The organism is Streptomyces sp. NPDC040589 (genome assembly GCF_055594445.1).
Genome location: NZ_JBVIWP010000005.1, coordinates 279,377 through 335,167 on the forward strand (window position 1 = coordinate 279,377; position 55,791 = coordinate 335,167).

53 protein-coding genes, 1 tRNA gene and 3 pseudogenes (1 of these 57 running past the window's edge) are annotated in these 55,791 nt (G+C 71.0%); 35 read left to right on the forward strand and 22 right to left on the reverse strand.

From position 1 onward, the window contains the following. Positions 1-152 precede the first annotated feature (152 nt). From ACZ58V_RS24005 to ACZ58V_RS24015, 3 genes are all read left to right on the forward strand, one after another. Complete coding sequence (locus tag ACZ58V_RS24005; protein ID WP_468198558.1) at positions 153-1,157, forward strand: HesA/MoeB/ThiF family protein; 1,005 nt, start codon at positions 153-155, stop codon at positions 1,155-1,157. A gap of 106 nt (positions 1,158-1,263) precedes the next feature. Further along, positions 1,264-2,589 carry an ABC transporter substrate-binding protein gene (locus tag ACZ58V_RS24010; protein WP_471292111.1) on the forward strand — a complete coding sequence of 442 codons (1,326 nt, stop codon included), beginning with the start codon at positions 1,264-1,266 and terminating at the stop codon, positions 2,587-2,589. Between the two features lie 9 nt (positions 2,590-2,598). Further along, positions 2,599-3,345 (forward strand): class I SAM-dependent methyltransferase, encoded by a 747-nt coding sequence (locus ACZ58V_RS24015; RefSeq protein WP_471292113.1) that lies wholly within the window; start codon positions 2,599-2,601, stop codon positions 3,343-3,345. 111 nt (positions 3,346-3,456) lie between these two features. Here ACZ58V_RS24015 and ACZ58V_RS24020 read toward each other — a convergent pair whose 3' ends face one another. Beyond that, positions 3,457-4,158, reverse strand: coding sequence for a DUF5324 family protein (locus ACZ58V_RS24020; RefSeq protein WP_359891225.1), 702 nt, complete (start codon positions 4,156-4,158; stop codon positions 3,457-3,459). A gap of 352 nt (positions 4,159-4,510) precedes the next feature. Between ACZ58V_RS24020 and ACZ58V_RS24025 the strand changes: the two genes are divergently transcribed. Both ACZ58V_RS24025 and ACZ58V_RS24030 read left to right on the forward strand, forming a co-directional pair. Continuing rightward, complete coding sequence (locus ACZ58V_RS24025; protein ID WP_382839091.1) at positions 4,511-5,038, forward strand: peptidylprolyl isomerase; 528 nt, start codon at positions 4,511-4,513, stop codon at positions 5,036-5,038. Positions 5,039-5,174: 136 nt separating this feature from the next. Next, positions 5,175-6,065, forward strand: coding sequence for a rhomboid family intramembrane serine protease (locus ACZ58V_RS24030; RefSeq protein ID WP_468198565.1), 891 nt, complete (start codon positions 5,175-5,177; stop codon positions 6,063-6,065). 255 nt (positions 6,066-6,320) lie between these two features. On the opposite strand, the gene crgA is transcribed toward ACZ58V_RS24030, so the two are convergent. Next, positions 6,321-6,575, reverse strand: coding sequence for a cell division protein CrgA (crgA, locus tag ACZ58V_RS24035; RefSeq protein WP_189727162.1), 255 nt, complete (start codon positions 6,573-6,575; stop codon positions 6,321-6,323). 139 nt (positions 6,576-6,714) lie between these two features. Here crgA and ACZ58V_RS24040 point away from each other — a divergent pair, with 139 nt between their 5' ends. Genes ACZ58V_RS24040 through ACZ58V_RS24065 form a run of 6 tightly spaced genes read left to right on the forward strand, consistent with a single transcriptional unit; the run spans position 6,715 to position 11,007 of the window. Beyond that, positions 6,715-7,494, forward strand: a complete 780-nt coding sequence (locus tag ACZ58V_RS24040) for a DUF881 domain-containing protein (protein WP_471292116.1) — start codon at positions 6,715-6,717, stop codon at positions 7,492-7,494. A 23-nt stretch (positions 7,495-7,517) separates the two neighbouring features. Beyond that, the gene (locus tag ACZ58V_RS24045; protein WP_468198568.1) at positions 7,518-8,195 is read left to right on the forward strand and encodes a class E sortase; all 678 of its coding nucleotides are present in this window, start codon (positions 7,518-7,520) and stop codon (positions 8,193-8,195) included. A 17-nt stretch (positions 8,196-8,212) separates the two neighbouring features. Beyond that, positions 8,213-8,410, forward strand: coding sequence for a hypothetical protein (locus ACZ58V_RS24050; protein WP_189727378.1), 198 nt, complete (start codon positions 8,213-8,215; stop codon positions 8,408-8,410). Next, complete coding sequence (locus ACZ58V_RS24055) at positions 8,407-9,045, forward strand: aminodeoxychorismate/anthranilate synthase component II (RefSeq protein WP_468198570.1); 639 nt, start codon at positions 8,407-8,409, stop codon at positions 9,043-9,045. Before ACZ58V_RS24050 ends, ACZ58V_RS24055 begins: the two co-directional genes overlap by 4 nt. Continuing rightward, positions 9,042-10,241, forward strand: a complete 1,200-nt coding sequence (locus tag ACZ58V_RS24060) for a class E sortase (RefSeq protein WP_471292118.1) — start codon at positions 9,042-9,044, stop codon at positions 10,239-10,241. Before ACZ58V_RS24055 ends, ACZ58V_RS24060 begins: the two co-directional genes overlap by 4 nt. A gap of 13 nt (positions 10,242-10,254) precedes the next feature. Beyond that, positions 10,255-11,007, forward strand: a complete 753-nt coding sequence (locus tag ACZ58V_RS24065; protein WP_471292120.1) for a class E sortase — start codon at positions 10,255-10,257, stop codon at positions 11,005-11,007. A 94-nt stretch (positions 11,008-11,101) separates the two neighbouring features. On the opposite strand, the gene ACZ58V_RS24070 is transcribed toward ACZ58V_RS24065, so the two are convergent. The 9 genes and pseudogenes from ACZ58V_RS24070 to ACZ58V_RS24110 all read right to left on the reverse strand — a co-directional run bounded on the left by ACZ58V_RS24070 (position 11,102) and on the right by ACZ58V_RS24110 (position 21,350). Then, complete coding sequence (locus ACZ58V_RS24070; protein WP_471292122.1) at positions 11,102-12,133, reverse strand: restriction endonuclease; 1,032 nt, start codon at positions 12,131-12,133, stop codon at positions 11,102-11,104. Positions 12,134-12,296: 163 nt separating this feature from the next. Beyond that, a pseudogene (locus ACZ58V_RS24075) lies at positions 12,297-12,464 on the reverse strand (TetR/AcrR family transcriptional regulator); the annotation flags it as partial. Positions 12,465-12,612: 148 nt separating this feature from the next. Next, on the reverse strand, positions 12,613-12,978 hold the full coding sequence (locus tag ACZ58V_RS24080; protein ID WP_468198578.1) for a hypothetical protein: 366 nt from the start codon (positions 12,976-12,978) through the stop codon (positions 12,613-12,615). Between the two features lie 133 nt (positions 12,979-13,111). Beyond that, the gene (pknB, locus tag ACZ58V_RS24085) at positions 13,112-15,133 is read right to left on the reverse strand and encodes a Stk1 family PASTA domain-containing Ser/Thr kinase (protein WP_471292125.1); all 2,022 of its coding nucleotides are present in this window, start codon (positions 15,131-15,133) and stop codon (positions 13,112-13,114) included. Between the two features lie 169 nt (positions 15,134-15,302). Further along, on the reverse strand, positions 15,303-16,781 hold the full coding sequence (locus ACZ58V_RS24090; protein WP_468198582.1) for a peptidoglycan D,D-transpeptidase FtsI family protein: 1,479 nt from the start codon (positions 16,779-16,781) through the stop codon (positions 15,303-15,305). Then, positions 16,778-18,235: an FtsW/RodA/SpoVE family cell cycle protein gene (locus tag ACZ58V_RS24095; RefSeq protein WP_468198584.1), complete on the reverse strand. Its 1,458-nt coding sequence runs from the start codon at positions 18,233-18,235 to the stop codon at positions 16,778-16,780. The genes ACZ58V_RS24090 and ACZ58V_RS24095 overlap by 4 nt, the downstream gene beginning before the upstream one ends. Before the next feature lie 27 nt (positions 18,236-18,262). Further along, entirely contained in the window at positions 18,263-19,816 is a 1,554-nt protein-coding gene (locus ACZ58V_RS24100) for a Stp1/IreP family PP2C-type Ser/Thr phosphatase (RefSeq protein ID WP_468198586.1), read from the reverse strand. A 138-nt stretch (positions 19,817-19,954) separates the two neighbouring features. Next, a complete protein-coding gene (locus ACZ58V_RS24105; protein WP_468198588.1) occupies positions 19,955-20,464 on the reverse strand; it encodes an FHA domain-containing protein FhaB/FipA in 510 nt (169 codons plus the stop codon). A 10-nt stretch (positions 20,465-20,474) separates the two neighbouring features. Next, the gene (locus ACZ58V_RS24110; protein WP_468198590.1) at positions 20,475-21,350 is read right to left on the reverse strand and encodes an FhaA domain-containing protein; all 876 of its coding nucleotides are present in this window, start codon (positions 21,348-21,350) and stop codon (positions 20,475-20,477) included. Positions 21,351-21,834: 484 nt separating this feature from the next. On the opposite strand from ACZ58V_RS24110, the gene ACZ58V_RS24115 reads away from it, so the two are divergent. From ACZ58V_RS24115 to ACZ58V_RS24135, 5 genes are all read left to right on the forward strand, one after another. Continuing rightward, positions 21,835-21,918, forward strand: a tRNA-Leu gene (locus tag ACZ58V_RS24115). 323 nt (positions 21,919-22,241) lie between these two features. Further along, complete coding sequence (locus ACZ58V_RS24120; RefSeq protein ID WP_468198592.1) at positions 22,242-23,180, forward strand: ABC transporter ATP-binding protein; 939 nt, start codon at positions 22,242-22,244, stop codon at positions 23,178-23,180. Continuing rightward, positions 23,180-24,010 carry an ABC transporter permease gene (locus ACZ58V_RS24125; protein ID WP_471292129.1) on the forward strand — a complete coding sequence of 277 codons (831 nt, stop codon included), beginning with the start codon at positions 23,180-23,182 and terminating at the stop codon, positions 24,008-24,010. Before ACZ58V_RS24120 ends, ACZ58V_RS24125 begins: the two co-directional genes overlap by 1 nt. A 25-nt stretch (positions 24,011-24,035) precedes the next feature. Next, positions 24,036-25,376: a sensor histidine kinase gene (locus tag ACZ58V_RS24130; RefSeq protein ID WP_471292132.1), complete on the forward strand. Its 1,341-nt coding sequence runs from the start codon at positions 24,036-24,038 to the stop codon at positions 25,374-25,376. Then, complete coding sequence (locus ACZ58V_RS24135) at positions 25,373-26,038, forward strand: response regulator (protein WP_471292135.1); 666 nt, start codon at positions 25,373-25,375, stop codon at positions 26,036-26,038. Before ACZ58V_RS24130 ends, ACZ58V_RS24135 begins: the two co-directional genes overlap by 4 nt. On the opposite strand, the gene ACZ58V_RS24140 is transcribed toward ACZ58V_RS24135, so the two are convergent. From ACZ58V_RS24140 to ACZ58V_RS24150, 3 genes and pseudogenes are all read right to left on the reverse strand, one after another. After that, complete coding sequence (locus tag ACZ58V_RS24140; protein ID WP_468198602.1) at positions 26,035-26,562, reverse strand: winged helix-turn-helix transcriptional regulator; 528 nt, start codon at positions 26,560-26,562, stop codon at positions 26,035-26,037. The genes ACZ58V_RS24135 and ACZ58V_RS24140 overlap by 4 nt on opposite strands. Positions 26,563-26,638: 76 nt before the next feature. Beyond that, positions 26,639-27,785, reverse strand: a pseudogene (locus tag ACZ58V_RS24145) (FtsX-like permease family protein); the annotation flags it as partial. A 64-nt stretch (positions 27,786-27,849) separates the two neighbouring features. After that, a pseudogene (locus tag ACZ58V_RS24150) lies at positions 27,850-27,960 on the reverse strand (DNA-binding response regulator); the annotation flags it as partial. Between the two features lie 154 nt (positions 27,961-28,114). On the opposite strand from ACZ58V_RS24150, the gene ACZ58V_RS24155 reads away from it, so the two are divergent. Both ACZ58V_RS24155 and ACZ58V_RS24160 read left to right on the forward strand, forming a co-directional pair. After that, entirely contained in the window at positions 28,115-28,786 is a 672-nt protein-coding gene (locus ACZ58V_RS24155; protein WP_468198603.1) for a ScbR family autoregulator-binding transcription factor, read from the forward strand. Between the two features lie 100 nt (positions 28,787-28,886). After that, the gene (locus ACZ58V_RS24160; RefSeq protein ID WP_471292139.1) at positions 28,887-30,164 is read left to right on the forward strand and encodes a cytochrome P450 family protein; all 1,278 of its coding nucleotides are present in this window, start codon (positions 28,887-28,889) and stop codon (positions 30,162-30,164) included. Here the strand turns inward: ACZ58V_RS24160 and ACZ58V_RS24165 are convergent. Next, on the reverse strand, positions 30,157-31,080 hold the full coding sequence (locus ACZ58V_RS24165) for an NAD-dependent epimerase/dehydratase family protein (RefSeq protein WP_471292141.1): 924 nt from the start codon (positions 31,078-31,080) through the stop codon (positions 30,157-30,159). The two genes, ACZ58V_RS24160 and ACZ58V_RS24165, sit on opposite strands and share 8 nt — an antisense overlap. Next, a complete protein-coding gene (locus ACZ58V_RS24170) occupies positions 31,077-32,099 on the reverse strand; it encodes a ScbA/BarX family gamma-butyrolactone biosynthesis protein (protein WP_471292144.1) in 1,023 nt (340 codons plus the stop codon). Before ACZ58V_RS24170 ends, ACZ58V_RS24165 begins: the two co-directional genes overlap by 4 nt. A 172-nt stretch (positions 32,100-32,271) precedes the next feature. Here ACZ58V_RS24170 and ACZ58V_RS24175 point away from each other — a divergent pair, with 172 nt between their 5' ends. The 4 genes from ACZ58V_RS24175 (at position 32,272) to ACZ58V_RS24190 (ending at position 35,858) form a co-directional block, all read left to right on the forward strand. Then, a complete protein-coding gene (locus ACZ58V_RS24175) occupies positions 32,272-32,937 on the forward strand; it encodes a ScbR family autoregulator-binding transcription factor (protein WP_471292147.1) in 666 nt (221 codons plus the stop codon). A 124-nt stretch (positions 32,938-33,061) separates the two neighbouring features. Beyond that, a complete protein-coding gene (locus ACZ58V_RS24180; RefSeq protein WP_468198613.1) occupies positions 33,062-34,495 on the forward strand; it encodes a DUF2252 domain-containing protein in 1,434 nt (477 codons plus the stop codon). 71 nt (positions 34,496-34,566) lie between these two features. Then, the gene (locus ACZ58V_RS24185) at positions 34,567-35,436 is read left to right on the forward strand and encodes a hypothetical protein (protein ID WP_468198615.1); all 870 of its coding nucleotides are present in this window, start codon (positions 34,567-34,569) and stop codon (positions 35,434-35,436) included. Between the two features lie 92 nt (positions 35,437-35,528). Beyond that, the gene (locus ACZ58V_RS24190; protein WP_189727355.1) at positions 35,529-35,858 is read left to right on the forward strand and encodes a rhodanese-like domain-containing protein; all 330 of its coding nucleotides are present in this window, start codon (positions 35,529-35,531) and stop codon (positions 35,856-35,858) included. A 19-nt stretch (positions 35,859-35,877) separates the two neighbouring features. On the opposite strand, the gene ACZ58V_RS24195 is transcribed toward ACZ58V_RS24190, so the two are convergent. Then, positions 35,878-37,011, reverse strand: coding sequence for an acyl-CoA dehydrogenase family protein (locus tag ACZ58V_RS24195; RefSeq protein ID WP_468198617.1), 1,134 nt, complete (start codon positions 37,009-37,011; stop codon positions 35,878-35,880). 268 nt (positions 37,012-37,279) lie between these two features. On the opposite strand from ACZ58V_RS24195, the gene ACZ58V_RS24200 reads away from it, so the two are divergent. Genes ACZ58V_RS24200 through ACZ58V_RS24210 form a run of 3 tightly spaced genes read left to right on the forward strand, consistent with a single transcriptional unit; the run spans position 37,280 to position 39,986 of the window. Continuing rightward, a complete protein-coding gene (locus ACZ58V_RS24200; protein ID WP_471292151.1) occupies positions 37,280-38,035 on the forward strand; it encodes a DUF5819 family protein in 756 nt (251 codons plus the stop codon). Then, the gene (locus tag ACZ58V_RS24205; RefSeq protein WP_471292153.1) at positions 38,032-39,249 is read left to right on the forward strand and encodes an HTTM domain-containing protein; all 1,218 of its coding nucleotides are present in this window, start codon (positions 38,032-38,034) and stop codon (positions 39,247-39,249) included. The genes ACZ58V_RS24200 and ACZ58V_RS24205 overlap by 4 nt, the downstream gene beginning before the upstream one ends. Continuing rightward, entirely contained in the window at positions 39,246-39,986 is a 741-nt protein-coding gene (locus ACZ58V_RS24210; protein WP_471292156.1) for a TrmH family RNA methyltransferase, read from the forward strand. The genes ACZ58V_RS24205 and ACZ58V_RS24210 overlap by 4 nt, the downstream gene beginning before the upstream one ends. On the opposite strand, the gene paaN is transcribed toward ACZ58V_RS24210, so the two are convergent. Then, positions 39,983-41,674 carry a phenylacetic acid degradation protein PaaN gene (gene paaN / locus ACZ58V_RS24215; protein WP_471292158.1) on the reverse strand — a complete coding sequence of 564 codons (1,692 nt, stop codon included), beginning with the start codon at positions 41,672-41,674 and terminating at the stop codon, positions 39,983-39,985. The genes ACZ58V_RS24210 and paaN overlap by 4 nt on opposite strands. 160 nt (positions 41,675-41,834) lie before the next feature. Between paaN and ACZ58V_RS24220 the strand changes: the two genes are divergently transcribed. Together ACZ58V_RS24220 and ACZ58V_RS24225 are read left to right on the forward strand one after the other, a co-directional pair. Further along, positions 41,835-43,352, forward strand: coding sequence for a 3-hydroxyacyl-CoA dehydrogenase (locus ACZ58V_RS24220; RefSeq protein ID WP_468198630.1), 1,518 nt, complete (start codon positions 41,835-41,837; stop codon positions 43,350-43,352). Continuing rightward, positions 43,349-43,939: a TetR/AcrR family transcriptional regulator gene (locus ACZ58V_RS24225; protein WP_359891161.1), complete on the forward strand. Its 591-nt coding sequence runs from the start codon at positions 43,349-43,351 to the stop codon at positions 43,937-43,939. Before ACZ58V_RS24220 ends, ACZ58V_RS24225 begins: the two co-directional genes overlap by 4 nt. A gap of 8 nt (positions 43,940-43,947) precedes the next feature. Here the strand turns inward: ACZ58V_RS24225 and ACZ58V_RS24230 are convergent, their stop codons facing one another. Next, positions 43,948-44,433, reverse strand: a complete 486-nt coding sequence (locus tag ACZ58V_RS24230; RefSeq protein ID WP_468198818.1) for an Lrp/AsnC family transcriptional regulator — start codon at positions 44,431-44,433, stop codon at positions 43,948-43,950. Positions 44,434-44,623: 190 nt separating this feature from the next. Between ACZ58V_RS24230 and pdhA the strand changes: the two genes are divergently transcribed. From pdhA to ACZ58V_RS24260, 6 genes are all read left to right on the forward strand, one after another. Next, the gene (pdhA, locus tag ACZ58V_RS24235; protein ID WP_468198632.1) at positions 44,624-45,775 is read left to right on the forward strand and encodes a pyruvate dehydrogenase (acetyl-transferring) E1 component subunit alpha; all 1,152 of its coding nucleotides are present in this window, start codon (positions 44,624-44,626) and stop codon (positions 45,773-45,775) included. Then, a complete protein-coding gene (locus tag ACZ58V_RS24240; protein WP_452859295.1) occupies positions 45,772-46,776 on the forward strand; it encodes an alpha-ketoacid dehydrogenase subunit beta in 1,005 nt (334 codons plus the stop codon). Before pdhA ends, ACZ58V_RS24240 begins: the two co-directional genes overlap by 4 nt. Beyond that, positions 46,776-48,083 carry a dihydrolipoamide acetyltransferase family protein gene (locus ACZ58V_RS24245; protein WP_471292162.1) on the forward strand — a complete coding sequence of 436 codons (1,308 nt, stop codon included), beginning with the start codon at positions 46,776-46,778 and terminating at the stop codon, positions 48,081-48,083. Before ACZ58V_RS24240 ends, ACZ58V_RS24245 begins: the two co-directional genes overlap by 1 nt. A gap of 85 nt (positions 48,084-48,168) precedes the next feature. Further along, positions 48,169-49,149: an NTP transferase domain-containing protein gene (locus ACZ58V_RS24250; RefSeq protein WP_471292164.1), complete on the forward strand. Its 981-nt coding sequence runs from the start codon at positions 48,169-48,171 to the stop codon at positions 49,147-49,149. Then, positions 49,146-50,516: a molybdopterin molybdotransferase MoeA gene (locus ACZ58V_RS24255; protein ID WP_471292167.1), complete on the forward strand. Its 1,371-nt coding sequence runs from the start codon at positions 49,146-49,148 to the stop codon at positions 50,514-50,516. Before ACZ58V_RS24250 ends, ACZ58V_RS24255 begins: the two co-directional genes overlap by 4 nt. Further along, the gene (locus ACZ58V_RS24260; protein ID WP_471292169.1) at positions 50,513-51,619 is read left to right on the forward strand and encodes a potassium channel family protein; all 1,107 of its coding nucleotides are present in this window, start codon (positions 50,513-50,515) and stop codon (positions 51,617-51,619) included. Before ACZ58V_RS24255 ends, ACZ58V_RS24260 begins: the two co-directional genes overlap by 4 nt. Before the next feature lie 41 nt (positions 51,620-51,660). On the opposite strand, the gene ACZ58V_RS24265 is transcribed toward ACZ58V_RS24260, so the two are convergent. Together ACZ58V_RS24265 and ACZ58V_RS24270 are read right to left on the reverse strand one after the other, a co-directional pair. Then, positions 51,661-52,509 (reverse strand): ABC transporter permease, encoded by an 849-nt coding sequence (locus tag ACZ58V_RS24265; protein WP_471292172.1) that lies wholly within the window; start codon positions 52,507-52,509, stop codon positions 51,661-51,663. After that, positions 52,506-53,543 carry an ATP-binding cassette domain-containing protein gene (locus ACZ58V_RS24270; protein WP_468198648.1) on the reverse strand — a complete coding sequence of 346 codons (1,038 nt, stop codon included), beginning with the start codon at positions 53,541-53,543 and terminating at the stop codon, positions 52,506-52,508. Before ACZ58V_RS24270 ends, ACZ58V_RS24265 begins: the two co-directional genes overlap by 4 nt. A 170-nt stretch (positions 53,544-53,713) precedes the next feature. Between ACZ58V_RS24270 and ACZ58V_RS24275 the strand changes: the two genes are divergently transcribed. Beyond that, positions 53,714-54,703 (forward strand): NAD(P)H-quinone oxidoreductase, encoded by a 990-nt coding sequence (locus ACZ58V_RS24275; RefSeq protein WP_468198650.1) that lies wholly within the window; start codon positions 53,714-53,716, stop codon positions 54,701-54,703. A gap of 392 nt (positions 54,704-55,095) precedes the next feature. Here the strand turns inward: ACZ58V_RS24275 and ACZ58V_RS24280 are convergent, their stop codons facing one another. Beyond that, positions 55,096-55,446 carry a hypothetical protein gene (locus ACZ58V_RS24280; RefSeq protein WP_471292175.1) on the reverse strand — a complete coding sequence of 117 codons (351 nt, stop codon included), beginning with the start codon at positions 55,444-55,446 and terminating at the stop codon, positions 55,096-55,098. 306 nt (positions 55,447-55,752) lie between these two features. Between ACZ58V_RS24280 and ACZ58V_RS24285 the strand changes: the two genes are divergently transcribed. Continuing rightward, positions 55,753-55,791 carry the 5' portion of a PadR family transcriptional regulator gene (locus tag ACZ58V_RS24285; RefSeq protein WP_468198654.1) on the forward strand. 531 nt of this gene lie beyond the right edge of the window, so 39 of the gene's 570 nt are visible here — the first part of the coding sequence; it begins with the start codon at positions 55,753-55,755; its stop codon lies off the right edge, out of view.

A 55,791-nucleotide genomic window follows, 5' to 3' on the forward strand; every position in this document is an offset into this window, starting at 1 on the left:
CGGTCCCCCCCCCCCTCCCCCCCCACCCCCCCCCCCCCCCCTCCCCCCCCCTCCCCCCCCCCCCCCCCCCCCCCCCCCCCCCCCCCCCCCCCCCCGCTCCGTGCATCCCTGAGTGGTATCCGCTTCCTGCTTCGAGGATGTGTTCGCGCGCTATGCGTGTATGGCTGAACCCGGCCTGGCAACTGGAATCGGCCGACGGCACGGTGACGTTCCAGGGCGAGAAGAAGAAATACGTCCTCGATGACAGCAAAGGAACTGTCAGCCGGCTGCTGGAAGCCCTCGAAGGCGGCTGCGACAACGAAGCCCTCGAAGCGCTGACGCGCCATGACTCCGCATGCGCGGGCCTCGTCGGAGCCTTATGGAAACGCGGCCTTCTCATCGAGTCACCCTCGGGGCCCGCGGGCGACGACAGCGTCCATGCCCGGCAGTGGGGGCATCTGGCCCTGCACTCACACCGCCCTGACGAGGCACAACGCCGCATCTGCGGCGCCAAGGTCATGGTCATGGGCGTCGGCGGCACCGGCAGCGTGATCCTTCAGCACCTCATCGGAGCCGGCGTCAGGCGCTTCGTCCTCGTCGATGCCGACAAGGTCCAGCTGAACAACCTGAACCGCCAGTTCACCTTCCCCGTGGCAGCCGTGGGCGAACCCAAACTGGACGCGGCCCACACCTATATCAGAGACCGTGTGCCGGACGCCGACATCTCTCTCGTCGACCGGTTCGTCCGATCGCCCGCAGAAATCGGCGAAGTCCTGGAAACCCATGCGGACGTCGATGTCATCGCCGTGTGCATCGACCAGCCGATCGGCAGCATCTCCGATGCCGTAGCCGCAACGGCCTGGGGTCGGAATGTGCCGACCATATTCGGCGGTGTGGGCATGCAGCGGGGCTTCTACGGACCGCTCTTCGCCCCGGGGAAATCAACCGTCACCCCCGAGCAGCTCTCCTTTCCCGCGCGCACCGACGCCGCGCCGGAGAATGATGCCGGGAATCTCCGGAGCACGCGCTACTCCTTCGGCCCCAACAACACCATCATCGGTGCCTGGATGGCCGCTGCGATCATTCATCACCTTGCGGGTATCACCGAGCTCGTCGAATACGACGCGCGGAAAATCATTGACTTCGAAACCGGTCATATCATCGCCCAGGCCCAATAAGCGGGCGCTCGGCATGCTGTGGTCAAGGCTTTGAGTGGCTGTACCTCGCCCTAGCGGCACGGTTCGCGCCAAAAACGCAGCAGTATCGCGCCAAAGGGGAAGCGGCATGTCCAAGCCGATCCGAGTGGAAACGGACCTGATTCCGTCGGGCCTCTACGGCGCCGCCGACGACTGGACCGGCCTGACGATCACGCGCCAACTCACCCGCCCGCTCTTCGTGGAAGGCCCCGACCGCACCCTGACGCCAGGCCTGCTGCACCACCCGCTCCGCCTCGACGAGAAACGCTGGGACTTCGCCCTGCGGCCCGGTGCGGGGTGGTCCGACGGCCGGCCGATCCACGCGCGCGACATCGCGCGCCACATCGCCGCAGTCGCCAAGCAGGCCGGCCCCTTCGCCTGGCTCGTGTCGCTCATCGAGCAGATCCAGCCCCTCGACCCCGACCGGCTGCTGCTGACCACCCGCCACCCCGTCGGCAATCTGCCCGCACTCCTCGCCAACCCCGTCTTCGGCCCCCGGCACAGCGACCCGGCCATCACCAGCGGCGCCTACACCCCGGCCGACGGCCCACCCGGCGAAATCCGCCTGCGGGCAACCGGCCCCTGGCCCGATGTCACCTACGTCCTGTCCTCCGGCGCCGAACACGGGCAGCGCCTCTACGACCGAGAAGCCGTCGACATCACCTGCCCGACGACGTTCCCCGTGCCCCGATGGGCCCACCGCGCCGACTACCCGGACCTCCAGATCGACGACCTCGACATCGCCGTCGCCCTCCTCCCGCCGAACAGCATGGCCGCAGAACAGAAGCAGGCCGTCGCGGCCGCCCTCGACCGGCAGGACCTGTCCCGCAGACTGCACGGCGCCCTCAGCCCACTCGACTCCCTCACCGGCCTGTGGGACCCCCACCGCCCCACCACACCCGCCCGCCCGGCACACGAACTGTTCCCGGCACCCGGGCGCACCACCGCCCGCCTGGTCTTCCCGGACTTCTCACCGAACCAGGAGACGGCCCGCATCCTCGCCGACCAGATCGGCCAGAACACCGGACTCACCCTCCGGCCCGAGGCCATCGACTACCGGGCCTATCTCACCGAGCTCCACACCACACACCGCGAAGACTTCCGCCTCGTGCTCATGGCCTCGCCCTGGCCCGACCCGGCTGCCCTCCTGCTCCCCTTCACCCGCCGCCCAGCGGACCGGCTCCCCGGCGGACCCACCTCCGCGTTCAAGGACCTCGTACACCGGGCCCTCGCCGCAGACGACCTCCAGGACCGGCTCGCCCACTGCGCCCAAGCCGAACAACTACTGAACACGACCGGCGAAGTCTGCCTGTTCGGACGGCTCAGGTCGGCCACCCGGCTCCGCGTGAAGAACTACGTCAGCCCGCCGTCCGGCTGGGCCGACCTGTCGGTGTGCGAACCCCCGCCAGACTGAGGACAAGCGATGGCAAAGATCAATTACCTCAAGGTCAACGAGCAGTACTGGGACTCCAACAGCGAGCTCTACCACGATGCCCACCCCGAACACTTCGACGCCGACCGGCACCCCTCCTGGGGCATCTGGCACCTGCCCGAGAGCGACCTCAAGATCTTCACCGACGACCTCCCGGCCGGCTCCCGCATCATCGACCTCGGCTGCGGCATCGGGCACGACACCACCGGCTTCGCCCGCGCCGGATACCAGGCCTACGGAGTCGAACTCTCCGCAGGCCAGCTCTCACGCGCCCTCGGCGAAGGAGCCGCCGGCTTCGTCCAAGCCGCGGCCGAGCGCCTGCCGTTCCGCTCAGGAGTCTTCGACGCGGCCTTCTGCGACCACGGCGCGTTCGACTTCTCCCCACCCAGACGCCTGCTCCAGGAAGCCCACCGCGTGCTCCGCCCCGGCGGCATCCTCGGCCTGTGCACCTACTCCCCGCTCCTGCAGATGTGCTTCGACAACCAGAGCGGCACCGTCGGCGAGCGCCTCGCGAACCCCTACGGCGACGCCCGGATGCAGTACGGCGGCGACGTGGTCGTCTTCCACTCCACCCACGCCCAGTGGATCGACATGTTCCGGGACTGCGGATTCTCCATCGAACGACTGGTGGAACCCATCGCCCCCGCCGGCGGCGCCACCTACTTCAAGGAAGCACTCGACCGTAACTGGGCGGAGAAGTGGCCGGCGGAAGTGGTGTGGAAGGTACGCAAGGTCTGAGCAGAAGCCTGTTTCACGTGAAACAGCACGGCGGGGCGGGAGACCCTCACGGTCGGCTCTCAAAGCCGGACCCGAGTCTCCCGCCCCGCCGTGCAGTCGCCCCGGCGACCGTCAGGAACGGTCGTCGCGCTGAGCGGCCTCTTCCTCGGCCTGCTTGGCCTGGACCTCCGGGTCCAGGACCGACTTGCCGCTGCCGTCCACGGAAGACAGCCGGCCCGACTCGGGAACCTCCGTCGCGGCGGGCGGCTCCACCAGCCAGTCCGGATTCGCCTGCTTGTCCCACCACTTCCAGGCGGCGAAGGCACCACCGGCGAGGGCACCCAGAATCGCCAGCGTCTTCACGGCACGGCCGGCCCTCGCCCGCCGCTCCTGCTTGCGCACCAGCTTCTGGATCTCCTTCGACGAGACCTGACCGCGCAGCGCGGCCATCGCGGCCACACTCCGGGCCGCGGCCTCCGTCGTGACGGGCCCGGCCGCGGCCATCGCCTGCTCAAGCCTCGGCCGGGAGTAGTCCGCCGCCTGCCTTGCGGCCTTGCGCGTGCGGACGGCGGCTTCCTGGGCGGCCTGGTCGACCTTCGGCGGCACATGCGTACGGGCCTGCTCCAGATACGGCTGCACATGGGCGCCGTACTGAACACGTGCCTGTCCGGCGGCCTGGGTCACCTTGGGCGCCAGCCGTACGCGTGCCTCGTGTGCGTAGTGCGTTGCCCTGTCCTTGGCCGTGTCGGCGTAGGGCGCCACCACTTCCGCGGCGTGCAGCACGCTGTCCTTCGCCGAACCGGTCGCGGCGCGCACGCTGTCGATGCGGGTCACGGGTTCCTCCTCCTCGGTGGCGTACGGTATTTCGACTTTCCACCCTTTTACGGATCATGCCTCCGGGTGCGCCGCCAGGCATGCGCGGACGGGCATCCGGGTCACGGGAAACGGCCCAGGGCCATCTCAGGTCGAACGCCGATCACGTGCAATAGCGGATGAATCGGGGGCAACAGGAGCTTGTCGTCGACAATGCCACGGATCGCCGCCGCGCGCCCCCGCCCCGGGACTACTCGACCGGTTTTCCGCAACCGATCGGCCCTGTTTCCCCCGGCGAACGGAGGTCAGGCGACGTGGAGCGCCGTCCATGCGAGGATCAGGGAGTCACGGAAAGACAACGGAAGGCAGGATCGTGGCTGAGCAGCTCTACGCCACCCTGAAGACCAACCACGGCGACATCGAAGTCCGGCTTCTGCCGAACCACGCCCCCAAGACGGTCAAGAACTTCGTCGAGCTCGCCCAGGGTGAGCGGGAGTGGACTCACCCCGAGACCGGGAAGAAGTCCACGGACAGGCTCTACGACGGTACGGTCTTCCACCGGGTGATCAGTGGCTTCATGATCCAGGGCGGTGACCCGCTGGGCAACGGCACCGGCGGTCCCGGCTACCAGTTCGAGGACGAGTTCCACCCGGACCTGCGCTTCGACAAGCCCTACCTGCTGGCGATGGCCAACGCCGGCCCGGGCACCAACGGCTCGCAGTTCTTCGTCACCGTCTCCCCGACGGCGTGGCTGAACCGCAAGCACACCATCTTCGGCGAGGTCACCGACGCGGCGAGCCAGAAGGTCGTGGACACCATCGCCACGATCCAGACGAACCCGCGCACCGACCGCCCGGTCAACGACGTGATCATCGAGTCGGTCGTCATCGAGACCCGCTGAGCACGAAGGCCCCCACAGGGGAACCAATCGCCCCGCTCGTCCGTAAGGATGGGCGGGGCGGGGCTTTTCCCACCACGGCCTTCACGACCCACGGCTTCCACCACAGACCCACGGCTTCCACGACATAGGGGATCTCATGGACGACCAGGCCGCGGGCAGCCCGCAGGACGCCCACAGCGTCCCCATGTGCTACCGCCACCCGGACCGCGAGACCGGCATCCGCTGCACCCGCTGCGAGCGCCCGATCTGCCCCGACTGCATGGTCAACGCCTCCGTCGGATTCCACTGCCCCGAGTGCGTCCGCACCGGCTCCGGCACAGGTCACGCGCCCACCGCCGCCATGCCCCGGACGCTCGCGGGCGGCGCGATCGCCTCCGACCCCCGCCTGCTGACCAAGATCCTCATCGGTATCAACCTGGCGGTGTTCATCGCCGTCCAGGTCCGCGAGTCGATCCTCACCGACATCGTCCTGCTCGGCGCCTGGCCGCCGGCACCCTTCACACCCACCCAGGGCGTGGCGGGAGGCGAGTGGTACCGCATGGTGACCTCGATGTTCACGCACCAGGAGCCCTGGCACATCGCGTTCAACATGCTCAGCCTGTGGTGGCTCGGCGGCCCGCTCGAAGCGGCCCTCGGCCGTCTCCGCTACCTCGCGCTCTACCTCGTCTCGGGCCTCGCGGGCAGTGCCCTGGCCTATCTGCTGGCCTCCCCGAACACGGCCACGCTCGGCGCCTCCGGCGCGATCTTCGGCCTCTTCGGCGCCACGGCCGTGCTGATGCGCCGGCTCAACTACGACATGCGGCCGATCATCGCGCTGCTCGTGATCAACCTGATCTTCACCTTCGCCCCAGGATTCAACATCTCCTGGCAGGCCCACATCGGCGGCCTCGTCGCCGGTGTCGTCGTCGGATACGCCATGGTCCACGCCCCCCGCGCGCGCCGCGCACTGGTCCAGTACGGCACCTGCGCACTGGTCCTCGGCGTGGTCGTCCTGCTGACCCTCCTGAGGACGGCCCAGCTCAGCTGAGCGTGATGTTGTCCACAGCGGGTGGCCAATCTTGTGCACACGGTGCGGGAACACATGTGCCCCCTGTCACCGACCTGCGTTTCCGCAGGTCAGGCAGGGGGCGAACAGGTTTTCGAGCTGCGGTACTTCCGTCGTACCGGCGTCAACACTCAACGAGTTATCCACAGATCGTCTTTCTTTTCCACCTGTGGATAACTGCTGTGGATAACTCAGCGAACAGCCCTGGGCAGAGGTGCGTTCACCGTCCGGTGACCGCTACTTCCACTGGGTGGAGACACCGAATCCGGCGGCGATGAAGCCGAAGCCCACCACGATGTTCCAGTTGCCCAGCGTGTCGATGGGCAGCGAGCCGTCGGTGACGTAGAAGACGACGATCCAGGCCAGACCGATGAGGAACATGGCCAGCATGACGGGCGCGACCCAGGACCGGTTGGTCAGCTTGATGGCGGTCGCCTGCTTCGCCGGCGGCGGCGTGTAGTCGGCCTTCTTGCGGATACGTGACTTCGGCACGAGGGTCTCTCCTGTCGATGCGCTGCGTGGCCGCGCAGGGAACTGGGTCTGGCTCGGGGCAGCGTGAGGGGACTCTGAGTGCTCCCCCGGTCGTCCGTTAGCGTAGTGCTTCCGTGGCGCCGAAGGAGATAAGGGTACGTTGAGCAATTCTGCCGACTCCCCCGGGACGGGATCCACCCCTGAGCGCGCGCGCCGCTTCCGGCCCGTGCGAATCCTCACGGCGGCCGTCTTCGCTCTCGCGGGTCTGATCTTCTTCACCAGCTTCAACACCGCCAAGGGCACCAATATCCGTACGGACAGTTCCCTGCTGAAGCTGTCCGACCTCATCCATGAGCGCAGCCGTGAGAACGGCGAGCTGGACGAGACCAACGGAACCCTGCGCCAGGACATAGAGGCGCTCGCCGAGCGCGACGACGGCAGCACCAAGGCGGAGGACGACAAGCTCGCCGCCCTGGAGGAGCGCGCGGGCACCCAGAAGCTCAAGGGCGATTCGCTGACGGTCACCCTCAATGACGCCCCGCCGGACGCCACCGCCAAGCTGCCCGGCTATCCCGAGCCGCAGCCCGACTTCCTGGTGATCCACCAGCAGGACCTCCAGGCCGTGGTGAACGCGCTGTGGCAGGGCGGGGCCAAGGGCATCAAGGTCATGGACCAGCGGCTGATCTCCACCAGCGCGGTGCGCTGTGTGGGCAACACCCTGATCCTGCAGGGTCGCGTCTACTCGCCGCCGTACAAGATCACGGCGGTGGGTGACCCGGGCAAGCTGCAGAGGTCGCTCGCGGCGGCCCCGGCGATCCAGAACTACATGGTCTACGTCAACGTCTACGGGCTCGGCTGGAAAGTCGAGGAGAACGGGCCGGTGACTCTTCCCGGCTACTCGGGCACAGTGGATCTGCACCACGCGAAGCCCGTGGAATAGGAGCCAGGCCGGGGGAGCTGCCGGTGCGCGTGATCGTCAGGACCGTCAGCGAACTGTGCATCACCGTCGGCAGCGTGATCGTGCTGTTTGTCGTCTATGTGCTGTTCTGGACCGGTGTGAAGGCCGACCATGTCATGGACGACCAGATCGATCTGCTTCAGCGGGAGTGGTCGAAGCCTCGTCCGTCGGCCGAGGGCTCCCCTGCGAGCCCGCCGAGGCCTGCGCCCTACGCCAAGGGCAGGCCCTTCGCGATCATGTACATCCCGCGTCTTGGTTTCACGTGGAACAAGCCGGTGCTCGAGGGCACCGCGACCGGCACTCTGAAGAAGGGCCTCGGGCACTACGCGGACACCGCTCAGCTGGGGCAGAAGGGGAACTTCGCGGTCGCCGGCCATCGCCGCACCTACGGCGACCCCTTCAAGGACTTTCCCAGGCTGCGGCGCGGCGATGCGGTGGTGCTGACCGACGGCACGACATGGTTCACGTATCGGATCGACAAAGGCCCGTACAAAACAGTGCCCTCGGACATCGAGGTGATCGACCCTGTTCCACGTACTTCCGGGTACACGGGTCCGGGCCGTTATCTGACGCTGACCACGTGCGAACCGGAATGGGGTCACAGTCATCGTCTGATCGTCTGGGCGCACCTGGACTCCACCCAGCCTGTGGAGGCCGGGAAACCTGAGGCGTTGCGCCGTTAGTCTGGTGGCTGTACGGCGTGGGTCTGGTGCCGTGGTACGACGGAAGGGACGGCATGTACGGCTGGGTCTGGCGGCATCTGCCGGGGAACACGTGGGTGAAGGCGCTGATCTCACTCGCCCTGGTCGTGGCCGTGGTCTATGTCCTCTTCCAGTTCGTCTTCCCGTGGGCGGAACCGCTTCTGCCCTTCAACGATGTGACGGTGGACAACCAGTGAGCGCGCGCATTCTCGTCGTCGACAACTACGACAGCTTCGTCTTCAACCTGGTCCAGTACCTGTACCAGCTGGGCGCCGAGTGCGAGGTCCTGCGCAACGACGAGGTGTCTACGGCGCATGCCCAGGACGGCTTCGACGGTGTTCTGCTCTCCCCGGGGCCCGGTACTCCGGAGCAGGCGGGCGTCTGTGTGGACATGGTCCGGCACTGCGCCGCCACGGGTGTCCCGGTCTTCGGCGTCTGCCTCGGTATGCAGTCGATGCAGGTGGCGTACGGCGGGGTCGTGGACCGTGCGCCCGAGCTGCTGCACGGTAAGACCTCGCTGGTGGAGCATGCGGGCGGGGGTGTCTTCGCGGGTCTGCCCTCGCCGTTCACGGCGACGCGCTATCACTCGCTGGCCGCCGAGCCGGCCACGGTCCCGGCCGAGCTGGAGGTCACGGCCCGGACGCACGACGGCATAGTGATGGGCCTGAGGCACCGGGAACTGCCGGTCGAGGGTGTGCAGTTCCACCCGGAGTCGGTGCTGACCGAGCACGGGCACCGGATGCTGGCCAACTGGCTGGTGGAGTGCGGCGACCAGGGCGCGGTGGCGAGGTCGGCGGGGCTCGCCCCGGTGGTGGGCAGGGCCTCGGCGTGACGGCGCTGCGCCCCGAGCGCGAGTCCGACACCTCGTACGGGCAGCAGTCGTACGGGGCGCGGGGTGCGTTCGAGGACTGGTCGGGCTCAGGGGCGTACGGCGCTTCCCCGCAGCCGGAACCGCAGCCGGAACCGCAGCCGAATCCGCAGCCGAATCCGCAGCTGAGTCCGCAGCCGCAGCCGTACATGTCAGAGCCGGAGCCGGATCCGTACGCGGCGTCGTACGAGCCGCTCCCGGAGGAGCCGTACCTGCCTCCTGTCGACGAGGAGACGGTGGCGCTGCGGATACCGGATCCGCCGCCCGCGGACGGTGACTCCGTGGCGGGCTCTCCGGGCTCGTCCGCCTCCCGGCAGGCCGGACCGGCCCATGGCGGCCGGGCGGCCCGCAGAAAGGCCGCCAAGCGCCGTCACGGGCGCCATGGCGGTGCTCCGGACGCCCGACCGGCTCAGGAGGAGTCGGCTCAGGAGGGTCGGCGGGCGCCGCTGTCACGGGTGGAGGCGCGGCGGCAGGCGAAGGCGCGCAAGCCGGGCGCGGCGGTCGTCGCCAGCCGGGCGATCGGTGAGGTGTTCATCACGACCGGCGTGCTGATGCTCCTGTTCGTCACCTACCAGCTGTGGTGGACGAACGTCCGGGCGCACGCGCAGGCGGGCAGCGAGGCCAGCAGCCTCCAGGACGACTGGGCGAGCGGCAAGCGCAAGCCGGGGGCCTTCGAGCCGGGGCAGGGCTTCGCCATCCTGCACATCCCGAAGCTGGACGTGGTCGTGCCGATCGCCGAGGGCACGAGCAACAAGGGCGTCCTGGACCGGGGCATGGTCGGGCACTACGCGGACGGTGCGCTGAAGACCGCGATGCCGGGTGACAAGAGCGGAAACTTCGGGCTCGCGGGTCATCGCAACACGCATGGAGAACCGTTCCGGTACATCAACAGGCTCACGCCGGGTGATCCGATCGTGGTGGAGACGCAGGACGAGTACTTCGTCTACAAGATGGCGTCGATCCTGCCGGTGACCCCGCCGAGCAACACGAGCGTCCTGAAGCCCGTCCCCACCGGGTCGGGTTTCACCGGGCCCGGCCGTTACATCACGCTGACCACGTGCACGCCGGAGTTCACCAGCAAGTACCGGATGATCGTCTGGGGCAAGATGGTCGAGGAACGGCCGCGCAGCAAGGGCAAGCCGGATGCGCTCGTCAGTTAAGGGCAGATGACCAGTGGCAGCGACCACCGACACGGATCACGAAGAGCACATCGGCGCGCCCGCGTCCCGGCCGGCGGCGGCACGCCGTCGGCCCGGCCCGATCGCCATAGCGGTCAGTGTCTTCGGGGAACTCCTCATCACCGCGGGCCTGGTCCTCGGGCTGTTCGTCGTCTACTCGCTGTGGTGGACGAACGTCGTCGCCGACCGTGCGGCCGGCAAGCAGGCCGACAAGGTCCGTGACGACTGGGCTCACGGGCGGGGCGGTCCCGGTGTGCTGGACACCAAGAACGGCATCGGCTTCCTGCATGTGCCCGCGATGAAGAACGGCGAGGTCCTGGTCGAGAAGGGCACGTCGAACAAGATCCTCAACGACGGTGTCGCCGGCTACTACACCGACCCGGTCAAGGCGGCCCTGCCGATGTCGGGCAAGAACGGCAACTTCTCCCTCGCGGCCCATCGCGACGGCCACGGCGCCCGGTTCCACAACATCGACAAGATCAAGAAGGGCGACCCGATCGTCTTCGAGACGAAGGACAAGTGGTACGTCTACAAGGTCTACGACATCCTTCCCGAGACCTCGAAGTACAACGTCAAGGTCCTGTCCAAGGTCCCGAAGGAATCGGGGAAGAAGAAGCCGGGCCACTACATCACCCTGACGACCTGCACGCCTGTGTACACGAGCACGTACCGCTACATCGTGTGGGGTGAGCTGGAGCGGGTCGAGAAGGTGGACAGCGAGCGGACTCCGCCGGAGGAACTGCGCTGATCGTCCTCCTTGGGGGAGGCCGGCCGCTAGCATGACGGAGGCCCGAAGCCGCAACCATCTTTTGCGGCTTCGGGCCTTTTGCCGTGGTCCGGTTTCACTCCAGGACGGTCAGTGGCGCCCCGGCGCTCCACTCCTCCAACAGCCCGCGGTGTACGGCGGTGATGCCGCTCTCGGCTGCGATGTTCAGGGCGTCGCGGGTGAAGGGGCAGGTCGCCACGAACAGGGCCACCTCGGATTGGTGCAGGACCTTGGCGGCCCCGACGAACTTCTGGACGTCGGGGCTGGTGATGGAGAGGTGCGGCGCGAATCTCTTGCACTGGACGACGATGCGCCGCCCGTCGGCCGTGAGTGCGGTGATGTCGATGCCTCGGTCCCTTCCGCCGCCTTGAACGACGACGTTGGTGCAGCCGTCGCGGCGCAGCAGCTCGGCGACGCGTTCTTCGAACTCGCGGCCGTTCATGGCGTCCATGGAGGCCATGACTCCGGCGAGGGGACGGCCTTCGCGTGGGCCTTCCAGCCGCTGCAGCCGGGCGTTGTGCTGTCGGAGCCGCTTTTCGATGCGCTGGACGCCTGCCCGTAGGGCGATGAGCTCTCGCTGGTGCTCGCCCGACGTTTCGATCAGGGCGTTGAACATGGGGACGACGGTCTTGCCCAGGATGTGGGTGATGCGCTGGTCGATCCTGTCGTCGAGGGATACGACGTCGGCCGGGACAGGGTTTTCCACAGGCTGTGTGCGTGCCTGGTACTCCATGTCGAGGAGATAGACACGCACGTGACGTGCGACTTCGCTGTCACGGAGCAGCATGGCGACGTTGAGGACGGCGCGTCGGGAGAAGAGGGCGAGGGACCGGGTGCGGGACTGGATTCCACTGAGTTGCTTCAAGTAACTCAGTTCTGTGCCTGTCAGAACTCGGTACCCGCTCGCCTCGAGCTCGGCACGGTGATCGTGCACGAGGGCACGGATGGTCTCGACCGTGACGTTGAAGTACGTCGCCACCATCGCCGTCGTCACATGCATCCCGTCCGGCAGCAGCGTCAGTGTCTTGACTCTGTCGAGTACGTCCGTGCGGTCGAGCACGCTGCAGCGCAGAGTCGGCGATTCCAGCAGCGCGGTTTCGTTGATCACGTCTTGCCCTTCGGCTCGTATGGCCGGGGTGGAGTTCCGATGCCTCACCCCACCCGGTGAACGAGTCATGAAATGTGAAGACACGATCGATGGGCGTACGAGTCTGCGAGGCAGGCCTGAAACGCCCTAACGCTGAAGCGGCGCGCCCAGGGCGGATCCCGGGCTCCGGGTCGAAGTGCTGCTGAGACAGGACTAACTGATGGAACATCATGCCGTCGAGGTCGTCGAACAGGACGCGGCAGTGTTCTCGCGGCTCGGGTGAGCCAAGGGTCGCGAGCCTCTGGGAGACCCAAGCGATCAGGGATTCCTGGGCGCGGTTCAGTGGCTCGCGGACGGTGGCCCGGGCCGAGGGCGTGGCGGGTCAGGTGGGTCAGGGCTTCGACGAAGGCCTTGGGTTCTTCTCAGGACAAAGCCGAAGGGGGCCTGCCCGCATGACCTGCGGGCAAGCCCCCTTCACCTGCTCGTCATTCCACCGTGGCTCAGGTGGTGAGGTTGTACTTGAAGCCGCTGAACTTGTCGCCGCTCTTGATGAGCGAGACGCGCACGCCGACCTTGATGTTCTCGGGCACCTGGCTCCCGAAGCACTGGTACTCGTGCGTCAGGGCGGGCTGCTTCGTCTTCAGCTGGGCGATCGTCTTGTAGTCGCTCATCCTGAAGAGGTGGATCTCGACGGCGTAGCCATCGCTCTGGTCGTCGTAGACGGTCAGGCAGTCCCCGTCATGACCGAAAGCGCCCCTGCCGCCCGGGTCCCAGTCCGTCGTCTCGACGAAGCCGCTGTTGGTCCCGGCGTTCGCCGTCCCCGAGGCGAGGAAGGTCAGGGCGCAGGCAGCCCCCAGGGCTGCCACGATTCGCTTCTTGATGATTACCCCCATGTGGTCATGTCGTGTTCAAGACACGATCATGGCGTGATCATAACCCAGCAGATACGAAGGCGCCCCAGCACCGAGGGTGCTGGGGCGCCTTCCGTACGCGGCGCGGTCAGTCGTCCTCGGTGCGGCCGTCGAGGCCGCCGAAGATGCCGCCGTTGCCGTTGCCGCCGTTGTTGTTGCCGCCTCCGACGCCGACGGTCTGCAGAGTGATCGTCGTGCCCGCGGGGTCGTCGACCTCCTGGTTGCCCTGCGGGTCCTGGCCGGTGACGAGGGCGGTGTCGCTCTGGTCGCTGCCGCCCGCGAACTGGATGTTCGTGAAGCCGGCCGCGGCCAGGGCCTGCTTGGCCTGGCCGACCGTCTGGCCGACGACCTGAGGCACGCGCGCCTTCTGCTTTTCCTTCTTGCCGATCTGGATGTTCACCGACGAGTTCTTGTCGACGGAGGAGCCGGCCTGCGGCGTGGTCTGGATGACCTTGCCGACCTGGTTGTCGTCCTGGGTGTCGACCTCGGTGCAGTTGCCCACCAGGTTGTTGGCGGTCATCTGCGCCTTGGCCTGGTCACAGCTCTGGCCGAGGACGTCCGGGACGGTGGACTTCTCCTCCGCCTTGGCGATGGTGAGGGTGATCTTGGATCCCTTCTCCACCTCCTCGCCCAGGGCCGGGTCCTGCTCGAGGACGGTGCCGGGGTCCTCTGAGGACTCCTTCGGCTTCGTCTCGACCACGAACTTGTACTTGTCGCCCTCCAGCGTCGCCCTGGCGTCGTCGATGATGTCGCCGACGACACTCGGCACGGCCACCTTCGGCGCCCCGGTCGACACGGTCAGGGAGATGGTGTCGTTCTTCTTGACGCTCGTCCCGGCCTGCGGATCCTGGTCGCAGACCTTGCCCTTGCTCTGGCTCTCGCAGGGCTTGTTGGTGGTGGTCAGCTTGAGATCGCTGTTCTTCGCCAGCCGCTTCGCGTCCGGCAGCGTTTCGCCGACGAAGTTCGGAGTGGGAACCGCGTCGTTGCCGACCCCGTTGCCACTGAACGCCCACCGTCCGATCAGGATCGCGCCCACCAGCACCAGGATGCCCGCCGCCACCAGCAGGATCGTGGAGGTGCTGGACTTGCGCTGCTGCCCGCGGCGCCGGTCGGGGCGGTCGTCGTAGCCGTAGCCGCCGTCGTCCGGGCCCACGGGGGGCAGCATGGACGTGGCGCCCGCGCCGGAGTCCGCGCGCAGGGCCGTCGTCGGCTGGTCGTCTGGGTAGCCGCCGTAGCCCACCGAGCCCATCGCGGCCGTGGCGGCGACCGGCTGGCCGTCGAGGCAGGCCTCGATGTCGGCGCGCATCTCGTCGGCCGACTGGTACCGGTAGTCGGGGTCCTTGACGAGGGCCTTCAGCACGATCGCGTCCATCTCGGGCGTGATCTCGGGATCGAAGACCGACGGGGACTGGGGCTCTTCCCGTACGTGCTGGTACGCGACGGCGACCGGGGAGTCGCCCACGAACGGCGGACGGACCGTCAGCAGCTCGTAGAGCAGACAGCCGGTCGAGTAGAGGTCCGACCTCGCGTCGACCTGCTCGCCCTTCGCCTGCTCCGGAGAGAGGTACTGGGCGGTGCCGATGACGGCCGAGGTCTGGGTCATCGTCATGCCGGAGTCGCCCATGGCGCGGGCGATGCCGAAGTCCATGACCTTGACCTGGCCGTTGCGCGTCAGCATGACGTTGGCCGGCTTGATGTCGCGGTGGACGATGCCGGCTCTGTGCGAGTACTCAAGGGCCTGGAGGATGCCGATGGTCATCTCCAGCGTCCGCTCCGGCAGCAGCTTGCGACCGGAGTGCAGAAGCTCACGGAGCGTCGAGCCGTCCACGTACTCCATGACGATGTACGGGATCGACACGTTGTCGATGTAGTCCTCGCCCGTGTCGTAGACCGCGACGATCGCGGGATGGTTGAGCGAGGCGGCCGACTGGGCCTCCCGGCGGAACCGGGCCTGGAAGGAAGGGTCACGCGCGAGATCCGCGCGCAGCGTCTTCACCGCCACGGTGCGGCCGAGGCGGGTGTCATGCGCGAGGTAGACCTCCGCCATGCCACCACGCCCGAGCACCTGGCCCAGTTCGTACCGGCCGCCGAGGCGACGCGGCTCTTCCATAGCTACCTACCAGCCCTCTCCGTCGGTCCCGACCGGCACGCTTGTACGGTCGGAGGCTGCCGTCCGGGCCTACCGTACCCGGCTCGCTTTGTGTGACCTGGCCAAGCCCGTCAGCCGATACAGGACCGGTATCGCAACGTGCACCGATGTGAAACAGACGTGAGCGGGGTCACTTCTTGCTGTTGATGACCGCCTCCATCACGTTCCTCGCGATCGGCGCCGCGAGGCCGCCGCCGGAGATGTCGTCACGGACGGCGTTGTCGTCCTCGATCACGACCGCCACGGCCACCGGTGCGCCGCCGTCGTTGTCCTTGGCGTAGGAGATGAACCACGCGTAGGGGTTCTCGCTGTTGTCGACACCGTGCTGGGCGGTACCGGTCTTGCCGCCCACCTTGACGCCGTCGATCTTGGCGTTGGCGCCGGTGCCCTTGTCGACGACCGTCTCCATCATCGACTGGAGGATCTGGGCGTTCTCCGAGGACATCGGCTGGCTGAGCTCTTCCGGCTCGGTCTTCTCGATGGTGTCGACGCTGCGGGCCTGGAGCTCGTCGACCATGTACGGCTTCATCAGCTTGCCGTCGTTGGCGACGGCCGAGGCGACCATGGCCATCTGCAGCGGGGTCGAGGCGGTGTTGAACTGGCCGATCGACGACAGCGCGGTCTCCGACGGGTTCATGTCGTCGGAGAAGACCGAGGCGTTGGCGCGGACCGGGGTGAACTGCTCCTCGGTGAAGCCGAACTTCTTGGCCATCGCCAGCATCTTCTCGTTGCCGAGGTCGGAGCCGATCTTGCCGAAGACGGTGTTGCAGGAGTACTGGAGCGCCACCCGCAGGGTCGCGTTCTTGCAGGGGATGTTCCCCTCGTTCTTCAGCGGAGTCGTGGTCCCCGGCATGGTCCACGGCAGCGGCGTCTCCGTCTTCTGGTCCGCCTCCGAGTACAGCCCGTCCTCCAGCGCGGCGGCCGCGGTGAGCACCTTGAAGGTGGAACCCGGCGGGTAGGTCTCGCGCAGCGCCCGGTTGAGCGTCGGGTCGTCGGGGTTGTTCTTCTTCTCCAGCTTCTGCCAGGCCTTGGTGTCCGTGGTCGTGGAGTTCCCGGCGAAGGTCGACGGGTCGTACGACGGGTAGGAGGACAGAGCCAGGATCTTGCCGGTGGACGGCTCAAGAGCCACCACCGCTCCCTTGGCGCCCTGCTTCTTCAGACCGTTGTACGCGGCCTTCTGCGCGGCGCCGTTCAGCGTGGTGACGACGTTGCCGCCCTCTTGCTTCTTGCCCGTGAGCATGTCGAGGGTGTTGCGGAAGAACAGCCGGTCGTCGTTGCCGGTGAGGATGCCGTCCTCGAGGTTCTCCAGCTGCGTGGCACCGAAGGCCTGCGAGGCGTAGCCGGTGACCGGCGCCCACATCGCGCCGTCCTTGTAGGTGCGCTTGAACTTGAAGTCGCTGCCCGATGTTTCCTTGGAGCCGGTGATCGGCTTGCCGTCGACGATGATGTCGCCGCGCGGCGAGGCGTAGCGCTCGATGGTGACCCGGCGGTTGTTCTTGTTGGTGCGGAGTTCGTCGGCCTGGACGTACTGGATCCAGTTGTCGCGGATCAGCAGGGCCAGGACGAGGAGACCGCAGAAGATCGCGATCCGGCGCAGGGGCTTGTTCATGACGGGCGGACCACCTGGGTCATCTCGGCGTCGGGGTTGCTTGCCGGGGCGGGGGCCGGGCGGCGTGCGGTGTCGCTGATGCGCAGCAGGATGCCGATCAGGGCCCAGTTGGCGATCACGGAGGATCCGCCGTAGGCGACGAACGGCAGCGTCATACCGGTCAGCGGGATGAGGCCCATCACACCGCCGGCCACGACGAAGACCTGGAGGCCGAAGGCGCCTGACAGGCCGATGGCCAGCAGCTTGCCGAACGGGTCGCGGGCCGCGAGCGAGGTGCGCACGCCCCGCTCGATGATCAGGCCGTAGATCAGCAGGATCGCCATGACGCCCGCAAGACCCAGCTCCTCGCCGAAGGTCGCGAGGATGAAGTCGGAGTTGGCGGCGAAGCCGATGAGGTCGGAGTTGCCCTGCCCGAGTCCGGTGCCGAGGGTGCCGCCCGAGCCGAAGGCCCACAGGGCCTGCATGGCCTGTTCGGAGTGGACGATGCCGTCCTGGACGCCGGCCCGGGAGAGCTCGAACTCGCGCATCGGGTCGAGCCAGGCCTGCACACGGGTCTGGATGTGCGGTTCGAAGCTCGCCACACCGACGGCGCCGACCGCGGACATCAGCAGACCGAAGACGATCCAGCTGGTCCGCTCGGTGGCGACGTACAGCATGATGACGAACATCCCGAAGAACAGCAGGGATGTGCCGAGGTCGGTCTCGAAGACCAGGATGAGGATCGACATCACCCAGACGACCAGGATCGGACCCAGGTCGCGGCCACGCGGCAGGTACAGGCCCATGAAGCGGCGGCTGGCCAGGGCCAGGGCGTCCCGCTTGACCATGAGGTAGCCGGCGAAGAAGACCGCGAGGGCGATCTTCGCGAACTCGCCGGGCTGGAGCGTGCCGAGGCCGGGGATCTTGATCCAGATCTTGGCGCCGTAGACGTCCGCGCCGAGGCCGGGCACGAGGGGCAGGACCAGCAGGAACAGCGCGCCCGCCATGGAGATGTACGTGTAGCGCTGCAGGACGCGGTGGTCCTTGAGGAAGATCAGCACGACCACCAGCAGGGCGACGCCCATCGCGGAGTACAGCAGCTGGCGCGGTGCGGCCTCGACGAAGTTGGGGCTCGCCTGGAGCTTCTTCGACTGGTCCAGGCGCCAGATGGCGACCAGCCCGATGCCGTTCAGCAGCGTGGCCAGCGGCAGCATCAGCGGGTCCGCGTAGGGCGCGAACTTCCGTACGACGAGATGGCCCACGCCGGCCAGCAGGCCGAGGCCCAGGCCGTAGCCCAGCAGGCCGGCGGGCACCTCGTCATTGATGGCCAGCCCGACATTGGCGTAGGCGAAGACCGGGATGACGACGGCGAACACCAGCAGCGCGAGCTCGGTGTTGCGCCGGCTCGGCGCACCGATCGCGCCGATCGTGGACGTGTGGTGCGTCGGCGAGTTCGACGTATTCGTACTGCTCATCGTGTGACAGGGCCTCTCACGGCTTGCCTACTGCTTACCGCACAGCGAGACGACCTTCTGCTCTTCCTCCGAGAGGCTGGGGCCGGGGCTGGGAGTAGGTGCGGTCGTGGACGGGGGCGTGGACTTCTCAGGCGCCGACGGCGAGCCCGACGGGTTCGACGGGTTCGGCGTCGGTGTGGCCTTGGACGTGAAGGAGGCGGGAGTGGTTCCCGTGGTGCCCCCGGCCTCGCCTTCGCCGGTCTTGGAGTTGTTCCGGCTCTCGGCGTCGCGCCGCTGCGCTTCCTTCTTGCACGCGGAGGCCTGCACCGACAGTTCCTGGATCTTCGACTGGGCGTTCTTCAGGCCGCCCTCGGCGATGGTCGCCTTGACCAGCTTCTGCTGGTAGGGCGGCAGGTACTTGAGTTCGATGTCGGGGTGGTCCTTCTCGATCTCCGACAGCGACACCCAGGCCAGATCCTGGCTGATGCCCCGGTACAGCGCGACGTGCTCGTCCTCGGCGCCGACGTAGTACTGCGTCTGCGTCCAGCGCCAGCCGCCGTAGAGTCCGCCGCCGATGACGGCCAGCGCGAGGGCGCCGTAGAAGGATCTCTTCAGCCAGCGGCCCTTGCGGCGTGGCTTGACGAAGTCGTCGTCGCCGTAGTCCAGGCCGGTCGCCGGGATGTAGCCGGTGGTGTCGCCGGAGCCGGGCGGGCCGAACTCGCCTCCGCCGCCGTGCCCGTGCCCCTGGCGGCCGAGGCCGGAGGCGCGGCCGGCGGGGGTCTGCATGATGCCGTTGTCGTGCAGCTGGTGCTGGTTCTCGGCGACGGCGCCGACCACGACCGGGGTGTCGGAGAGCTGCCCCGCGAGGGTGTCGCCGGTGTCCAGGTCGAGGACGTCGGCGACGATCACGGTGATGTTGTCCGGGCCGCCGCCGCGCAGTGCCAGCTCGATCAGGTTCTGGACGGTGTCCTGGGGGCCCTGGTAGCTGGCGAGGGTGTCCTCCAGGGTCTGGTGGGACACCACGCCGGACAGGCCGTCGGAGCAGATCAGGTAGCGGTCGCCGGCGCGGACCTCGCGGATGGACAGGTCCGGCTCGACGTGGTCGCCGGAGCCGAGCGCGCGCATCAGCAGCGACCGCTGCGGGTGGGTCGTGGCCTCTTCCTCGGTGATGCGGCCCTCGTCGACCAGGCGCTGCACCCAGGTGTGGTCCTGTGTGATCTGTGTCAGGACGCCGTCGCGGAGGAGGTAGGCGCGGGAGTCGCCGACGTGTACGAGGCCGAGGCGCTGGCCCGTCCAGAGCAGGGCGGTCAGGGTGGTCCCCATGCCCTCAAGCTGGGGGTCCTCCTCGACCATGGAGCGCAGCTGGTCGTTGGCGCGCTGGACGGCCGTGCCGAGCGAGGTGAGGACGTCGGAGCCGGGGACGTCGTCGTCGAGCGCGACGATGGTGGAGATCGCCTCGGAGGAGGCGACCTCACCGGCCGCGGCGCCGCCCATGCCGTCGGCGATGGCGAGCAGGCGCGGGCCGGCGTAACCGGAGTCCTCGTTGCCCTCCCGGATCATCCCCTTGTGCGATCCGGCGGCGAAGCGCAGTGACAGACTCATGCGCACCTCGCCTGTCGGCTCCGGGTACAGCCGGTCGTGTCGAGCCACACTGCCCACCCTCCGGTCGGGAGCGCGCGGGGGCCCGGGAGGCCCGCCACCGCGTGCTCGCTCCGCTCGCGCTCATTCATTGGTGTAGCACTACTTCCGCAGCTCGATGACGGTCTTGCCGATGCGGATCGGCGCGCCCAGCGCAATCGGTGTGGGAGTCGTCAGCCGGTTCCGGTCCAGGTACGTGCCGTTGGTGGAGCCGAGGTCCTCGACGATCCACTGGCCGTCGCGGTCCGGGTAGATCCTGGCATGACGGCTGGACGCGTAGTCGTCGTCCAGCACGATCGTCGAGTCGTGCGCCCGGCCCAGGGAGATGGTCTGGCCCTGGAGCGCGACCGTCGTGCCGGTGAGGGTGCCCTCGGTCACGACCAGCTTGGTGGGGGCGTTACGGCCGCGTCGGCCGCCGGCGGGCTGCTGGCGCTGCTGCGGTGGCGCCTGGCGGGCGGCCTGCTGCTGCCGGCCGGCCTCGCGGCGCGATCCGCGCTGCGTGACACGCGTCCCGAACAGGTCGCTGCGGATGACCTGCACGGCCACGATCACGAACAGCCACAGTACGGCCAGGAAACCCAGCCGCATGACCGTGAGGGTCAGCTCTGACATTGCCCCCGCTTCACCCTTCGGCTTGCCGGTAAATGATGGTGGTGCTGCCCACGACGATCCGCGAGCCGTCGCGGAGCGTAGCGCGGGTGGTGTGCTGCCCGTCCACCACGATGCCGTTGGTGGATCCGAGATCCTGGATCGTCGAGGGCGTTCCGGTCCGGATCTCGCAGTGCCGGCGGGAGACGCCGGGGTCGTCGATCCGCACGTCGGCGTCGGTGCTGCGGCCCATCACGAGCGTCGCGCGGGAGATCTGATGGCGGGTGCCGTTGATCTCGATCCAGTGGCGGGTACGTCCGCCGGAGGCCGGGGCGGCGGGAGGCCGCTGGCCGCCTGCGGGCTGCGGGTAGCCGTACCCGCCGGGGCGGCCGCCGGGCGGCGGCGCGGACGGCATGGGCGGTGCGCCGGCGGGCGATCCGGCGGCCGGCGGGTAGCCGTAGCCACCGCCGCCGCGTCCGCCCTGCGGGGCGGCGGGCGCGGCGGCGCCGCCTCCCGGGCCGTCCTGCTGGCTGCTGGAGGAGGCGAGCGTACGGCTGCGCACCCGGTACAGGCCGGTGTCGAGGTCGTCCGCCTTCTCCAGGTGGACCTTGATCGGGCCCATGAAGGTGTAGCGCTGCTGCTTGGCGTAGTCGCGCACCATGCCGGCGAGCTCGTCGCCGAGCTGGCCGGAGTAGGGGCTGAGCCGCTCGAAGTCCGGCGTGCTCAGCTCGACGATGAAGTCGTTGGGCACGACCGTCCGGTCGCGGTTCCAGATGGTGGCGTTGTTGTCGCACTCGCGCTGGAGAGCTCCCGCGATCTCCACGGGCTGGACCTCGGACTTGAACACCTTGGCAAAGGTGCCGTTGACCAGACCTTCGAGACGTTGCTCGAACTTCTTCAGGACTCCCATGGGGCACCTCCTCCTTGGCTGCCGTCCTGTGTACTGCCCTGCGGGCCGCTTGCCGGGTACTGCTGGTACTGCTTACTGATCGTATCCACGCGCCGGTCGATCGGCTGGTTCCCCCTGTCAGTGCGGCCGACGGGTGTCGACGCATGACGAAGTTCCCTGTGGAGCTCTTCTTCGAACTCTTCCGGTGGTACCGCTGCGCGTCACCGCCTCGCGTACCCCTGCCAAGGATCGTAGAGGCGGCCGTGGACCAGTGTCCCGCACCGGGCTGTGGACCCGGACCGCCTCCTGGGGAGACAAGGGGTACCGGTACGAGGTTGATACGTGAAGCAGTGCGTGTTGATACGTGGCCAGGACATCGAAGGTTCGGGGGCGGGTCTGCCTGCGGGGACAAGGGATGTGAACCCACCCCTTCCTGCGTGCTAATGTTCTGGGTGTCGGAAGGCGCCGGGCCCGCAAGGGACAGGAGCCCAGGACACACCCAAATGCGCGGGTGGCGGAATAGGCAGACGCGCTGGATTCAGGTTCCAGTGCCCGCAAGGGCGTGGGGGTTCAACTCCCCCCTCGCGCACAGTGAGAACCGATGAAACGGGTCTCTGCCGGTGACGGAAGTCACGGCAGGGGCCCGTTTCTCGTTGCCGTGATCCCTGTGAGGCATCACACAGCCTGGTCAGGCCCCCCGACGGGCCTCGCGCGTGAGCTATATCACGGCGGCCGGGTCCTCGCCGTGAGCCGTCGGGCCCGGTGGGTCGACTGGTACCGCGGTACCACTCGGGCGCCGAAGAGTCGCCTCCGGTCCCAGGGCCGGGGCGGGCCGCGCTCCTAGCTTCGAAGGCAGGCATCGCGGCGCGTCCGCGGGCCGGTCCGAGTACGAGGCGGGAAGGGCCCACTCCCATGATCGAAGCGCGAGAGCTGACGAAGCGCTACGGCGACAAGACGGTCGTCGACAACCTGAGCTTCACCGTGAAGCCCGGTGAGGTGACCGGTTTCCTCGGCCCCAATGGCGCGGGCAAGTCCACGACGATGCGCATGATCGTCGGCCTGGACTCCCCCACCAGGGGCTCGGTCACCGTGGGCGGCGCGGCGTACGCCCGGCATTCCGCGCCCCTGCAGGAGATCGGCACGCTGCTGGAGGCCAAGTCCGTCCACCCCGGGCGCAGTGCGCGCGGCCATCTGATGGCGCTCGCGCACACCCACGGCATTCCGCGCCGCCGGGTGGACGAGGTCATCGAGCTGGCCGGACTGACCAGCGTGGCCGGCAAGCGCGTCGGCGCCTTCTCGCTCGGCATGGGCCAGCGGCTCGGCATCGCCTGCGCCCTGCTGGGCGACCCGGCGATCGTCATGCTCGACGAACCGGTCAACGGCCTGGACCCCGAGGGCGTGCTGTGGGTGCGCAATCTGCTGCGCTCCCTGGCCGACGAGGGCCGGGCCGTGATGCTGTCCTCGCACCTGATGAGCGAGACCGCGCTGATCGCCGACCACCTGGTGATCATCGGACGGGGACGGCTGCTCGCCGACACGACCGTCGACGACTTCACCCGGGAGGCAGGCGGGGGAGGCGTGAAGGTCTGCACCGCCGAGGCCATGCGGCTGCGTTCGCTGCTGGCCGGGCCGGACGTCACGATCAGCTCCTCCTCCGCCGAGGAGCTCATGGTCGCCGGACGGGATGCCCGGGAGATCGGGGCGATCGCCGCGCGGCACGGGGTGACGCTGTACGAACTCACTCCGCGGGCCGTCTCGTTGGAGGCGGCGTTCATGGAACTCACCCGGGATGTCGTCGAGTACCAGAGTGCTCCGGCCGCCACCGCCGGGTCCGATCGAAGGGCCGCCTGATGACTGTCACCTCGCCGGTCCCGGCACATCCGACGAAGTACAAGGTGACCGGCCTGCGGGTGCTGCGCTCGGAGTGGGCCAAGTTCTGGTCGCTGCGCTCCAGTTGGATCACGCTGGGCGTCGCCGTCGTGCTGCTGATCGCGCTCGGCGCGATCGCCTCCGCCACCTACAGCCCCGATGCCGCCGCCGACAGCGGCCCGCCCGGCGGCCCGGGTTCCGGTACCCAGGACGCGGTGAGCCTGGCGCTGCTCGGCGTCACCTTCGCCTCCCTTGCCGTGGGCGTCCTCGGGGTGCTGCTGTCCGCCGGTGAGTACACCACCGGCATGATCCGCTCCACCCTCACCGCCGTGCCGCGCCGGCTGCCGGTCCTGTGGTCCAAGGCAGCCGTGATCGGTCCCATCGCCCTGGTGCTCACCACCATCGGCGCGCTGGCCGCCTTCCAGCTGGGCACCCTCGGTCTCGACGGCGAGAGGATCGCCCTGTCCCTGAGCGACGACGGTGTGCTGCGCGGCCTCGCCGGAGCCGGTCTCTATCTCGGCCTGGTCGCCGTGGCCGGTGTGGCGCTGGGGGTGCTGCTGCGCTCCTCCGCCGGCGCGATCGCGGTCCTGGTCGGCGTCCTGCTCATCCTGCCCGGCCTGGCCTCGCTGCTGCCCGACTCCCTGTACGACACGATCAACCCCTACTTCCCCAGCAACGCGGGGTCGGCCATGTACGCCCTGCACGAGTCCTCGGGCGCCCTCTCGCCGGGGGCCGGGCTCGCGGTCTTCGCCGGCTGGGTGGCGCTCACCCTCGCCGGGGCCGCGTTCCGGCTCCGCGGGACCGACGCCTGACCAGGGCACGAGGACAATGGTGTCCATGAGCGCGGAACGCGCGGCGGCCGCCGCGGACACCGCCCGGGGGGCGGCGCTCCCGCCCTCCGGGTTCGACGCCGACTGGGCCCACCCGGTCCTGGGGCGGATGTGGCGCGGCCGGCAGGACCGGCAGCGGCTGGACCGCCGGCATCCGTGGCTGCTCGACACGGCGGTGGTGCTGTTCGTCGTCCTGATCAGCCTGCCCGACCTGCTCGCCGACCGCGGCCACGGCCCCTTCGGGGAAGCGGTCCACCGAGGTCAGCTGCCGTCGGGGGTCCTGTATCTCTTCGCCGCCGCGCTCATCGTGCCGCTGTGGTGGCGGCGCAGGGCCCCGGCCGTCACCTTCTTCGTGATCGCGTTCGTCTCCCTCGTGCAGTGGTCGTTCGGGGTGTGGCAGCAGGCCGGCGTCAGTACGCTCGTCGCCCTGTACTCGCTGGCTCTGCACGGTTCGTTGCGGGCGCTGGGCTGGGCCGCCGCGGTGACGGTCGCCGAGACGACGGTGGCGGTCTGCGTCCTGGTCGACATCGGGAATCCGCTGCGCGGCCTGTTCTTCCTGCTGGGGACGGCGACGGCGGCCATGGCCGTGGGGCTGACCCTGCGGATCCGCCGGATGTATCTGGCGGCGCTGGAGGACCGGGCCCGGCGCCTGGAGGTCGAGCGCGATCAGCGGGTCCGGCTCACCGCCGCGGCCGAACGCTCCCGGGTCGCCCGGGAGATGCACGACATCGTGGGCCACAATCTCTCGGTCATGGTCAGTGTGGCCGACGGTGCCGCGACCCTCGCCGCCCATCGCGAGGAGCAGTCCGCCGAGGCCCTGCGGATCCTCGGTGACACCGGCCGCCAGGCCATGAGCGAGCTGCGCCGCATGCTGGGTGTCCTGCGCGAGGACCAGGAGGAGGAGCGGCCGCTCGGCCCCCAGCCCGGCATCCGGGATCTCGACGCCCTGCTGGCCCGGGTCCGCGCGGCCGGGGTGCCGGTGACGTACCGGACCGTGGGTGATCTCGACGGGCTGGGCGGCGGAGTGCAGCTCACCGTGTACCGCATCGTCCAGGAATCGCTGACCAACACCCTCAAGCACGCGGGGACCGGCACGTCCGCCGAGGTCACCCTCGCCGTCGAGGCGGGCGAGGTGCGGGTCCGGGTCGCCGACACCGGGGCACCGCCGGGGGCACTCCCGCGGGCGAAGCCGGCGACGAGGGACGACGGCCCCGGCCACGGCCTGGTCGGCGTCCGCCAGCGGGCCGCCATGTACGGCGGGACCGTCATCATCGGACCGCGCGACACCGGCCACGGCTGGCTCGTGGACGTCGTGCTCGACGTACCACCGGGAGAACGACTGCCATGACCACCGTCCTCGTCGCAGACGACCAGCCCCTGCAGCGCATGGGGGTCCGCATGCTCCTGCAGGGCACGCCGGGCCTGGAACCCGTGGGCGAGGCCGAGCACGGCGCCGAGGCCGTGCGCATGGCCGCCGAGCTGCGTCCCGACGTCGTCCTCATGGACGTCCGGATGCCCGGCATGGACGGTATCGAGGCCACCCGCCGGATCGTCGCGTCCGGCGGCCGCACCCGCGTCCTCATCGTGACCACCTTCGACCTGGACGAGTACGCCTACGAGGGCCTGCGGGCCGGTGCCAGCGGCTTCCTGCTCAAGGACGCCCGCCCCGAGGAACTCGTCGCCGGCATCCACGCGGTCGCGACCGGTGACGCCGTCGTGGCTCCCCGCCTCACCCGGCGCCTGCTGGACGCCTACGCCCACCAGGTCCTCGCACCGGCGGACACCCCCGTGCCGGACCCGCGGCTGAGGGCCCTCAGCGACCGCGAACGGGAGGTACTGGTCGCGATCGGGCAGGGCTGGACCAACGCGGAGATCGCCGAACGGCTCGTGCTCAGCGAGTCCACGGTGAAGAAGCACGTCGGACGGGTGCTCGCCAAGATCGGGGCCCGCGACCGGATCCAGGCCGTGATCACCGCCTACGACGCCGGGCTGGTCAGGGCGAAGTCCTAGACCCGGCCGCCGTCCCCCAGCGTCCGTCCGGGGGCGAAACGCTCCTGTACGGCGGGGTCGTCCAGGAGACGGGGCGGGTAGCCGGGGCCGGTGCGGGCGGTCAGGTCCTGGTGGCGCAGGGGCTCGCCGCAGGAGGAGCAGACGACCCGGGCCTCCGTGTCGTGGTCGCAGGACGTGTGGCGCAGGACGACCGGGGCGCCCTCGTCGCCGGCCAGCCAGCGGTCGCCCCAGGCGTTGATCGCGGCGAGGACGCCGAAGAAGTCACGGCCCTTGTCCGTCAGCAGGTACTCGTGGCGCACCGGGTCGGTCTGGTAGGCGCGCCGCCGCAGGAGGCCCTCGGACTCCAGGCGGCGCAGCCGGTCGGTGAGGGTGTTGCGGGCGATGCCGAGCGAGCCGATGAAGCCGTCGAAGCGGGACTCGCCGTAGAAGACCTCGCGCAGCACCAGCAGGGTCCAGGCGTCGCCCAGGATGTCGGCGGTGCGGGCGATCGAGCAGGGCCAGGTGTCGAACGAGGTCCGTCGCATGGTTCCACTTTATTGGCCCATTTACTGGTCTCACGTGTGTTGGTCTCATGATGAGATCCGCCCCGTTCTCGGGACGTCATTCCCGTACGCCCGCCAGTTCCACCGGGCGGCGGCGCAGGGCGATGGCGGCGGGGAGCGTCGCGGTGACGACGGCCAGGAGCGCGCGGGCGGCCGCTGTGGTGCCGAGGGCCTGCCACGGCAGGGTGAGGGCGGGCCGGGCCGGCAGCAGGGCGAGGGCGCTCCACAGGCCGGCCGGGTTGACGACGGCGGCCAGGAGGCCGAGGAGTGTGCCGGCCGCCACGACCGTCAGGGCCTCGGCGCCGGTCAGCCGCAGGACCTGCCGCCGGGTGGTCCGGTCAGCCGCAGCACGGCAAGGTCGCGGATCCGGTCGGAGGTGGCCATGACCGTGGTGTCGGCCACGGAGATGCCCGTGTAGAGGAGGGCGATGCCGAGGACGAGCAGGAGGCCGAGGCGGGTGGTGCGGTGGGTGCCGGGCGCGGTGGCGCTGAGTCATTCCTGCCGGGTGCGGACCTGCCCGTTCCCGGTGGCGACCGCCCGGTGCAAGGCGGTGGCGACCGCGCCCGGGTCCGCGCCGTCGGCCAGGGCCACGTCGACGCGGTCGGCCGTGGCGCCCGGGGCGTTGCGCGGGGTGGCGTAGACGCCGTTGTCGCCGGTGCCGGTGGTCATCACGGCGGCGATCCGCAGGGTGCGCGGTGTGCCGTCGCCGAGCCACACCCGGACCCGCTCGCCGACCCGGTGCCGCTGCCACTCCTCGTTGACGATGATCGTGTCGTCGTCGAGGCCGGTCGTGCTGCCCGCGGTGAGCGGAAGGTGTGCGGTGGCCGCCAGGGGGGGGCGGGGGTCGCGGCGCGGGCCTCGGAGCGGACGAGGGCCACGCCGTCCTCCAGGACGTGGACGGCCGTCGTGGACGTCGGTGACACCTCGGCTCCCGGTACCGCCCGCGGTGCGCGCAGGGTGGCGGCGTCGAAGGCCGTCCCGGCCGCCGGGGTGACGACGAAGGCGGCGGTGGTGCGTTCACTCGCCTCGGTGGCCTTCGCCCCGGCGAGGGTCGCTGTAGCGCCGAGCAGGGAACCCGCGAGGGCGACCGTGACCAGGACGGGGGCCGCGAGCGCGGCGGTACGGCGTACCCCGGCGGCGGTGTTCTCGCGGACCAGCAGACCGCCGGCACCGGGCAGGAGGGCGGGCAGCCAGGTCAGCGGCCGGGACGTACATCAGCCCGCCCGATGCTGCTGATCGCCGCGACCGCCCTGCTGGCCCCGCTCGTCCCAGCACCGCCAGCACCCGGCGGTGGGTCTCGTCCGCCGGGGGCGGGTCGAGCTTCATGAGGATGCCGGAGATGTGCTTGCCCACGGCCGCTTCGGAGACGACCGCGTATCTGCGGGCATAGGGCGGCCTCAGGGGCCGACCCAAGAGTCGACCTCAGGGCGGACCCGATCGTGGCCCCAAGGCCGGTGTGTCGTAGGCGCGTTGTATAAAACCAGCGAGTTGGTTTTCATCGCGCCGCCATCAGAGCCCTCCAGGGGAGCCACCGGTGACCAAACAGGACCGGGCCGTCCGGACCCGTCTCGCGCTGATCCGTTCCGCGGCCGGGCACTTCGAGGCACGGGGATACGTCCAGGCCAACCTGGCGGAGATCAGCGCGGGGGCCGGGGTCAGCTCCGGAGCGCTGCACTTCCACTTCGCGAACAAGGCCGCTGTCGCCGAGGCCGTCGAGCACGCGGCCGCCCGTGCCCTGCGCCGGGCAGCGGCCCGGGTCCGCGAAGGCGACGGATGCGCCCTGCAACGCCTCGTGGACGTCACGCACCAGGTCGCCCGGTTGCTGTGCGCCGACAGCGTGGTGCGGGCGGGGTTACGGCTGAACGCCGAGGCGGCCGCCGGGCGGGAGCGTGATCTGCGCCGGGAGTGGCGGGAGTGCGTGGACGACCTGCTCGCCGAGGCGGAGCGGCAGGGCGAACTCGCCGCCGGTGTGCCGCGGCACCGCACCGGCGCCGTCGTCCTCGCCGCCACCACCGGCATCGAGGTGCTGGCCCGCGAGGACCACGGCCGGCTCGCCCGCCCCTCGCTGACCGACCTGTGGCAGCTGCTCCTGCCGAGCGTGGCCGCGCCGCACCTGGCCGGCGTGCTGGATCCGGCGGGCACCTGCCCGGCCCCTGCGGATGCCGACCACGCGGAGACGTGTCTGCCCCTGGCCAACACTCTGTGAAGCAGTGGCCAAAACGAACCGGATGTCGAGTTTTTCGGCGTTCTTCGGTGTCCGGATCGCACCATGGTTCCCCATCCTCTGGACCAAGGAGCGAAGTGTCATGGCACAGCAGGCCTGCCCCTTCCTGACGATCGACCCGTCAGGCCAGGACCTCTACGGCGAGATATCCCGGATCCGGGCCCAGGGCCCGGCCGTGGAAGTGGAACTCCCCGGCGGCGTACGGGCGTGGTGGATCAACGGCCTGGAGCTGAACAAGCGGCTCCTGGCCGGCCCCGAGACGAGCAAGGACGCCTTCCGGCACTGGCCCGCCTGGATCAACGGGGACATCTCCCGCACCTGGCCGCTCGCGATCTGGGTCTCGGTACGCAACATGGTCACCGCCTATGGCACCGACCACAGCCGGCTGCGCAAGCCGATGGCCGCCGCCTTCACCAAGCGGCGCGTCGAGGCGCTGCTCCCGCGCGTCCAGGAGATCGTCGACCGGGCCCTGGACGACCTGGAGCGGATCCCGCAGGGCGAAGTCGTCGACCTGCGGGCGGCGTTCGCCGCGTCGGTGCCGCACGAGGTGGTGTGCGAACTCTTCGGCGTACCGCCCGGCGAGGACGGTCCGCGCGATGCCCTCTACCGCATCATCAACCGCTTCTTCGACACGGCGATCTCCCTGGAGGACGCCCAGGCCAACGGGGTCGAGCTGTACGGCACGCTCACCGCGTTCCTCCAGGACAAGCGCGCGCACCCGGCCGACGACCTGACGACGGCCCTCATCGCCGCCCGCGACGAAGGAAGGCTCAGCGAACAGGAGTTGATGGACAACCTGATCCTGCTGCTCACCGCCGGTTTCGAGACGACCGTCAACCTCATCGACAACACCGTGCACAGCCTGCTCGCCCACCCCGACCAGCTCGAACTGGTCCGCTCCGGGCGGGCCACCTGGGAGGACGCCCTGGAGGAGTCGCTGCGCCTCGAAGCGCCGGGTGCCATGTCCGGCCTGCGCTACGCCGTCGAGGACATCGAGATCGAGCCGGGTCTGACGATCCCCAAGGGCGACCCGCTCGTGGTCTCCTTCGCCGGTGCCGGTCGCGACCCCGAGCGGCACGGCCCGGACGCCGAGCGGTTCGACCTCACCCGCGCCACCAGCCGCGACCATGTGTCCTTCGGCCACGGCGTGCACCACTGCCTGGGCAGGCCCCTGGCCATGGCCGAGGCGACGGCGGCCCTGACGTCCCTGTTCGACCGCTTCCCGCGACTGGCCCTCGCCGACCCGTCCCGCCCGCCGAAGCGGCTGCGCTCCATCATCTCGACGGGGCACGAGGCACTGCCCGTACTGCTGCACGGCCCCCGTCCGGAAGAGCCGGAAGAGGCGGAGTCGGTCAGGTAGCGCTCCGGCCCCGGAGGAACGAGCGGTACCAGGGTGCCGCCCGCGTGAAGGCCGCCGCGAAGCCCTCGCCGGGCGAGCAGTCGAGGTCCTTCCAGAAGCCGTCGTCCACGAACCAGTGGTCGACCGTGAGCATGCCGAGGTGATGGAGGGCGAGCGGTGTCCCGGAGGCCCGTTCCAGGGCGGTGGCGACGTCCACCGAGGCATCGGCGCCGGGCACCTCCAACTGCGCGCTCACAGCGCCGAGCAGGTCCGGGACTTTGACCGGCTCGGGGTGGTTGACGTGGTGCACACCGCCGCCGTGCGCCGGGGACAGGGCCGCGGCCACCACCGCACGGCCCAGGGTGCCGACGTCGATCATCGACTGGAGCGCCGCGCAGCCGGTCAGGGTCGCCGACAACTCGCCCAGCAGCCACACCAGTCCGGGGACGACCCAGCGGTCGCCCTCGCCGTGGACGAGGTGCGGCCGCAGCACCAGGCCGCCCGCGTCGAGGACGTGCCGTTCGGCGGCGGCCCGGGTGCGGCTGGTGGCCGACGCGGGCGCGATCGGCACCTCTCCGGGGCGTACGCCGCGGAAGGGGCCCCGGCCGTACACGGCGGCCGTGCTCACGTACACGATCCGGCCCACTCCGGAGCGCACGGCCTCCTCGACCAGGGCCCGTGTGCCCAGGTCGTTGACGGCCTCGACGGTCTCGGGGTCGCCGCTGATCCGGGTGGCGCAGTGCACCAGGACGTCGGTGTCCGCGCAGGCTCCGCGCAGGGAGGCCGGATCGCTCAGGTCGCCGTGGACGGTTTCGGGGCCGGGCGGTGTCCGCCGGGACAACTGCCGTACCCGCACGCCGGGTTGCCGGTGCGCGGCGGCGGCCACATGGCTGCCGACGAAGCCGCTCGCGCCCGTGATCAGAAGGTTGGCCGTCACGACAGCGACCGTACCCGGGCGGGCCGTGCGGAGGTCAGGGTGGCGGTGAAGACGGACTCGCCGTCCTGGCGCCCCGACACCCGTACGGTCATCTCCCCCCGGTCCGCGCCGAGCATCTCGGTCTCCAGCCGGCAGGGGCTGTGCAGCTCGGCGTACCGGGCGAAGGTGGCCGTCATCGCGCGGGGCAGGAAGGGGTGCAGACCGGTCGTGGCGGTCGCGGCCTGGCGGGCCGCCTCGAACAGGGCCATGCCCGGCACATGGTCGTTGGGCCGGGGGAAGAGGACCGGGTGGCGGGTGTCCACGCGCAGCAGCCAGACACCGGGGCGGTCGGCGGGGGCGAGGACGACGTCCTCGGCGCGGGAGCGGCCGGCGAGCTCGGGCGCGATGCCCGGCAGCAGCGGCACCGGGGTCCGGGTCTCCAGGGCCGCCAACTGCCGTTCGCGCAGCCGGCGGTAGGCGAGCGGCGAGGTGCAGCCGGTGCTGCCGGTGCCGCGGGCGACGAAGCGTCCCGCGCGGTGGAACTCCATCGTGGTCCGCATGCTGCTCAGGCCGCGGCCGCGGCGGCGCACCTCGGAGCACACGACGTCGATGGTGACCGGTTCGGCGGCGTCCGACAGCGTGAGCGCGGACGGGTCGGCGGCGACCGTCAGGTCCCACATGACGAAGTGGGTGTCGGCCGGGGCACCGTACTCGGCGTGGGCGAGCACCATCGAGGCCTGCCGCAACGTTTCTCCCACGATCATCGGGTCCTGGTGGCGGTCGTCCACGGGGCCGAAGAAGGGGTGGGCGGCCGGCCAGTGCGCGGTGAAGCGGAAGCGGGCGTCGGAGATCCGGCGCCACCGGGTGGGGAAGACGTCGGTGTCGTTGGTGCGGTGGGCGAGGTCCGTGGTGACGGCGGTGTGGGGCCCGCGCTCGGCTTGTGGCGCGTTCTCGACGGCCGCAACGGTTCTGTTTGCCGGAGGGGGCTCGCGTCCGGTCTGATCGTCCTTGGGTGCGCTTAAAGGTCCTGTCTGCGGCATGAGAACCCCCAGCATCGGCTGCCTGGCTGCGGTCGGTGTTTGACTTGGACGTTTGACTAAGATACGGACGAGCCGGTTTTTTTCAAAGGGTGAGCCAAGCCGCTGGGACAGGCTCTCGCGCCCCCGCTGCACAGTGACTTCACAGGGATCGACGGAGATCAGGAGGCACCCGATGGCGCGACAGGAGCGCGCGATCCGCACCCGGCGGACCATCCTGGAGGCGGCGGCGGCCGTCTTCGACGAACGCGGCTACACCTCGGCGACCATCGGAGAGATCCTGGACCGGGCGGGCGTCACCAAAGGCGCGCTGTACTTCCATTTCGGCTCCAAGGAGGAGCTCGCGGTCGGGGTCTTCGAGGAGCAGCTCGCGATCACCCTCCCGCCGCAGTCCAGCAAGCTCCAGGAACTCGTCGACTCCGGTCTGGTGCTGGCCCGCCGGCTGCGGTCCGAGCCGCTGGTGCGGGCCAGTGTGGGGCTCGCCCTCGACCAGGGGGCCATGGACCTCGACCGCGCCCAGGCCTTCGGGATGTGGTTCGACCAGAACGTGCAGCGGCTGGCCGTGGCCAAGGCGCAGGGCGAACTGCTGCCGCATGTCGACGTGGCGGAGACGGCCGAGCTGCTGGTCGGCAGCTTCTCGGGGGTGCAGCTGCTGTCCCAGCTGCGCTGCCAGCGGCGGGATCTGGAACGCCGTGTCGTCGTGATGTTCGAGCACTTCCTGCCGAGTATCTGCGTGCCCGCGGTGCTGGCCCGGCTCGACGTCTCGGTGGAGCGGGCGGAGCGGGTGCTGGCCGAGGTGGCGGGCATGGCGGAAGGGCAGGTACTGCCCGCTCCCGCGTGAGGTGTCCACAGCCGGGAGTTGTCCACAGCCGGGGAGTTGTCCACAGGGTCTGACGCGTTTCGGCCGCCCGGATGTACGGTCGGCACGAGTTGATGTTCGTGAGCGTGCGGGGGAGGCGGTCGGGATGACCAGGGCTGATGTGGCGGCCGAGGACAAGGCGGCGGACGGGTCGGACCGTCGGCTGCCCCGGGTGCGCGGCTTCGCCGAGTGGCCGGCCGAGGGCTCGCCCAAGGACGAGGGCAAGGCCCTGCGCAAGCGGATCCCGCGGAGCGCGCACTCCCTGCTCGACCTGGACGCGTCCCGGCCCGACGCGGTGAGCGCGGTCGAGGAGTCGGGCCGCGGCCGGCTCCCCGAGCTCACCCCGATCCGGGTGGGCCGCATGGCCGCCACCCCGTTCACGTTCCTGCGCGGCGCGGCGGGCCTCATGGCCTTCGACCTGGCGCGCACCCCCATGACCCGGATCCGGGCCCAGATCTGCGGCGACGCCCACGCGGCCAATTTCGGCCTGTACGCCGACGCGCGCGGCGGCCTCGTCATCGATCTGAACGACTTCGACGAAACGGTGCACGGCCCCTGGGAGTGGGACCTCAAGCGGCTCGCGTCCTCCCTGGTGCTCGCGGGCCGGGAGGCCGGCGCGGACGAGGACCGGTGCCGCAAGGCGGCGTACGACGCGGTGGGCGCCTACCGCCGCACCATGCGGCTGCTGGCCAAGCTCCCGGTGCTGGACGCGTGGAACGCGATCGCGGACGAGGAGCTCGTCTCCCACACGGACGCCCATGACCTGGTCGGCACGCTGGAACGGGTCTCCGAGAAGGCCCGCCACAACACCAGCGGCCGCTTCGCGGCCAAGTCGACGCAGGCCACGGAGAGCGGAGGGCGCCGGTTCGTCGACGCCCCGCCGGTGCTGCGGCGCGTCCCGGACGCGGAGGCCGCGGCGGTCGCCGCGTCCCTGGAGGAGTACGTCGGCACCTTGCCGGAGGACCGCCTCCCGCTGCTCGCCCGGCACGCGGTGCACGACGTGGCGTTCCGCGTCGTCGGCACCGGCAGCGTCGGCACCCGGTCCTACGTCGTGCTGCTCCTGGACCACCGGGGCGAGCCGCTGGTGCTCCAGGTGAAGGAGGCGCGGTCCTCGGCGCTGGTGCCGCATCTGGTCACCGCCGGTTTCGAGGCGCCGGAGGCCGTGCACGAGGGCCGGCGGGTCGTGCTGGGCCAGAAGCGGATGCAGGTCGTCAGCGACATCCTGCTGGGCTGGACGACGGTCGACGGGTTCCCCTTCCAGGTCCGCCAGTTCCGCAACCGCAAGGGCAGCGTCGATCCGGCCGCGCTGGCCGCCGACCAGATGGACGACTACGGCCGCATGACCGGCGCGCTCCTGGCCCGGGCGCACGCCCACAGCGCCGACCCCCGCCTCGTCGCCGGGTACTGCGGCAAGAGCGAGGAGCTGGACGAGGCGATGGCGGCGTTCGCCGTGGCCTACGCGGACCGGACCGAGGCGGATCACGCGGATCTGGTCGCGGGGGTGCGGGCCGGGAAGGTCGCCGCGGAGACGGGCGTCTGACCCTGGGGACGCCTCGGGCGGGTGGCCGTCCGGGTCACAGGGGCGGGCGCGGCGTGGCCTAGGCTGGTCGGGTGACGACCCCGGAAGCTGAGCAGGGCGGTGGCGGCGCCGATGAGGAACGGGTGACGCCCGAGGGCGACGCGGCCCGCGCCGAAGGTGACGCGGCCCGGCCCGAGGAGCGGCTCGAGCGGGCCGTGCGGGCCGCCGAGCAGGCGTTGATCGAGTACGAGATCGCGGTGGAGACCTTCCGCGTCGAGGTCGAGAACTTCTCCCGGCTGCACGAACAGAAACTCGGTCCGCTCTACGCCCGGCTCGAGGACCTGGACGCCCGGATCCTGGAGGCCAGGGCCGCCCGCAGCGGCGACCCCGACGACCTGCGGCGCGCCGAGGAGGCCAGATCGCGGCTGGCGCCGATCCCGGGAGTCGAGGAGCTGCTGCACGGCTGGATGGACGACAGCGGCCTGTTCCCGGAGGCCGTGGCGATGCTCACGGACCAGGCGGTCCGGCCCCCGCAGCGGGTCCGCCCCAGCGAGGAGGCCCGCAAGCTCTACCGGGACCTGGCCCGCAAGGCGCACCCGGACCTGGCCCAGGAGGAGAAGGAGCGCGAGCGGCGCGAGGAGTTCATCACCCGGGTCAACGCCGCCTACGCCCGCGGCGACGCGGCGGAGCTGCGCGAGCTCGCCGAGGAGTGGGCCAAGGGGCCCGAGCTGAAGCGGGGCCCGAGCCGCGCCGAGGAGCTCTACAACCGCCTGGAATGGCTCGCCCAGCGCAAGGAACTGCTCGCCCTGCTCGCCAAGGAGCTGGAGGAGAGCGCCATCGGCCACATGCTCCAGCTGGCCCCGGACGACCCGGACCGCCTTCTGGACGAGATCGGGCAGCAGCTGCTCACCCAGGTCACCGAGCGGGAGACGGAGCTGGCCACGCTGCTCGGCGAGGGCTGAGCCGCGAGGGCCGGGCCGTGAGGGCGAGCCGCGTCCCGTCCGGCCCGTGGGGCGGGTCGGGTAGCGTCGGAGGCATGAGTTTCGGAGCTGGTGTGCCCACGGTCGAGGTCGCTGACCTCAAGGACGGCGACTTCCTGCTGGACGTCCGGGAGGACGACGAGTGGAAGGCCGGTCACGCCGAAGGGGCGCTGCACATCCCCATCAGCGAGTTCGTCGCCCGGTACGGTGAGCTGACCGAGGCCGCCCCGCAGGACGGCCGCGTCCATGTGATCTGCCGCTCCGGCGGCCGGTCCGCCCAGGTCACGATGTACCTGGCCCAGCAGGGCATCGACGCCGTGAACGTCGACGGCGGCATGCAGGTGTGGGAGGCGGCGGGCCGTCCCGTGGTGACGGACGACGGGCAGTCGGGGTTCGTCCTCTAGCGCCTCCTTCACCGGGCGGTCAGGCCGGCGGGTGCGCTGCCAGCAGGTCGCCCAGGGCCTCCTCGTGTGCCGCGGCCGGGCCGAGCGACAGCTCCAGGTGCTTGGCCCAGGCGTGGTACCGGTGCAGGGGGTAGTCGACGTCGGCGCCGAACCCGCCGTGCAGATGCTGCGCGGTCTGCACGACCCGGCGTACGCCCTCCGCCGCCCAGATCTTGGCGACGGCGACGTCACCGGCGGCGGGCAGCGCGCCGGGTGCCCCCGAGGCGATCCGCCACGCGGCCTGCCACAGCGTGACCTCCATCGCGCGCAGGTCGATGTAGCGGTCGGCGGCCTGCACGGCGACGGCCTGGAAGGTGGCGACCGGGAACCCGAACTGCTCCCGCTCGCTCGTGTACTCCCCGGTCATCCGCAGCACGCGTTCCCCGAGCCCGAGCGCCAGCGCGCACGTCCCGGTGGCCAGCAGGTCCCGCAGCCACTCCCACGCCCCGTCGGCGTCGATCACGTCCCGGGCGGTGAGCCGGGCCGACTCCAGTCGCAGCTCGCCGAGCCGCTCACCGCTGGTGGAGAACTGCTCGGCGAGGACGGTCCCGGGGTGCGCGCGCGGCACCAGGGCCAGGACGGTCCGCCCGGTGGCGGTGTGAGCGGGTACGACCGTGACGTCCGCGTCGTAGGCCCATGGCACGGCCGTCTGCACCCCGTCCAGCACCCAGACCCCGCCGTCCTGCCGTGCGGTCACGGCCAGCTCGGCCGGGTCGTGGCCGGTGCGGCCGTGCGCGGCGACGGTCAGCACGATCTCGCCCCGGCCGGCCCGGGCGAGCAGGGCGGACTTCGCCTCGTCGCTCCCGAAGGCCTGGACGGCGGCCGCCGCCGCGCTGCTCTCCAGCAGCGGCACCCTGGCCAGCACCCGTGCCGACTCCCGCAGCACCAGGCACAGCGCGACGGCGTCCAGGCCGGCCCCGCCGTAGCGCTCGTCGAGCAGCAGGCTCAGCAGGTCCGCGCGGGCGAGCCCGTCCCACAGGGCGCGGTCGTGGGTCTCGGCGACGGCGCCGGGGGTGAGCGCGGGGCTGGGCACGGCGTCCGGGGCGACCCCGGCGAACACGCCCTTCGCCGCCTCGGCCGCCGCCTGCTGCTCCTCGGTGAAGGTGAAGTCCACGGTGCCTGTCCTTCCGGGCCGATCCCGTTGAGCTGACGGGGCGTCAAGATAGAACAGGTTCTAGCAGAAGGGAATGGGCGTACGGGCGGGCGCCGTATGGTGTCCCTCCGGGCGGTCGCGGGCGCCGTACGGTCGGCTTGCGCGGTGTGGCGACGGCCACGGCCGGGACCGGCGGACAGGGGCTGTGCCGGGGCGGGTGGCCTGAGTACCGTGCCCGTGCCGACGCCGCGCGGCGGTAGGACGGACCGGGAATCTGGAACGGGGCGGAATGGACGCGTACGACGAGGGCTCGAACGCCCGGCACGGGCCGGACGGCCCGCCCGGCCCGTCCGGGCTCGCCGAGCCGGGCCCGCCCGACCCGCCCCGCTCCGGCATCGCCGCGCTCTCCCTCCCGTATCAGACAGGTGTCGCGCTGGCGCTCGCGGTCGTCGCGATCGGGGTCTGTGTGCACATCGCGATGACGTTCCTGCATGTCGCGCCGGCCAACACGGTCACCAAGGAGCACGGCCGGGCCGTGGACGACTGGATCTATCCGGAGTTCGAGCAGAACTGGAAGCTCTTCGCCCCGAACCCGCTCCAGCAGAACATCTCGATCCAGGCCCGAGCCGAGGTCCGCGGCGCGGACGGCGGGAGGCTGAGCACCGGCTGGTACGACCTGTCCGCCGAGGACGGCCGGGCCATCGACGGCAATCTGCTGCCCAGCCACACCCAGCAGAACGAGCTGCGCCGCGCCTGGGACTTCTTCACCGCGACGCACGACAGCGAGAGCCGCCCGGTCGGCCTGCGCGGATCACTCTCCGAGTCGTATCTGCGCCGGATCGTGGTGCTGCGTCTCGACCGCGACGACGCGGCGGGCGCCACGGCCGGGGACGACGGTGTCATCGAGCGCGTCCAGGTCCGCTCCCGCACCACCAACGTGCCCCCGCCGAAGTGGAGCCGGGAGAAGGTCTCCACGACGCCGTCCTACCGCGAGCTGCCCTGGTGGCCGGTGCCGCGGGACGAGGCCCGGGGAGGCATACGGTGAACCGCTTCTCCCTGGCCGTCTCGCGCGGCATCGCCCGGGTCACCGAGGCCGCCCTCGGCCCGTACCAGACCGCCGTGATCCGCATCGGCTTCAGCGCGACCTGGCTGCTGTTCCTGCTGCGCGAGCTGCCCCACCGCCATGAGCTCTACGGCCCCGACGGGCCCTGGAGCTGGGGTCTGGCCGAGCAGCTGATCGGGACCAACAAGGCCTTCACCACCCTGATGTGGTCGGACGGCCGGATCTGGTTCGAGCTGGTCTACGCGCTCGCGATCCTGTCCAGCGCCCTGCTGATGCTGGGCTGGCGCACCCGCACCATGTCGGTGCTGTTCATGGTCGGTGTGCTGTCGCTGCAGAACCGCAGCGTCTTCATGGGCGACGGCGGCGACAACGTGCTGCACCTGATGTCGATCTACCTGGTCTTCACGCGGTGCGCCCAGGTGTGGTCGCTGGACGCCCGGCGGGCCGCGCGCGCCCGGGACGCCCGCGCGCGCGGCGAGCGGGTCAGGGACCGGACCGGCCCGGCCCTGTGGGGTGTACTCGGGGTGGCGCTGCTCGCGGCGACCCTGGCGGGCCGGATGGACGGCGACGACCTGCTGATACCCGTGCTGCTGTGGACCATGTGGGCGGCGCAGGCCCTGTGGTGGCTGGCCGGGCGCCGCGCGAAGTCCGGCGAACCGCGGATCCTGCTCGACGTCGTCGCCAACATCGTGCACAACGGCGCCCTGCTCGTGATCATGGCCGAGGCGTGCCTGATCTACGCGACGGCCGGCTGGTACAAGATCCAGGGTTCCCGCTGGCAGGACGGCACCGCCGTCTACTACCCGCTCCACCTGGAGTACTTCTCGCCCTGGCCCGCCCTCGCCGACCTGCTGTCCGCCGGCGGGACGATGGTGATGCTCGTGACCTACGGGACGGTCCTCGTGCAGGTCGCCTTCCCGTTCACGCTGTTCAACCGGCGGGTGAAGAACGTCCTGCTGGCGCTCATGATCACCGAGCACGCCGTGATCGCCGTCGTTCTCGGCCTGCCGTTCTTCTCGCTGGCGATGATCGCGGCGGACGCGGTGTTCCTGCCGACGTCCTTCCTGCGCCGCCTGGGCGGCCGTGCGGCACGCGCGCGTGACCGGCTGCCGCGCCGGCGCGGCGGGCGCGTGCCGGTGCCCGAGCAGCACGCCCCCGAAGGCTCCCGGGCCGCGCACGTAGGCTTCGGGGCATGACCGACCCCGTGACCGTCTGGCACCGGCTCGCCGGCAGCACCGTCCTGCTCGACGGCTTCCACGCCCTCAAGCACGCGGTGCGGTTCGGCGCCGAGGTGCCGGTGGCGGTCACCGTCGACCGGGCGGCCGCGCTCGCCCTCGCCGACGAGCTGGCCCCGGACGTACGGGAGGCGCTGGGCGCGCTGCTCACGGAGGTGCCGCACGAGACGTACGCGTCGTTCGTGCCGCGCCCGCATCCCACCGCCGTGGCCGCGCTCGCCGTGCGCCCCTCCCGCGAGTCCAACCTCGCGCGGCTGGCCCGCACGCCCCGCATTACCCCGGTCGTGGTCCTCGACAATCCGCGCAACCTGGGCAACGCGGGGGCGGTGATCCGCCTGGCCGCCGGCTTCGGCGCGACGGGCGTGGTGACGACCGGGACGGTCGACCCCTGGCATCCGACGGTCGTACGCGGTGGCGCGGGCCTGCACTTCGCGACGGCGGTGGAACGGCTGGAGGTCCCCGACCTGCCGCCCGGCCCGCTGTTCGCCCTCGACCCCGAGGGCGACGACATCCGGGGCGTCAAGCTCCCGGACGACGCCGTCCTCGCGTTCGGCTCGGAACGCACGGGCCTGTCGGAGGAACTCCGCGCCCGAGCGGACCACTTGCTGTCCCTGCCGATGCGTCCGCAGGTCAGCAGCTACAACCTGGCGACGAGTGTGGCGATGACGCTGTACCACTGGAGCTGCGGGAGTTTTTAGGCGTCCCGCCGCACCTCGACAACCCTGAACCGGTTGGCCACGAACGCCCCGTCACACAGCGCCGCACTGGCCGCCGGATTCCCGCCCGACCCGTGGAAGTCGGAGAACGCGGCCGTCTGATTCACATACACCCCACCCGTCAGATTCAGCGACAACTGCGCCGCCTCCTCCAGACAGGCCTCCTGCACGTCCCGCTCGACCTCCGGGTCGGTGGTGTACGCCCCGACGGTCATCGCGCCCTTCTCCCGAACGGTCCGCCGCAGCAACTCCACCGCGTCCGAGGCCGAGTCGACGGCGACGGCGAACGACACCGGCCCGAAGCACTCGCTCATGTACGCGGCCTCCGCGTCCGGCTTGGCCCCGTCCAGCTTCACGATCACCGGTGTCCGCACGACCGCACCCGGGAAGTCGGGGTTGGTGATCTCCCGGGACGCCAGGGCGACCTCGCCGAGACCCGCGGCGGCCTCCAGCCGGGCCTTCACATCCGGGGTGACGATCGCACCGAGCAGCGCGTTCGCCCGGGCGTCGTCGCCGAGCAGGCCGTCGACCGACTTGGCGAGGTCGGCGACCACCTCGTCGTAGGACTTGGGACCCTGGTCCGTGGAGATGCCCTCCCGGGGGACGAGCAGGTTCTGCGGGGTCGTGCACATCTGGCCGCTGTACAGGGACAGCGAGAACGCCAGGTTGGAGAGCATGCCCTTGTAGTCGGCCGTGGAGTGGACGACGACGGTGTTGACGCCGGCCTTCTCCGTGTAGACCTGCGCCTGGCGGGCGTTGGCCTCCAGCCAGTCGCCGAACTCGGTCGAGCCCGTGTAGTCGATGATCCGGATCTCGGGGCGCGTCGCCAGGGTCTTGGCGATGCCCTCGCCGGGGCGCTCGGCGGCCAGCGCGACCAGGTTCGGGTCGAAGCCCGTCTCGGCGAGCACCTCCCGCGCGACCTGCACGGTGAGCGCGAGCGGCAGCACCGCGCGCGGGTGGGGCTTGACCAGGACCGCGTTGCCCGTGGCGAGGGAGGCGAACAGGCCCGGGTAGCCGTTCCACGTCGGGAAGGTGTTGCAGCCGATCACCAGGCCGATGCCGCGCGGGACCGGCGTGAACTGCTTGGTCATGGCCAGCGGGTCGCGCTTGCCCTGCGGCTTGGTCCACTCGGCGTTGTCGGGTGTGCGCACCTGCTCCACGTACGCGTACGCCACCGCCTCCATGCCGCGGTCCTGGGCGTGCGGCCCGCCCGCCTGGAACGCCATCATGAAGGCCTGGCCGGAGGTGTGCATGACCGCGTGCGCGAACTCGTGCGTCCGGTCGCTGACGCGCTTGAGGATCTCCAGGCAGACCACCGCGCGCTGCTCCGCGCCCGCGTCCCGCCAGGCCCGCTGTCCGGCCTTCATGGCGGGCAGCAGCACGTCGAGGTCCGCGTGCGGGTACGTCACGCCCAGGTCGACGCCGTACGGGGACGTCTCGCCGCCCACCCAGTCGTCGGTGCCGGGCTGGCCCAGGTCGAGGCGGTTGCCGAGCAGGGCGTCGAAGGCGGCCTTGCCCGCCGCCGCGTCCAGACTGCCGTGCTCCCCGTAGGCCTTGGGGTGCTCGGGGTGCGGGGACCAGTACGCGCGCGTGCGGATCGCCTCCAGCGCCTGGTCGAGGGTGGACCGGTGCCGGGCGATCAGCTCGTGCGCCGAGAGTGCGGCGGTCATGGGTGACCATCTCCTCGTCTCAAGAACTCTTCGTCGAGTTCATGACCTGGGCAGAAACCTGGGCAGGAACACTCGGACAGAGCTAGAGTAACCGAACGATCGGTCGGCTCAAGGGGGTCCGCCGCATCTGTGGAAAACCCCGTGCGGGAGGATCGCGCACATGACAGCACTCGACCTCAGCAGCCCCGTGGCCGTCGTCGGCACCGGCACCATGGGCCAGGGCATCGCCCAGGTCGCGCTGGTCGCGGGCCATCCCGTACGGCTGTACGACACCGTCCCCGGGCGGGCCCGGGAGGCGGCCGACGAGATCGGCGCGCGCCTGGACCGGCTCGTCGAGAAGGAGCGGCTCACCGGCGCCGACCGGGACGCCGCCCGCGCCCGGCTGCTGCCCGCCGAGGCCCTCGCCGAGCTGGCGGACTGCGCCCTGGTCGTCGAGGCGGTCCTGGAGCGGCTGGACGTCAAGCAGGACCTGTTCCGTGAGCTGGAGGGCGTCGTCGCCGACGACTGCCTGCTCGCCACCAACACCTCGTCCCTGTCCGTCACCGCCATCGGCGGCGCCCTGCGCTCCCCCGGCCGCTTCGTCGGCCTGCACTTCTTCAACCCGGCGCCGCTGCTGCCGCTGGTCGAGGTCGTCTCCGGGTTCGCCACCGACGTCTCGTCGGCCACGCGCGCGTACGAGACCGCCCGCGCCTGGGGCAAGACGCCGGTCGCCTGCGCGGACACCCCCGGCTTCATCGTCAACCGCATCGCCCGGCCCTTCTACGCCGAGGCCTTCGCGGTGTACGAGGCACAGGGCGCCGACCCGGCCACCATCGACGCCGTGCTGCGCGAGTCGGGCGGCTTCCGGATGGGCGCGTTCGAGCTGACCGACCTGATCGGCCAGGACGTCAACGAGTCGGTCACGCGGTCGGTCTGGGAGTCCTTCTTCCAGGACGTGCGCTTCACGCCGTCCCTCGCCCAGCGGCGCCTGGTCGAGTCCGGCCGGCTGGGCCGCAAGACCGGCCAGGGCTGGTACGACCACCAGGACGGCGCCGAGCGCCCTGACCCGGACACGGCGGAGCGGCGGCAGCCGCCCGCGTACGTCGTCGCCGAGGGCGACCTGGGCCCGGCGTCCGACCTGCTCGCGCTGATCCGCGAGGCGGGCATCCCGGTCCGCGACGAGGAGGACGACAACGGCACCCGCATGGTGCTGCCGAGCGGGGGCCAGCTCGCCCTCGCCGACGGGCAGACCTCCGTGGAGTTCCGGGACGTCGTCTACTTCGACCTCGCCCTCGACTACCGCAAGGCCACCCGGATCGCCCTGTCCGCCTCCCAGGACACCTCCCCGCAGACCCTCGCCGAGGCCATCGGCCTCTTCCAGGCGATGGGCAAGCGGGTCAGCCTCATCGGCGACGTCCCCGGCATGATCGTCGCCCGCACGGTCGCGCGGATCATCGACCTGGCGCACGACGCGGTCGCCAAGGGCGTGGCCACCGAGGAGGACATCGACACCGCGATGCGCCTCGGCGTCAACTACCCCCTGGGCCCCTTCGAGTGGAGCCGGAAACTCGGCCGCTACTGGGCCTACGCGCTCCTGGACGATCTCCATATGCGCGACCCCTCGGGGCGCTACACGCCGTCCCTCGCGCTGTACCGCCACGCCCACGCCTCCGACAAGCGGGAGGGCACAGCCTCATGACCACCGCCAAGCGCGACACGTACACCCCGGACACCCTGCTGTCCGTCGCCGTCCAGGTGTTCAACGAGCGTGGCTACGACGGCACCTCCATGGAGCACCTCTCCAAGGCGGCCGGCATCTCCAAGTCGTCGATATACCACCACGTCGCCGGCAAGGAGGAGCTGCTGCGCCGCGCCGTGAGCCGGGCCCTGGACGGCCTCTTCGGGATCCTCGACGAGGAGCACGCGCGCGTGGGGCGGTCCGCCGAGCGCCTGGAGTACGTCGTGCGGCGCATGGTCGAGGTGCTCATAGCCGAGCTGCCCTACGTGACCCTGCTGCTGCGGGTGCGCGGCAACACGGACACCGAGCGGTGGGCCCTGGAGCGGCGCCGCGACTTCGACCACCGGGTGGCCGACCTGATCAAGGCGGCGGCCGCGGACGGGGACGTGCGCGGCGACATCGAGGTCCGGCTGGTGACCAGGCTGGTCTTCGGAATGATCAACTCGATCGTGGAGTGGTACCGGCCGGACGGGCGGGGCATGAACGAGCGCGAGGTGGCCGACGCGGTGGTGCGGCTGGCGTTCGGGGGGCTCCGGCAGGACTCCTGAGACAGGCGCTAGCCCTGCGGCTCCAGGTCCTCCTCCTCGAAGACCAGCAGCGTGCGGGTGCTGAGCACCTGCGGGATCGCCTGGAGGCGGGTCAGCACCAGTTCACGCAGGGACCGGTTGTCGGAGACGTGCACCAGCAGCAGCACGTCGAAGTCCCCGCCCACCAGGGCGATGTGGGAGGCGCCCGGCAGCCGTCTGAGCTCCTCGCGCACCGTGCGCCAGGAGTTCTGCACGATCTTCAGCGTGATGTACGCAGACGTCCCCTGACCGGCCCGTTCATGGTCGACGCGGGCGCCGAAGCCGCGGATGACACCGTCCTCGACGAGCCGGTTGATGCGGGCGTAGGCGTTGGCGCGCGAGACATGGACCCGTTCGGCGACCGACCGTATCGAGGCGCGGCCGTCCGCCTGGAGCATGCGCAGGATGTCCTGATCTATGGCGTCCAGGGGCCGCGGCGGCGGCAGCACACCGCTGACGTCCTGTCCTTCGGCCATTTGTTCAGATGCCACCTGCGCCGACCTCCCTACCATGGACGTACTGCGTCCATCACAGGCTGTGGAGAACCGTTTGTCCACAGCCTGAGGCCAGCCATAGCCAAATTGTGCCGTCGACCGAACAATCGGTAGGTGAGGCGGGTCACAGCCGACACGCCTCCCGTAGCCGCTCCCACGAGGAGGTGCCGTCATGACGGTCATGGAGCAGCGGGGCGCGTACCGGCCGACCCCGCCGCCCGCCTGGCAGCCCCGCATGGATCCCGCGCCGCTGCTGCCCGACGCCGAGCCGTACCGCGTCCTCGGCACCGAGGCCGCCGCGAAGGCCGACCCGGAACTGCTGCGGACGCTGTACGCGCAGCTGGTCCGAGGCCGCCGCTACAACGCGCAGGCCACCGCTCTCACCAAGCAGGGCCGCCTCGCCGTCTACCCCTCCACCACCGGGCAGGAGGCCTGCGAGGTCGCCGCCGCGCTCGTGCTGGAGGAGCGGGACTGGCTCTTCCCGAGCTACCGCGACACGCTCGCCGTGGTGGCCCGCGGGGTGGACCCCGTCGAGGCCCTCACGCTGCTGCGCGGTGACTGGCACACCGGCTACGACCCGTACGAGCACCGGGTCGCCCCGCTGTGTACCCCGCTCGCCACGCAGCTGCCGCACGCCGTGGGCCTCGCGCACGCCGCCCGCCTCAAGGGTGACGACGTGGTCGCGCTGGCCATGGTCGGCGACGGTGGCACCAGCGAGGGCGACTTCCACGAGGCGCTGAACTTCGCCGCCGTCTGGCAGGCCCCGGTGGTCTTCCTGGTGCAGAACAACGGCTTCGCGATCTCCGTCCCGCTCGCCAAGCAGACCGCGGCCCCGTCGCTGGCCCACAAGGCCGTCGGCTACGGCATGCCCGGCCGCCTGGTGGACGGCAACGACGCCGCGGCCGTGCACGAGGTGCTCTCCGACGCCGTACGGCACGCCCGCGCGGGCGGCGGTCCCACCCTGGTCGAGGCGATCACCTACCGCGTCGACGCCCACACCAACGCCGACGACGCGACCCGCTACCGCGGTGACGCCGAGGTCGAGACCTGGCGCGAGCACGACCCGATCCAGCTGCTGGAGCACGAGCTGACCACCCGCGGACTGCTCGACGAGGCCGGAAAGCAGGCCGCGCGGGACGCCGCCGAGACGATGGCCGCCGACCTGCGCGCGCACATGAACCAGGACCCGGCGCTCGACCCCATGGACCTGTTCACCCACGTCTACGCCGAGCCCACCCCGCAGCTGCGCGAGCAGCGGGAGCAGCTGCGGGCGGAGCTGGCGGCCGAGGCCGAGACCGGGCCGGAAGGGGACACGCACCGATGACCACCGTCGCCGTCAAGCCGGCCACCATGGCGCAGGCCCTCACGCGCGCGCTGCGCGACGCCATGGCCGCCGACCCCGCCGTGCACGTCATGGGTGAGGACGTCGGCACCCTCGGCGGCGTCTTCCGCGTCACCGACGGACTCGCGAAGGAGTTCGGCGAGGACCGCTGCACGGACACCCCGCTCGCCGAGGCGGGCATCCTCGGAACCGCAGTCGGCATGGCGATGTACGGCCTGCGGCCGGTCGTGGAGATGCAGTTCGACGCGTTCGCCTACCCGGCGTTCGAACAGCTCATCTCGCACGTGGCCCGGACGCGCAACCGCACCCGCGGCAAGATGCCCCTGCCGATCACCATCCGCGTCCCCTACGGCGGCGGCATCGGCGGAGTGGAGCACCACAGCGACTCCTCCGAGGCGTACTACATGGCGACTCCGGGGCTCCATGTGGTCACACCCGCCACCGTCGCCGACGCCTACGGCCTGCTGCGCGCCGCCATCGCCTCCGACGACCCGGTCGTCGTCCTGGAGCCGAAGCGGCTGTACTGGTCGAAGGACTCCTGGAACCCCGAGGAGCCGACGCCCGTTGAACCGATAGGCCGCGCGGTGGTGCGGCGCTCGGGCCGGAGCGCCACGCTCATCACGTACGGGCCGTCCGTACCCGTCTGCATGGAGGCGGCCGAGGCGGCCCGGGCCGAGGGCTGGGACCTCGAAGTCGTCGACCTGCGCTCCCTGGTGCCGTTCGACGACGAGACGGTGTGCGCCTCGGTGCGGCGGACGGGACGCGCGGTCGTCGTCCACGAGTCGGGTTCCTTCGGGGGCCCGGGCGGGGAGATCGCGGCCCGGGTCACGGAGCGCTGCTTCCACCACCTGGAGGCGCCGGTGCTGCGCGTCGCCGGGTTCGACGTCCCGTATCCGCCGCCGATGCTGGAGCGCCACCACCTGCCCGGTGTGGACCGGATCCTGGATGCCGTGGGGCGTCTGCAGTGGGAGGCCGAGAGCTGATGGCACAGGTGTTGGAGTTCAAGCTGCCCGACCTCGGTGAGGGGCTCACCGAGGCCGAGATCGTGCGCTGGCTGGTGGAGATCGGCGACGTGGTCGCCATCGACCAGCCGGTCGTCGAGGTCGAGACGGCCAAGGCGATGGTCGAGGTGCCGTGCCCCTACGGCGGTGTGGTCACGGCCCGCTTCGGCGAGGAGGGCACGGAGCTGCCCGTCGGGGCGCCGCTGATCACGGTGGCGGTGGGGGAACGGGCGCCGTCCGGCGGCGGTGCGGAAGAGGCCGGGACCGAGGGCTCGGGCAACGTCCTCGTCGGGTACGGCACCTCCGAGGCACCCGCGCGGCGACGCAGGGTGCGGCAGGAGCCGGGGGCCGGTGCCGCCCCCGCCACGGCGGTGAACGGGCGGGCGGGTGTCCCCGAGGCCGAGGACGGCCCCCTCCCCGTGATCTCGCCCCTGGTCCGCAGGCTGGCCCGGCAGAACGGCCTCGACCTGCGGGAGCTGACCGGCTCCGGGCCCGACGGGCTGATCCTGCGGGCGGATGTGGAGTACGCCCTGCGCGCCGCGCCCCGGCCCGCTCCGGCAGCGGCCCCCGCGCCCCGGCCGGCCGCGACAGCCGCCCCGGGCGAGATCCGTACGCCCCTCAAGGGCATGCGGGGCGCCGTCGCGGACAAGCTGTCCCGCAGCCGCCGCGAGATCCCCGACGCGACCTGCTGGGTCGACGCCGACGCCACGGAGCTCATGCGGGCACGGACCGCCATGAACACGGCCGGCGGGCCGAAGATCTCCCTCCTGGCCCTGCTGGCCCGGATCTGCACCGCGGCCCTCGCCCGGTTCCCCGAGCTCAACTCCACCGTGGACGCGCAGGCCAGGGAGGTCGTCCGGTTCGACCACGTGCATCTGGGCTTCGCGGCGCAGACCGACCGGGGGCTCGTGGTCCCGGTGGTCAGGGACGCGCACGCGCGGGACGCCGAGTCGCTGACCGCGGAGTTCGCCCGGCTGACCGAGGCGGGCCGGACCGGGACGCTGACGCCCGGCGAACTCACCGGCGGGACCTTCACGTTGAACAACTACGGAGTCTTCGGCGTCGACGGCTCCACACCGATCATCAACCACCCCGAGGCCGCCATGCTCGGCGTCGGCCGCATCGTCCCCAAGCCCTGGGTGCACGAGGGCGAGCTGGCGGTGCGGCAGGTCGTCCAGCTCTCGCTCACCTTCGACCACCGCGTGTGCGACGGCGGTACGGCGGGCGGCTTCCTGCGCTACGTGGCGGACTGCGTGGAACAGCCGGCGGTGCTGCTGCGGACGCTCTGATTCCTCTCCGGCGCTCGGCCGTTCCTGGTGATCGCGTCCCTTCCCCCGCGTTCCATGTGATCGCGGGGGCACGCATACTCGGGGGGTGACCGCGTACGAGCCTCCCGGTGAACCCGGCGTCGGCCCCGGCCCCGCGCAGGGGACGGACCCCGCCGTCTACGACGCCGTCGTGCTCGCCGGTGGTGCCGCCCGGCGCCTCGGGGGCGCGGACAAACCCGGGGTGCGGGTCGGCGGGCGTGCCCTGCTCGACCGTGTGCTCGCCGCGTGCGACGGCGCCCGCGCCACCGTCGTCGTGGCCGCGCCCCGGCCGACGGCACGGCCCGTGACCTGGGCCCGCGAGGACCCGCCCGGCGGCGGACCGCTCGCCGCGCTCGACGCCGGGCTCCGGCACACCACGGCGGAGCACGTCGTGGTGCTCTCCGCCGACCTGCCGTTCCTCGAGGAGCGGACCGTCGGCCGGCTGCTGGGCACGCTGCGGGGGAGCGCCGCCGACGGCGTGCTGCTGACCGACCCGGACGGCCGTGACCAGCCGCTCGTCGCCGCGTACCGCACCCGGCGGCTGCGCGAGACGCTCGCCCTCCTCGCCGACCGGCACGGCGGTCCGCACGGTCTTCCCCTGCGGCGCCTCACCGCCGAGCTGGACCTCACCCGCGTCTCCGATCCCGTCGCGTCTTTCGACTGCGACACCTGGGACGACATCGCCTCCGCCAGGGCACGCATCAGGGAGCATGGGCACGTGTTGGATGAATGGATTTCCGCGGTCAAGGACGAGCTGGGGATCGACCTCGACGTCGATGTGAAAGAGCTGCTCGACCTCGCCCGCGACGCCGCCCATGGTGTGGCCAGGCCCGCCGCGCCGCTGACCACCTTCCTCGTCGGCTACGCGGCCGCGCGGGCCGGCGGGGGACCCGAGGCCGTCGCCGAGGCCGCCCGCAAGGCCGTGGCCCTCGCGGCCCGCTGGGCGGAGGAGAGCACCCCGGAAGCCTCGGTGGCCCCGAAGGCCCCGGGGGACCGGCCCGACGTCGCCCCCGACGCGACGCCCGACACCCGCCCGGACGCCGGATGACCCCGCCCGGCACCCGCACCGGTGAGGACGCCGAGGATCTCGACGTCGAGGAGGTGCTCGCCCTCGTGAACAACAGCAACGGCACCCATCTGCCCGACCCCGCCGCACGAGGGGAGCAGGACAGCACCCCCACACCCCGGAAGCCGGACACCCGGCACCGGGCCACCCCCTGGCCACAGGCCCGGGACATCGCCGAGCGCGCCGCCCGGAGCGCCGCCCGGGCCGCCCGCCGCGACCCGGTCTCCGTGCCGCTCGACGCCGCCCTCGGCCTCACCCTGGCCACCCCCCTCGACGCCCTCACCGACCTCCCCTCCTTCGACACCTCCGCGATGGACGGCTGGGCGGTCGCCGGGCCCGCCCCCTGGGACGTACGGGACGAGGGCGTCCTGGCCGGGCACACCGCGCAGGCGCCCCTGACCGACGGCGAGGCCGTCCCGATCGCCACCGGCGCCCGCATCCCCGCGGACACCACGGCCGTCCTGCGCAGCGAGCACGGCCGCACCGACGACAAGGGCCGTCTGCACGCGACCAGGGGCGTCGTCCCCGGCCAGGACATCCGCCCCCGGGGCCAGGAATGCCGCACCGGCGACCAACTCCTGCCCGTCGGCACCCTCGTCACCCCGGCCGTGCTCGGGCTCGCCGCGGCGGCCGGATACAACACGGTCACCGCCGTCCCCCGCGCCCGCGCCGAAGTCCTCGTCCTCGGCGACGAGTTGCTCACCGAGGGGCTGCCGCACGACGGTCTGATCCGGGACGCGCTCGGCCCGATGCTGCCGCCCTGGCTGCGTGCGCTCGGCGCCGAGGTGACCGCCGTACGACGCGTCCGGGACGACGCCGGCGCCCTGCGCAAGGCGGTGACCGCGTCCGACGCCGATGTCATCGTCACCACCGGCGGCACCGCCGCGGGTCCCGTCGACCACGTCCACCCCACCCTGCGCCGTATCGGGGCCGAACTCCTCGTGGACGGCGTCAAGGTGCGCCCCGGCCACCCCATGCTGCTGGCCCGCATCACGGAGACCCAGCATCTCGTCGGGCTGCCGGGCAACCCGCTCGCCGCCGTCTCCGGACTGCTGACGCTCGCCGAACCGCTGCTGCGGACCCTCGCGGCCCGCCCGGCCCCGGAGCCGTACATGCTGCCGCTCAGGGACGCCGTGCACGGGCACCCGCACGACACCCGGCTCGTGCCCGTCGTCCTGCGCGGCGACCAGGCCGTGCCGCTGCACTACAACGGCCCGGCCATGCTGCGCGGTATCGCGGCGGCCGACGCGCTGGCCGTCGTGCCCCCGGGCGGAGCCCGTCCGGGGCAGGAGGCGGAACTGCTCGACCTGCCCTGGGCGTCCGCAGGGATCGGGGTGTGTTTCACGTGAAACTTCCGGGCCAGGACGTGATCGCCCGCCAGGCGGACGAGCATCTGGTGACCCATCGGGTGAAACTCCCGAAGAAAGTGGTGGAGCACCCGATCCGCCAGGTCCTCAAGCGGCTCTCCATGGCGCTGGGGCTCCTCGTCGTCACCGCGCTGATCGTCTACGCCGACCGCGACGGCTACAACGACAACGCGGGCGGCGGCCTCACCCTCCTCGACGCCTTCTACTACGCCACCGTCACCCTCTCCACCACGGGCTACGGTGACATCACCCCCGCCGGCGACGCCGCCCGGCTCACGAACATCCTCGTCATCACGCCCCTGCGTGTGCTGTTCCTGATCATCCTGGTCGGCACCACCCTCGAAGCCCTCACCGAACGCACTCGGGAGGAGTGGCGACTGACCCGCTGGAGGTCCACGTTGCGCGATCACACCGTCGTCGTCGGTTTTGGGACGAAGGGCAGGTCGGCGATCCGGACCGTCTGCGCGACGGGCCTGAAGAAGGAACAGGTCGTCGTGGTCGACCCCAGTTCCAAGGTCGTCGACGCCGCGACCGCGGAGGGCTACGCGGGCATCGTCGGGGACGCGACCCGCAGCGAGGTGCTGAAGCGGGCCGAGGTGCACAAGGCGCGTCAGATCATCATCGCGACCCAGCGCGACGACACGGCGGTCCTGGTGACGCTGACGGCCCGGCAGCTCAACCGCGGGGCGAAGATCGTGGCCACTGTGCGGGAGGAGGAGAACGCGCCGCTGCTCAAGCAGTCCGGCGCCGACGGTGTCGTCACCAGCGCCAGCGCCGCCGGCCGCCTGCTCGGCCTGTCCGTGCTCAGCCCCTCCGCCGGCATGGTGATGGAGGACCTCATCCATCAGGGCAGCGGGCTCGACATCGTCGAACGGCCGGTCGTCAAGGCCGAGGTGGGCAAGACCCCGCGTGAGATCGCCGACCTGGTGGTCAGTGTCATACGCGGCCACCGGGTGCTCGGCTACGACGATCCGGCCGTGGGGAGGCTGGAGTTGACCGACCGGCTCATCACGATCGTGCGGAAGACACCGGCGACACAGGTCGCCCCCGACATCCGTCCGATGCCGCCGATGCCCCGCAACTGACCAGCCGGGTGGGTCGGGCTACTTCCGGGTGTACAACCGCATCACTTCCGGTTGTACAACCGCATCGTGACCGGCCCGAAGACCAGCACGAACAGTCCGGCCCAGCCCAGCGACCAGGCGACCTCGTCGGCCGGCCAGTCGCCGCCCATCAGGCCGCGCACCGCCGACGCCAGATGGGTGATGGGGCTGTTGTTCACGAAGGCCTGGAGCCAGCCCGGCATGGTCGTCGGGTCGACGAAGACGTTGGACAGGAAGGTGAGCGGGAAGATCACCATCATGCTGACGCCCATCACCGACTTCTCGGTGCGCAGCATCAGCCCGAACATCGTCCAGATCCACGAGAAGGCGAACGAGAAGAGCACCAGCAGGGCGATCCCGGCGAGCACACCGCCGATGCCGCCGTCCGGCCGGTAGCCCAGGATGATGCCGACCGTGAGCATCACGACCGACGCGATCGTGTACCGCAGGGCGTCGCCGAGCAGATAGCCGACCATGGTCGACGGCCGCCAGATCGGCAGCGTGCGGAACCGGTCGAAGACGCCCTTCTCGATGTCCGTGTTGACCGAGACACCCGTGTACATCGTGATCATCACGACCGACATCACGAGGATGCCCGGCAGCAGGAACTGGATGTACTCCTTCGGCGAGCCGGCCAGCGCCCCGCCGAACAGGTACGTGTACATCAGCACCATCATGATCGGGAACGCCGTGACGTCGAAGAGCTGCTCCGGCACGTGCTTGATCTTGAGGATCGCCCGCCAGCCGAAGGTCATCGAGGCCGACCATGCGCTGGGCCGCGCGGGCCGCTCCTTGGCGATGAGCAGGGCGGCGAGGGACTCGGTGCTGACCGGGGCGAGTTCCTTGGCCTCGGTGGTCGTCGTGGTGCTCATGCCGCCACCTCGTCCTTCGGGTCGTGGGAGCCGGAGCCGGAGTCGGCCGTGCGGTCCGGGGCGTGCGTGTCGTGCCCGGTGAGGGCGAGGAACACCTCGTCCAGGCTGGGCTGGCCCAGCGAGAAGTTGTCGACGGTGATCCCGGCGTGGGCCAGTTCGTTCAGCGCGCGGGCGGCCTGCTGGGCCGCGCTGTCGTCGCTCGCCGCCGTACCGAGTCGGGCGGTCAGGGCCACCGGGTCGGGCTCCGGCTGCACCTGCGCGTCGAGGGTCCGGCGCAGCAGGTCGGCCGCGAGGCTCCGTTGGCCGGGATCTCGTAGCCGCAGATGGACGGATCCGGAGCCGACGGACGACTTCAGCTCGCCCTTGGTGCCCTCGGCGATCACCCGGCCGCGGTCGATGACGGCGATCCGGGACGCCAGCTGGTCGGCCTCGTCCAGATACTGCGTGGTCAGCAGCACGGTGGTGCCCTGGGCGACCACGGCCCGCACGATGTCCCACACCTGGTTGCGGCTGCGCGGATCGAGGCCGGTCGTCGGCTCGTCGAGGAACAGCAGGTCGGGGGTGCTGAGGATGGACGCGGCGATGTCGATCCGGCGCCGCATACCGCCCGAGTAGTGCTTGACCTGCTTCGCGGCGGCCTCCGTGAGGCCGAAGGCCTCCAGGAGCTGGGCGGCGCGCTCCCGGGCGGCCTTCTTGTGGTGGCCGAGCAGCCGGCCCAGCAGGACCAGGTTCTCGGTGCCGGTGAGGTCCTCGTCCACCGACGCGTACTGGCCGGTGAGGCTCACCCGGGCGCGCACCTCGTCCGCCTCGCGGACGATGTCGTGGCCGAAGACATGCGCTTCGCCGCCGTCCGGGCGCAGGAGTGTGGCGAGCATCTTCACGGTGGTGGTCTTGCCGGCGCCGTTCGGGCCGAGGACGCCGTAGACCGTGCCGGCGGGCACGGACAGGTCGACTCCGTCGACGGCCCTGGTCTCGCCGAACGTCTTCACCAGGCCCGCGGTCTCGATCGCCAGGCCGGACGTTTGCGTGCTCATGCTTCGGGTCCTTCCGAGTACGTGGGCTACGCATGGGGAGACCTTTACGGTCGCGCAAACTCATCGGTCCCGCATATGGATTTTCGCCAGAACCGGACCAATGACGTAGGGGGAGCCGACCTGAGGACGGAGCGGACTCCGTCCGGCGACCGAGGAGTACCGTCCCAGTCATGTATGCGATCACGATTCCCGAACCTGGTGGGCCCGAGGCGCTGGTCTGGGACGAGGTCCCGGATCCCGTGCCCGGCGAGGGCGAGGTCCTGGTCGAGGTGACGGCCGGTGCCGTCAACCGGGCCGACATCCTGCAGCGGCAGGGCTTCTACGACCCGCCGCCCGGCACGCCCCCCTACCCCGGCCTGGAGTGCTCCGGGCGGATCGCCGGGATCGGCACCGGCGTCTCAGGCTGGAGCGTGGGCGACGAGGTGTGCGCGCTGCTCTCCGGAGGCGGTTACGCCGAGAAGGTGGTGGTCCCGGCCGGACAGCTGCTGCCCGTGCCCGAGGGCGTCGGCCTGCGGCAGGCCGCGGCACTGCCCGAGGTGACCTGCACGGTCTGGTCGAACGTCTTCATGATCGCCCACCTGCGCCCCGGCGAGACGCTCCTCGTGCACGGCGGCTCCAGCGGCATCGGCACCATGGCGATCCAGCTCGCCAAGGCCGTCGGTGCCAGGGTCGCCGTCACGGCGGGCACCCAGGAGAAGCTGGACCGGTGCGCCGAACTGGGAGCCGACATCCTGGTCAACTACCGCGAGCAGGACTTCGTCGAAGAGGTCAGGAAGGCCACGGACGGCGCCGGGGCCGATGTCATCCTCGACAACATGGGCGCCAAGTACCTGGAGCGCAACGTCAAGGCCCTCGCCGTCAACGGCCGCCTCGCGATCATCGGCATGCAGGGCGGCGTCAAGGGCGAGCTGAACATCGGCGCGCTCCTCGCCAAGCGCGGCGCGATCAGCGCGACGTCCCTGCGGGCCCGTCCGCTCGAGGAGAAGGCGGCCATCGTCGCGGCCGTACGCGAACACGTCTGGCCCCTCTTCCCCGGCGGCCACCTGCGCCCGGTCATCGACCGCGAACTCCCCATGCCAGACGCCACCACCGCCCACCAGGTCCTGGAGGACAGCGGACACATCGGCAAGGTATTGCTGATCGCCCCGCGGGGGGCTTGACGCGGGCCTCGGAAGGGGCGCGGCCCGGGGCTGCTGGAAACGCCCTCGGGTGCGTCGCAGTCGGGGGTGTTCGGGGCGGGCCTCGGGGGTGGTGCAGCCCGGGGTTCTCGAGCGGGCTTGGGGCGCGGTGCAGCCCGGGGGTTCTCGAGCGGGCCTCGCCTCCGCCGCCGGGTGGTGCCCCAGCGCGCTCTAGCCGGAGGGTGCTTGAAGCGGGCCCTGGACGCGGCGCAGCCCGGGGGTGCTCGGCACGCCCCCAGCCGCGCTCGCAACCGCAGGGCGCTTGAAGCAGGCACCCAGGCGCGGCGCAGCCCGACGGCGCGTGCAGCCGGCCCGGGCGGGACACGCGACCGCGGGGCGTCTGAAACGGCCCCGCAAGGGGCCGACCGCGTCCCCTACGCGCGCCGCAGCCGGAGTCCCACGAACGCCAGGCCCAGGCCGAGTCCGATCAGGACCAGCCCGCTGCCCAGCGGCAGGATCCGGAGTACGGGTCCGACAGGGCGGTCGGTCTGTGGTGCGGCCTCGCGTACGGGTGGCTCCGTCGGTGCCGGGGGCTCGGGAACGGCGGGGACGGCCTCCCGGGACGCCTCGGGGACGGCGGTGGCCTCGCGGGCGTCGCGGGCCTCCCGCTCCCCCTCGGGCTCCTCCGGCCGCCCCGGCCGGTCCCGTCCCTCACCGGCCCGGCTCCCGGCCCGCGAGGGCTCCCCGGGCGCGGACGGGGCCGACAAGGCGGAGGGGGCGGCCACCGCCCCGGCCTCTTCGTCGTACGCGAGGACAGAGGGGACAGAGGGGACAGAGGGGGCAGAGGCAGCAGAACCGTAGGCCTGGACAGATCCGCAGGGTGAGACGACCGCACCCGCCCCCAAGGCGACCACCAGTCCGGTCGCCCGCAGTGCGCGTAGCCATGGAGTCACGTTGGTGACCCCCTCCCGCCGTGCCCGGTAGGGCAAGATCGGCAAGTTCGGTTATTTCGAGGCAATCAGCCTCACACCGCCCCGGACGTCCGGCACTCCGGGTTCGGCCGACGGGCGGAATCGCTGCACAATCCGGTTATGTCCATACGTCACGGACTGCTCGCGCTCCTGGCGGCC

Excerpts from the sequence above, each read along its gene's own strand:
- ACZ58V_RS24230 (WP_468198818.1), bottom strand. The coding sequence starts at position 44,433 with ATGGCCGAAGGACAGGACGTCAGCGGTGTGCTGCCGCCGCCGCGGCCC.
- ACZ58V_RS24120 (WP_468198592.1), top strand. The coding sequence starts at position 22,242 with ATGATCGAAGCGCGAGAGCTGACGAAGCGCTACGGCGACAAGACGGTC.
- ACZ58V_RS24180 (WP_468198613.1), top strand. The coding sequence starts at position 33,062 with ATGACCAGGGCTGATGTGGCGGCCGAGGACAAGGCGGCGGACGGGTCG.
- ACZ58V_RS24130 (WP_471292132.1), top strand. The coding sequence starts at position 24,036 with ATGAGCGCGGAACGCGCGGCGGCCGCCGCGGACACCGCCCGGGGGGCG.
- ACZ58V_RS24005 (WP_468198558.1), top strand. The coding sequence starts at position 153 with ATGCGTGTATGGCTGAACCCGGCCTGGCAACTGGAATCGGCCGACGGC.
- ACZ58V_RS24110 (WP_468198590.1), bottom strand. The coding sequence starts at position 21,350 with ATGGGAGTCCTGAAGAAGTTCGAGCAACGTCTCGAAGGTCTGGTCAAC.
- ACZ58V_RS24095 (WP_468198584.1), bottom strand. The coding sequence starts at position 18,235 with ATGAGCAGTACGAATACGTCGAACTCGCCGACGCACCACACGTCCACG.
- ACZ58V_RS24220 (WP_468198630.1), top strand. The coding sequence starts at position 41,835 with ATGACAGCACTCGACCTCAGCAGCCCCGTGGCCGTCGTCGGCACCGGC.
- ACZ58V_RS24225 (WP_359891161.1), top strand. The coding sequence starts at position 43,349 with ATGACCACCGCCAAGCGCGACACGTACACCCCGGACACCCTGCTGTCC.
- ACZ58V_RS24170 (WP_471292144.1), bottom strand. The coding sequence starts at position 32,099 with ATGCCGCAGACAGGACCTTTAAGCGCACCCAAGGACGATCAGACCGGA.
- ACZ58V_RS24270 (WP_468198648.1), bottom strand. The coding sequence starts at position 53,543 with ATGAGCACGCAAACGTCCGGCCTGGCGATCGAGACCGCGGGCCTGGTG.
- ACZ58V_RS24100 (WP_468198586.1), bottom strand. The coding sequence starts at position 19,816 with ATGAGTCTGTCACTGCGCTTCGCCGCCGGATCGCACAAGGGGATGATC.
- ACZ58V_RS24265 (WP_471292172.1), bottom strand. The coding sequence starts at position 52,509 with ATGAGCACCACGACGACCACCGAGGCCAAGGAACTCGCCCCGGTCAGC.
- pknB (WP_471292125.1), bottom strand. The coding sequence starts at position 15,133 with ATGGAAGAGCCGCGTCGCCTCGGCGGCCGGTACGAACTGGGCCAGGTG.
- paaN (WP_471292158.1), bottom strand. The coding sequence starts at position 41,674 with ATGACCGCCGCACTCTCGGCGCACGAGCTGATCGCCCGGCACCGGTCC.
- ACZ58V_RS24160 (WP_471292139.1), top strand. The coding sequence starts at position 28,887 with ATGGCACAGCAGGCCTGCCCCTTCCTGACGATCGACCCGTCAGGCCAG.
- ACZ58V_RS24200 (WP_471292151.1), top strand. The coding sequence starts at position 37,280 with ATGGACGCGTACGACGAGGGCTCGAACGCCCGGCACGGGCCGGACGGC.
- ACZ58V_RS24030 (WP_468198565.1), top strand. The coding sequence starts at position 5,175 with ATGGACGACCAGGCCGCGGGCAGCCCGCAGGACGCCCACAGCGTCCCC.
- ACZ58V_RS24210 (WP_471292156.1), top strand. The coding sequence starts at position 39,246 with ATGACCGACCCCGTGACCGTCTGGCACCGGCTCGCCGGCAGCACCGTC.
- ACZ58V_RS24010 (WP_471292111.1), top strand. The coding sequence starts at position 1,264 with ATGTCCAAGCCGATCCGAGTGGAAACGGACCTGATTCCGTCGGGCCTC.
- ACZ58V_RS24255 (WP_471292167.1), top strand. The coding sequence starts at position 49,146 with ATGACCCCGCCCGGCACCCGCACCGGTGAGGACGCCGAGGATCTCGAC.
- ACZ58V_RS24175 (WP_471292147.1), top strand. The coding sequence starts at position 32,272 with ATGGCGCGACAGGAGCGCGCGATCCGCACCCGGCGGACCATCCTGGAG.
- pdhA (WP_468198632.1), top strand. The coding sequence starts at position 44,624 with ATGACGGTCATGGAGCAGCGGGGCGCGTACCGGCCGACCCCGCCGCCC.
- ACZ58V_RS24245 (WP_471292162.1), top strand. The coding sequence starts at position 46,776 with ATGGCACAGGTGTTGGAGTTCAAGCTGCCCGACCTCGGTGAGGGGCTC.
- ACZ58V_RS24015 (WP_471292113.1), top strand. The coding sequence starts at position 2,599 with ATGGCAAAGATCAATTACCTCAAGGTCAACGAGCAGTACTGGGACTCC.
- ACZ58V_RS24240 (WP_452859295.1), top strand. The coding sequence starts at position 45,772 with ATGACCACCGTCGCCGTCAAGCCGGCCACCATGGCGCAGGCCCTCACG.
- ACZ58V_RS24140 (WP_468198602.1), bottom strand. The coding sequence starts at position 26,562 with ATGCGACGGACCTCGTTCGACACCTGGCCCTGCTCGATCGCCCGCACC.
- ACZ58V_RS24275 (WP_468198650.1), top strand. The coding sequence starts at position 53,714 with ATGTATGCGATCACGATTCCCGAACCTGGTGGGCCCGAGGCGCTGGTC.
- ACZ58V_RS24125 (WP_471292129.1), top strand. The coding sequence starts at position 23,180 with ATGACTGTCACCTCGCCGGTCCCGGCACATCCGACGAAGTACAAGGTG.
- ACZ58V_RS24090 (WP_468198582.1), bottom strand. The coding sequence starts at position 16,781 with ATGAACAAGCCCCTGCGCCGGATCGCGATCTTCTGCGGTCTCCTCGTC.
- ACZ58V_RS24135 (WP_471292135.1), top strand. The coding sequence starts at position 25,373 with ATGACCACCGTCCTCGTCGCAGACGACCAGCCCCTGCAGCGCATGGGG.
- ACZ58V_RS24105 (WP_468198588.1), bottom strand. The coding sequence starts at position 20,464 with ATGTCAGAGCTGACCCTCACGGTCATGCGGCTGGGTTTCCTGGCCGTA.